Origin of the sequence: Methylobacter sp. BlB1 (assembly GCF_015476545.1) — a bacterium.
Lineage (GTDB): Bacteria > Pseudomonadota > Gammaproteobacteria > Methylococcales > Methylomonadaceae > Methylobacter.
Window position 1 is genome coordinate 1 of record NZ_JADMKV010000009.1, and the last position, 57,671, is coordinate 57,671.

Genomic DNA, 57,671 nt, shown 5'->3' on the forward strand with positions numbered 1-57,671 from the left:
GCATCAGCCTCAATTCATTCCGGGTCAGCGGCGGCATTTTGCTGATGCTGATGGCGCTTTCCATGCTGCAAGCTAAAATCAGCGAAACCGTGCACACCAAAAAGGAAGCCAAAGAAGGCGAAGCCAAACAATCCATTGCCGTGGTGCCTTTGTCGATGCCGCTTCTGGCCGGGCCGGGCGCCATCAGCACGGTCATCCTGTATTCGCACCGGGGCACCGATATCAATCATTATTTGTTCATGAGCCTGGATATCATTGCCGTCATGATAATTTTATGGATCGTGCTGAGAACGACTCCCTGGCTGGTCCGGCATATCAGCCAAACCGGCATCAACATATTCATCCGGCTAATGGGGCTGATTCTTTCAGCGCTGGCTGTTGAATTTATCGCCAGCGGCCTGAAAGGCTTATTCCCGGTATTGGCCGGCTGAAACCTGCAATACTGCTCACCTGATTATTTTTTATCATGTCTGAATCATTAAGTTATTCGTCTGAAAAATCCGGCCTGCCGTCCGGATCGCTTGTGCATGTCGGCGAAGTGCACATGGTTGAAAACCGCATCACGGTTGTGGATTACAATAAATCCATGCTCGAAAAGCGCATCGTCAAATCGATCGACGACATTCTGCCGTATAAAGATACCGATACGGTAACCTGGGTTAATATCGAAGGTCTGACAGACGTTTCGGCCATCGAGGCTATCGGCAGACATTTCGGTATTCACGCACTGGTGCTTGAAGATATCCTCAATACCCATCAACGGCCCAAATTCGAGGATTATGAGGACTATCTGTACATCGTCCTGAAAGCCCTGTCCCTCAGTGACGACGTATTTGACGTGGCCTATGAACAGGTCAGCTTATTGGTCCTCGACAAATTCGTTTTTTCTTTCAAGGAAAAACCCGACGATATATTCGATCCGATTCTGGCCCAGCTCAACAATGAGAAAGGCCGCTTGCGCAATTTCGGCACGGATTACCTGGCTTACGTGATCATGGATACTGTCGTTGATGAGTATTTCACGCTGCAGGATAAGCTCGATGAGCTGATTGAAACCGTCGAGGATGAATTGCTGTCATCGCCCTCGGCAAAAACGCTGGCGACCATACAGATCATCAAGCGCGAATTGATTTTCTTGCGCAGAAGCGTCTCGCCACTGCGGGAATTGCTGGCCGGCATACAGCGCAGCGAGTCGGGTTTGCTGCAGGAGCGCACCAAGCGCTATTTCGGCGATGTCTATGACCATGCCATACGCGTCATCGAAGCCATGGAGTCCTGCCGCGATCTGATCGCCGGCATGATGGACATTTACTTATCCAGCGTCAGCAACAAAATGAACGAAACCATGAAAGTCCTGACCGTGTTCGCCACGATATTCATTCCATTGACTTTCATCGCCGGCGTCTACGGCATGAACTTCGAGTATATGCCGGAACTGAAATGGAAGTGGGCTTATCCGGCCTTATGGGGCGTCTTTATCGCCATCTCGGTCTTTCTGCTCGGCTACTTCAAGAAGAAAAACTGGCTTTAGGCAAACCGGTTCCGCTGATGCCGGAACCGGTATCTCTAATAAATTAGTGATGGCAACCGGCGCCGTGCACATGCCCGTGCGCGAGCTCGTCCTGTGTTGCGGGCCTGACCGCTACGACTTCAACGTCGAAATTCAACGCTTCGCCGGCCAGCGGGTGGTTGCCGTCGATGGTAATGTCATCGCCATCGACATCGACCACTGTGACAATGCCCGGACCTGAGCTGACATCGGCATGAAACTGCATGCCGACTTCAACCGTGTCTATGCCTTCGAACATCGCCCGAGGGAGAACCTGAACCATATCGTCTTCATGTTCGCCATAAGCATCCGCCGGCTCGATGTGGACGTTGAATTTGTCCCCTGCCGATTTACCCGTCAAGGCTTTTTCCAGGCCGGAAATGATGTTTCCCATGCCATGCAGGTAAACCAACGGCTCATCCCCAACTGAACTGTCCAACTCCTCGCCGGCATCATTGGTCAAAGTGTAGTGAATAGAAACAGCCATATTGTCTGCTACTTGCATGTTGAAACCTTTTTCGTGAATTAAAAGGTGGCTATCATATCGATTTATCGAGCATTTGTCTGGAAAAATAAGCGACAAAGCCAAAATCCTATGATTGAAATCAGCCATGAGGAATTCTTACATATCACGCTGGCGGCTGCCTCAATCACAGGTAAAATGCGTAAATCCTGCACTATTCCCCTTCGCCGGATAAATCTTGAGCTTGCGGACAGATTGAGGGTTACCTAAACTATGTCGCTCCCCTTTCATTTCCAGCGTTTATAATGAAATCAACTGCCAAAATCATCGTCGGCTTGGCCGCGACAGGATTCCTCTTCGCCTGCTCCGGCCACAAGCCCACCGCTCCTACCGCCAGCGCCATGGTCGTCAAACCGCAGACTCAAGCTGCGAGGAAAACTCATGACATCCCGCCCAGCAAGTTGCTTGGCCAACGGACCGTGCAGGATGTTCTGCAAACTTATGGCGCTTATGCAACGAGCAAACTCAAACCCTATTTCGACAAGGCGAAGGTGGCCTATCCGCCCCGGGAAGTGACGTTCATCGCCTTGAAACAGGAAATGAAGCTGGAGCTCTGGGCCAGAGACAGCGGCGAGTTCCGCCTCATCCGCAATTATCGCATCCGCGCCGCCAGCGGTGTGCCCGGCCCCAAGCTGCGTCAAGGTGACATGCAGGTGCCGGAGGGCGTTTACCGGATCGCGGGACTGAATCCGAACAGCCATTTCCACTTGTCGATGAAATTAAATTACCCCAACGAATTCGACCTCTTCCATGCATGGCAGGAAGGACGCTCTGATCCGGGGTCGGATATTTTTATCCATGGCAAAGCCAATTCCCTCGGCTGCCTGGCCATGGAAGACGAAACGATAGAGGAACTTTTCGTCCTGACCGCACACACGGGCGCTGAAAATGTGAAAGTTGTGATTGCCCCGCATGACCCCAGAATTTTCCCTCTGAAGGCTGACATCGAAGGCCTCCCGGCATGGACTCCGGAGCTTTACTCGCGGATCTCCCGCGAAATTAAAGCCCTGTCGCCTGGATCGAAGCCGGTGGCTGCCGCCGGACTGTGATCATCCAGTCTGGCGTGTTGGAATCGAAAAAAACCGGCCACGAATACGCTCGCCAATTTCCAATTGGCGGCTGGTTATTTTGATTTGAGATAATCAATCAAGACTTACGCAAGCCTGTGGGCGCTCTAGGCGAAGCCGCCCTCACAAGTTTTAAAATCGCTTGTTTCGGCGGTTGAACAGGCGAACTGCGTAAATCCTGATAAAGCTATTTCCGGCCAACAGCCTCAATCAAAAGGTTTATATTGAATTGCATTGATAATCCACTCCTTTCTCCCTTCAGGGGTAATAACCACTATCTCATCATCAACTGATTTTCCAATAAGCGCTCTGGCCATAGGCGAATTTATGCTAATCGCCTTTTTGTGTGGATCAAATTCATCTGAGCCAACTATTCGATAATGAACGATTTCCCCCGCCTCATTTTCAAGCTCCACCCAAGCTCCAAAAAATACTTTACCTTCTTGCTGGAGTGAATAATCAACAACTTTTAAAACGTCCAACCGCTTGGTAAGAAAACGGATTCGACGATCTATTTCTCTTAACCGTCGCTTCCCTTCCTTGTATTCGGCATTTTCTGATCGATCGCCATGTGCTGCAGCTTCTGTGACGGATTGCGTTACCGCTCTGCGCTCTATCCGCCAAAGATAATCCAGCTCGTTTTCCAACTGAGTTCTTCCTTCACGAGTTATCAGATTATTTCTAGAAGTCATTGTTTTTTATGATTGATTTACTTCAATAATTTATATGAATATTAAATTTTAGGCCGTGATTATCGAAACCCGGTGGCGCAAGCGCCTGCCGTCGCTGTACGCAATAGCTTGTCAGCCTTGAGCGCATTTTTATGTGATGCTGCAAGTGTCAAACTGTTTCGATCTCAGCTTCAATCTGAAATTCTTGCACACTACAGGCCGCCTCGAAGCTGCGGACCTCGAACAGCGCCTCACTCAGGCTCATTTCATTGGCTTCCAGGAGCTTGCCGACCAGATGCTCGGTCAGCGGCTTGAGCTTAGCCAGCACGGCCTTGGTTTCGCCATACATGCGCTCGCTCTGCGCTTCCATGATGCTGCGCGTTTCCTCGTCCACTTCGCGGCTCTCGCGGGAGAGCGCGCCGAAGTTCAGGCGGGTCTTGCGGTACATGCCCATCTCGCCCACGGCGTGGTGCAGCAACTGCGTCACGCGGGTGATGTCGTTGTGCGCGCCGTTGGTCGTGCCATCTTCGCCAAAGAACAGTTCCTCATTGGCCATACCCCCCAGCAGCACGCGCACATCGTGTTCGATGTCGCCCTTGGTCTTAAGCAGGTTGGTCCCCTGCTTGTGGAAGACAAAGCCCAATGCGTTGGTGCGTGGATTGGCCTTGAGCGAAATCTTGATGGTCTTCATGTCGGCCAGGATCTGCTCCCAGTTGTCGTTGGTCAGCTGGCGTTCGCGTGCAAGATCCATCAGGAAGTGGCCCCATTCGTGCACGGCGATGATGCGGCGGTCGCGCTCGCGTTCCTTCGTTGTGTTGGTGTTGACGTTGCCCACCAGCACGCGCTCGGCAGCCTGCATCAGGGTATCGGCACCAATCATCCCACCCGTCTTCACGGCCGTGATACCTGCCTGGTTGACGATGGTCTCCAGGTCGGCCGGGCTGCGGCCTTCGGTAACTTCCGCCAGATGGCGCAGGTCCAGGTCGGGCAGTACCTTGTCGGCCCGCTGGCCCAGGTAGTGGCCGAAGATAGCCAGCCGCTCTGACTGATTGGGCATGCGAAAGTCCACCTTCATCTGAAAGCGGCGCAGCATGGCCTCGTCCATTTCCATGGTTTCGCTGTTGAAGTTGCTGGCCACGATCCAGATGATCTCCGCTTCGTTCTTGCTGCGCACGCCGTCCAGCATAGACAGAAACGTGTTCGCGGTGTCGTCGTCAAACTTGCGGCGGCCGCCGCGTTTCATGAACAAATCCTGCGCCTCGTCCAGAAAGACGATGCAACGCTTGCGCCGCTTGGCCATGGCCACAATGCGGCTGAGTGTATTCGAGCCGCCGGACACGAAGCCCGTTTCCAGGTTGGCTGCAGAATGAAACAGGATGGGCAGCTGCAGTTCCTTGGCCAGATAGCTGGCCAGCTTGGTCTTGCCGGTACCGGCCGGACCGCTGAACATCACATTGAAGGGTTTGAATATGCCGTACTCGGCATATTCCGCGCGGCGTTCATAATGATCTTTGATCTGCGCCACCTCGGCCTTGATGTCATCCATGCCCACCAGGTCGTCGATGGAACCGTCCACCTGTGCCGGCTCGACGAACTTGAGCGACTTGTGTTGGCTCTTGAGCTGGAAGTACAGGAAGCCCAGCACACCGAGTGTCAGCAGGACCGACACTACACCGCTGACGCCGGCCTTCAAGTCGTCGTTCTCGGACTGCGGACGGGCGCTGGCAAAGCGCTGGTCCAGAAGCTCGAACAATTCAAGGCTGCCGGGATTGAGCTCTGCGCGCGGTATGAAGGCAAGCTTGCCGCCCCACGGCGCAGTGACGGCCTTGTCGGCGAAGATCTTGGCCTCCATGTCGCTGGGGTAATACGCATGCAGTTTGCCCTGCGATTCAACCAGGATGATGCGCTCCGATATGTTCCACAGCAGCGGCTCGTAGACCACGGTGATGCGCTCGACCGGGTTCGCTTCCAGAAAACTCAACACTGAACCAGTACCGAACACTACGGGCAGCTTGTCGTTGAGCGTCCACGCCGCCTCATCCGTCGTCATGCTCTTGACCTGCTCGGCCACGACAGCCTGTTTCTGGATGAGTGTGAACGAATAGATACCGGTGACGGGAATCAGGAGGGCAACGGCCAGCACCGTCAGCTTGACGGCCACCGATTGGATTACAAACCAGTCCTGCAGCCGGCCGGCAGCCTTCTTGATGGCGAGCCTGAGACGCGTTGCGGCCGGAGCTGCATCGCTGGATTTCGACAAATCTGACATGAAAGTACCTCAAAGCGGGCGCTAGTCATGTTCCGGGGCCGGAGCATGAGTGCGCTGAACAAAAGCCTGTTAGACCCTGATTCAAGCCTGAGGTTCCGTTGCCTTTGTGCAAATACACAGAAACCGGGCCAGAAAGGGTCGAAGAAGAGTTGATGTGCAGTGAATTGCCTCAGACACACATTTCGATACCTGATTTAAGAGCGCTGCTTAAGAAAACGATTGATGATGTAGTCATTAATCTGAATATTTCACCACGAACGACTGCATGGATGCAGAAGGTAGAATTGCGTCTGGAACAGCAATCGAGTACACGAAGGTTTTTCAATTCAGATGCTTGCCAATATTTTCAGATGAATTCATGAAGTGATCAGTGAAGAGAATGACAACGGCTTGCTTTTCTTCGTGTTCTCTGTGGTTTTATGAAATATCCAGACTAGAGCTCCCACCGTTTATCTCTCTTGTTCTTTAAATGCCTCGCGAACACATAACCCGCCAGAGCCCCCCATAGCAGCATATAAGCGCCGTGCAGCTCGGCTTCGAACTTAAAGCTGTTGATATTTCTAAAATAATCCCAGATATCATCGGCGAATGCCACGGCTAAAATGACATATAACACGTTCATGAATCTGATTTTATGCTTTAAAAAAAACCAGATTCCGATAGCGATAAAGCCGGTAAAGAATCGGATGGCACTGTGGATCAGAATCTCCTGGTGCCATATATCCACTTTAAAGGCCGCATTTACGAAATAAAGCAGGATAAATCCCACCACCATGACAATGCCGACTGATTTCATCTTTAGTTTGCTAAGTTTTAATTATTATTGATTAATTTTAGCCCCGGCGGCAGTGCCTCGCCAAAAATTTGTTTCTCCTCTTTTTCATCGAGCTCGCGTATCTGCTCGACCATGTCTACCCAGGATGAAGGTGCCTTGCTCAGCCTCAATTTGTCAATGATTTGCCTGCGCACGGCCTCGTCGATGTCGCGCGCGCGGTCGCCGCTCATGCGCGCGATCAGCGTTGCGGCAAAACCGGCCTGAGGATTTTTCTTCCAGTCTTCCGACATCATCTGTTTCAGCCATAGGCAGACCGTATCGGCGGGGATCACATTATGGCTGCTGCCATGAAACGGCATGCGCGCCCCGATACGTCCGACGGCCCACCAGGTCTGGCTGGACTCACCGGCTTTCTGCAAGCGCTTCAGCAGCCATTCGCCCAGTTGTATCTTCTTGTCGACCGGCAGGCGCTCCAGCACTGCCGCCAGACGCACGATGTCGTCATAGCTGCGCGTCTTCAGCTGTTTGACGACAGCGGGCTGCCTGGCGGCAGTCGGATCGATATATTTGGCGATATCGTTGAAGATCTGCTCCTGCGCCTCGCTGCTGAGGCCGCCGGCAATACGGCGCCACAGCGTCCACCATTCGCTCCAGTTCTGGGCTTCGTTGACAAACTGGATGCCCTGCGGATAGGTTTTCCAGAGCTGTTCCACGCGCCAGTCGTCGAGCGGATAACCGAATCCCGGACGCAGACAGAAGCCGGTCAGGCTGAGCCAAACCCTTTCATGGTTATCGGAACGGCGGCGATACTTCAGGCCATCCAGCAGCGCCGCGAACATGGCCCGAAGCAGCGGCGTTTCCCATTCATTGCGCGAGCTGCCCAGCAGCTTTTCCAGATCGGCGCGCAGGTTCTTGACCGCTTTGGGATCGACCTGCTTGGACTTTGAACCGAAGACCGTCTGTATCTTCTCGACTGCGGCATTAAACTGGGCCGGCAGGACCACATCGGCTTGCAGACCCGCCATGCCTTTCTTTCTGATCTGGAATTCCACATCCCAGCGCTGCGTGCTGTCGGCCACGGACACGCACTGAATTTTCAGCGTGCCGATTTCGGTCTGGGTCGCGGCCAGCTGCACGATGACTTCGCGGTTGCCCTGTTCCTCGTCAGCCCCGAAGGCCACGGCCAGAGGCGGCAGAGAATGGAACTGGTCGGTAATGTCGGTCAGATCGCCGGGCTTGAACGGCGCATCGCCGGATAGCGAGGCCAAATGGAAGCGCACAGGCTGTCCCAGACGCAAGGCAAATTGCCGGTCTTTCAGGATCGCCTCGTCGCCCTCCTCGCTGCCGCGCGGCAGGATGCAGACGCCCTGCTGCACGGCTTTGTCGGTATCGACCAGCAGAAAATAACTGCGCGCTGCGCCGCCGCCGATTTTCAGCTTCTTTTCGCGGCGCGCGATGGCGTAACTGACCGCGCCCAAAGCCACAGACAATTCAGGGTGCTTGTTTTCCAGCAGCACCGGCGGCTTGGAGGCCCATGAATTGATCAGCTCGATCGTGCGCTGCGTGAGCGGCCGGCTGCGGAACACGCCGCCGTTGAGCAGCAACGCATCGGGCACCACACCCTCGCCTTTCAACGCTTCACGGCAGGCTTCGCGGTGCAGTTTCAAAAATGCGGCGATATGCTTGCTGACCGCCGGCTCGGCCGCATAAGGCAGCCCGAACTCCACCACGCCGCTGCGCTTTCTGTCCGGCAATTCATCCAGCCCCGACAGCGGAAAGAATCCGTCCAGGGCGATGGCCCTGACCTCATCGCGGCTCAGTGAAGCGGAACGCGAGCTGCCGATCAGTTTGGAGCCGCCGCCCAGCAGGGTGACATTGACCCGCTCCGGCGCATCCTCGGCCAGCAGCCGCTCTTTGGCGATACGGCATTGCTCGATCAGCTGCGACAGATCGGCCGCCGATAAGCGCCTGTCGTCGCTGACCAGCCGGCTCTCGGCCAAGTGCGCCAGGGCCAGGTCGATATTATCGCCGCCCAGCATCAAATGCTCGCCGACGCCGATACGGGTCAATTTTGGCTCCTGTTCGCCGTGTTCGACCTTGATCAGCGTCAGGTCGGTCGTGCCGCCGCCGACATCGCAGACCAGCAGCAGATGGACATCGGCCAGCGCCTGCCCGATTGTGCCGGCGTGGCGTCTCAGCCAGTCGTAGCACACTGCCTGCGGCTCTTCGAGCAGGCGGACATTGGGGAAGCCTGCGATTCTGGCCGCTTCCAGCGTCAGCGAGCGCGCCGCCTCATCGAATGAGGCCGGCACGGTAATGACGATGTCCTGCTTTTCCAGGGGCGCATCGGGAAACCGGTGGCCCCAGACCGTACGGATGTGCGCCAGATAACTGGCGCTGGCATCGATCGGTGATACTTTGTCAATGTCGTCGCTGCTGCCCCAGGGCAGGATTTCGGCGCTGTGATCGACCGACGGATGCGACAGCCAGCTTTTGGCGCTGGTCACGAACCGGCCTTTGGTCTTGGCGCCCAACAGACGCGCGGCCTCGCCGATCACGGCCGTCTCGCCAGCAGGCGAAAAAGCGACATCGGCCCCAGACAGCTCGCCGGCGGCCGGATGGTAACGCACGGACGGCAGCAAAGGCCGCGCCGCAACCTGGCCGGGAGCGACCAGCTGCTCGACCTGAAAAATTTCGATTTCGGAATTGGGTTTATCGGCTCTGGCAAAGGCAACAACGGTATGCGTTGTGCCCAGGTCGATGCCGACTAAATACTTGGCGGATTGATTTTGCACGGTGTTATATGATTTCAAGAGTCCAATTGATCCAGGCTATTTAAATTAGCCTCTTCCATGAGTCATTGGGATGATATTTGCCGGATTCAGCCGATATCATCAGGGCGACCGACCGGCCGCCCTGTTATCAGGGGAACCTGCTATTCTTCCCCGGCCCTGACATCAAACTCGATCTTCCAGCGGCCATTGTCTTTTTGCGATACGGCCTGCAATTCCAGCGTACCGACTTCGGTCACGGCCGCACACAGATGCACCGGCACGATTTCACCGGGCCGGCGGCCTTCTTCCGGCAGCGTAACCTCGATTTCATCCAGCTCTTCAAGCTCGTCAGGCGCCCAATAATCGAGGCGCGTGCCTACCTGATCATCGCGGCGCGTGTTGGACGCGAAGAAGCGGAAACGCACCGGCTCGCCGATAACGAGGCCGAATTCATCATGAGGCAGTTCCTCCTGAGTGCCCTCTTCCATGCCGAACGGCGCGATGCACAAGGCTTCGATTTCCGGTGCCATGCCCGGTACGGCCGGCATGGCGCTTTCGACGCCGACATAATAAGAGGCCGCCGTGCCGCCTTTGATGCGCACGCCTTTGCCTTTGCGCACGTAACCGTAATAAGCGGCGCCGCGCGCAACGGCCAGATCCAGATCAACGCCTGGCAATAGTCTGGCTTCAGGCGCCTGCTCGGCCTTCAGCCAGGAATTCAGGACTTCCATCAACCGGTCGGCAAGCACCTGCGCTTTCAGCACGCCGCCATTGAACAGCACGGCCGTCGGGTGCAGGAATGACGCGTGCTCGGGCAGATTGACGTCTTTCAAATCCACTGCCGCGCCCTGCTGTTTAGCCAGGAACGCCGCCAGATGCCGCGTAATGCCCGCATCCTGCGCATAAGGCAGGCCCGCGGTCCTTAAACCGGTACGCGTGCGGGTAATGGGCCGGTCGCTGGCCGCAACCTTGGGCATGAAGCCTTCGACCAACACGCGGTTGACTTCTTCGCGCGTTAGCTCGGTGCGCAGCGTGCCGCCGATCAGCGACGAACCGCGGCTGGCGACGACGAGCGGAATCGTATCGATCTCGGCATTATTGAAGATTTTTTCCTTCGCATCGCGGCAGCTGTGCGTCAACGCCTGTATCTGCCAGGGCTCGAGGCGCTTGCCGTCCTTTTCCAGCTTGGCTTTGACCGTGTAGGCCAGCGCCAGGTCCATGTTGTCGCCGCCGAGCAGGATATGGTCGCCGACCGCAACACGGGTCAGTTCCAGATTGCCGTCCTGTTCGGTGACAGCGATCAATGACAAGTCGGTCGTACCGCCGCCGATATCGATGACCAGGATGATATCGCCGCAAGTGGCGTAATTACGCCAGTCGCCGTGGCTTTTCTCGATCCAGCTGTACAAAGCCGCTTGCGGCTCTTCCAGCAGAATCGCCTGATTCAGGCCCACAGACCGGGCCGCTTCAACGGTCAGCTCGCGCGCCGCCGGATCAAACGAGGCCGGCACGGTAATGACCAGATCCTGCTCATCCAGCGGCGCATGGGGATGCAGACTTTCCCAGGCATCGCGCATGTGTTGCAGATAAGCCGTCGTGGCCTCGAAAGGCGAGACACGCTCGATTTCATCCGGTGCCTCGGCCGGCAGGATGGGTGATTTGCAGTCGACGCCGGCATGGCACAACCAGCTCTTGGCGCTGGCGACCAGGCGGATCGGCGTTTTGCTGCCCAGGTTACGGGCGATTTCACCGACCAGGTAATCCGGCTTGGGCGCCCATGGCAGTGAGGTCGACCCCTCAGCTAGTTCGGCTTCGTGCGCCTGATACAGAAACGACGGCAACTGCTCTTTTTCCTCAACCTCACCGGGCGAGGTCAATTGCGGTATGGCCATGACCTGCTGGTAAAATTCATCATCAATTTTGGTGAGATCGGCATAAGACAGGACGCAATGCGTCGTGCCCAAGTCGATACCGACGGAAAACCTTGGCCCGTCGTGAGCGGTCATTTCAGCAATCTCATCACTTTCTTGCGGCTCATCCCTTGCTTGCAGGTTCTCACCCGCTGGTGAAGTATCGCTAGCCTGCTGATCTACAGCTTCAACCTTTTCAGTTTCCGGCATTGCGCTCGCTGCAGGCGCTGAATCCGTAGCGGCAGGAGCGGCATTTTCCGGCTCTGGCGCAGGCGCAGAAGTGTCGGGTTTCTCATCCTTTTTCTTCAACGCATCCGGCTTTATATGACTGAACAGCCCTTTCATAGCTCGACCTCCGCAGGTGCAACGATATGGGCATTATGGCCCTGAGTCAGTTTCGGCAGGCGGACGTCAGTCACTTTCCAGCCTTTATGGACCAGCGTGCCGGTAAACGGCGCCGTACCGACAATATTGCCGGTCAAGCGCACGCTGGCGGCATCGAAGCCTTGCGGCAGGGTCAGCTTCGAACCTTCCTGCTCACTGCGTACGGACGCCAGGCTGAAGTGCTCGTTGATAGCCCGGTTGCAACCTTCGTGTACGACGCGCGCGGCAATGCCCACATCGGCATCGCCATAGGCGGAAATATCTTCCTTGATGAAATCGATAAAACGCGCCTCTTTTTGCAGCAGTCCCAGTAATTGCAGGGCGGCATCGGGCGTTGCTTCTTTCAATATCACCGGTTCCGGCGCCGGGGCATGAACGATTTTTTCGACTTCGACGATTTTCTCGATGACTCTGGGTTCAGGCGCAGGTGCAGGTGCGGCTGGCACGACAACCGGCGCTACCGCTTTTTTGCGGCCGCGGGCCAGACTGATCACCATGGCCAGCAGCAAAATGATCAGGATCAGTGACAACAGCGCCACGGCGCCGGCCAAGTATACATGCCACAAGTCGAACGTGGTCGGCACCAGCGTCAAATCAATTGCGTAGTTAGTATTCATTCAATTAGGAGCTCTTTCGATTATTATTGTTGACCCGCTTTACGGGCTGCTTCGGCAAACATCAGTTCCTGAAGCACGGTACGAGTGGTTTGGATGCGCATCTGTTTCAGATGGCGGTCGGCGATTACGCCGGGCACGTTTTCTTCCGTGTATACTTCACGCATTTTCGCTAAAGCCGGCTCACACTGTTTGATAAGGTCTTCCGTGGCCCTGCGGCTTTCCATTTGTTGATAAGCCGGTTTTCTCATTTCGTCCACGACGCATTTTTTATAGTCGTATTTGGCTTCCTGAATTTTTTTCATTGTGGCTTCAGTCAGTACGGTGTTGTGCCATTCGTTTTTCGCATCGTCAGCGAAAGCGGTTACTGCTGAGAGCAAGATAGTCAGGAAAAAAAGCTTTTTCATGATAGTCCTCAATATTAAACGTTTAATTTTACGCGAACTGGTTAAAAAATAAGTAATCAACATCTAAATCGGGGCAGATGTCATTTTTTCAATGCTGTCCATGATAAATAACATAGTATGACGGAATGGCTATTTATCCAAAAATACCGGCCGGCCGTCATTCCTCTGTATAATATTCGGTTACCATTAAACACCAGCAATCTTTATGTACAAATATGATGGCCGCCTGATCCACCAAAGCCACGACGATGACGGCATTATAGAGGTGGTCGAACTCAACGGCATCAGATCCCTGCATTTCGGCTCCCATCCCAGACAAAGCAGCATGCGTCTGGCCGCCCCGCACATACTGCAATTGACTTACGTGCGCGCCATGACCGGCTGGCTTTTATTCAAGCAAACGTTAGCCGACGATGCTCTGATTATCGGTTTAGGCGGGGGTTCACTCACCAAGCATTTATTGCACTATTTTCCCGAATGCAAATTGAAAGCGGTGGAATACAGGAAAAGCGTGGTCAGAATCGCGCGCAGCCATTTTGGCCTGCCGCTGGACCCGCGCCTGAAAATTATTATCGATGACGGCGGACGCTACGTTTGCAAGCGGACCGAAACCGAACGGGAACATTACAGCCTGCTTTTTGTCGATGCTTTCGATCATGAAGGCATGGCCGAATCCATCTGTAATGAAGCTTTTTTCGAGGCCTGCAAGCGGCTGCTGAAAAAAGACGGCATGCTGGTCATTAATCTTTGGGGCACCGAAAATTCCCAGTTTAGGGAAATTTCCCAATGGCTGGGCCGCATTTTCCAGTGGAAACTTTTATTTCTGCCGGTACGCTGCAAAGGCAATATTATCGCCCTCGCCTTTAATGATCATTCCGCCTTTTATTCCATGAGAGATTTAAGAGCAAGAGCTTTGGCCCTTGAAGAGCAGTATCAAATCGAATTTCCGGTCTTCCTGAGAGATCTGAATACGCACAACCCCCACACGCTGACTAATCTGATAAAACCATGACGTCTTTCGCTTTGCCTTCCGTACCCAACCTTTTCAGCTATCGCAAATACTGGGCGCAACGTTTCGGCGTAGCACCGGAATTACCGATGAGCCGGGAGGAAATGGATAACCTGGGCTGGGACTCGTGCGATGTCATCCTCGTGACCGGCGATGCCTATATCGATCATCCCAGCTTCGGCATGGCATTGATCGGCCGGCTGCTGGAAGCACAGGGATTTCGGGTCGGCATCATCTCGCAACCGGACTGGACCAGCGCCCGCGACTTCCAGAAGCTCGGCCGACCGAACCTGTTCTTCGGCGTGACCGGCGGCAACATGGATTCGATGGTCAACCGCTACACGTCGGACAAGAAAATCCGCTCGAATGACGCCTATACGCCGGATGGCGCCGCCGGCAAGCGCCCCGATCGCGCCGTCAACGTTTATTCGCACCGCTGCCGCGAAGCCTACAAGGACGTCCCGATCATCATCGGCGGCATCGAGGCCAGCCTGCGGCGCATCGCGCATTATGACTACTGGTCCGACAAGGTCCGTAAATCGGTCCTGCTCGACTCCAAAGCCGACCTGCTCGTGTACGGCAACGCCGAACGGCAAATCGTCGAGATCGCGCACCGGCTGGCGAACGGCGAGTCCATCTCCGACCTGAAAGGCATCCGCGGCACCGCGCATTTCGTCAAGCAGATTCCCGAAGGCTGGATCGTCAAGGATTCCACGCATCTCGACATACCCGGCCCTCTGGCGCCGCAGCAGAATCCTTATCAGGAACAGCCCGCCTGCGAAGTCAAAAACACGGCCGAGCCAAGCGATGAAAAAGTCGTCCAGTTCGACAAGCACCTGATCAGAAGCCAACGCGCGCAGACCGTGATCCGCCTGCCCGATTATGAAGACCTCAAGGACGACCCGATCCTCTATGCCCATGCTTCGCGCGTCATGCACGGCGAGACCAATCCCGGCAATGCCCGGCCTCTGGTGCAGAAGCACGGCTCGCGGCTGCTTTGGGTCAATCCGCCGCCGATTCCTTTAACCACGAAGGAAATGGACGGCGTCTTCGACCTGCCCTATTCACGTCTGCCGCACAAGGTTTATGGCAACGCCAACGTGCCCGCATTCGAGATGATCCAGCATTCGGTCAACATCATGCGCGGCTGTTTCGGCGGCTGCTCCTTCTGTTCCATCACCGAGCATGAAGGCCGCATCATTCAAAGCCGCTCGGAAGATTCGATCATTCGCGAAATCGAAGCGATACGCGACATTTCGCCCAACTTCACTGGTCATATCTCCGACCTGGGCGGGCCAACTGCCAACATGTACCGACTGGCCTGCAAGGATAAAAAGATCGAAGCGGCCTGCCGCAAACCGTCCTGCGTTTATCCGGGCATCTGCCCCAACCTGAACACTGACCATACTCCGCTGATCAAGCTGTACCGGCGTGCGCGCGCCCTGCCCGGCATCAAGAAAATCTTCATCGCCTCCGGCCTGCGCTACGATCTGGCCGTGGAATCGCCCGAGTACGTCAGGGAACTGGTCAAACACCATGTCGGCGGCTACCTGAAAATCGCCCCGGAACATACCGAGAAAGGCCCGCTGTCGAAAATGATGAAGCCGGGCATGGGTACGTACGACCGCTTTAAAGCCATGTTCGACAAATTTTCCAAGGAAGCCGGCAAGGAGCAGTACCTGATTCCTTACTTTATCGCCGCGCATCCCGGCACGACCGATCAGGACATGCTGAACCTGGCCTTATGGCTGAAGCGCAACGGCTTCAGGGCCGATCAGGTGCAGGCCTTCCTGCCCTCGCCGATGTCTATCGCCACGGCCATGTACCACTCGGGCAAGGACACCTTGCATAAAGTCAGCCGGACAATCGCCGACATCCCGATCCCCAAAAGCGTCAAACAGCGCCGCCTGCACAAAGCTTTCCTGCGCTATCACGACCCGAAAAACTGGCCGCTGCTGCGCGAAGCTTTGAGAGACATGGGCCGCAGCGATCTGATCGGCAACGGCAAACATCATCTGGTGCCTTCATTCCAGCCCAAAGGCACCGTTGAGCCTGCCGAAAAAAAGACCCTGCCATTTAAAACCAAACACACCGGCCTGGACAACAAACGCAGCGGGATTCGCCCGTCCGGCAACAAAAACAAAACAGGAAATAAACAAAAATTAAAAAAACGCTTGGCAAAATAATAAAACGCTGTATAATAACACTCATTCGCTGGTGTAGCTCAGTCGGTAGAGCAGCTGATTTGTAATCAGCCGGTCGCGGGTTCGATTCCCATCGCCAGCTCCATATTCCAAAGGCCTTTAGTGCAAACTAAAGGCCTTTTTTATTGCCTGTTGTTCAGGATCGCCCTTTTTCGTAGCCGTTATTAAATTGCTTAATTGAGCAGTAATTCTTGCTGCACTCACTTTAGGCTCATTGTGTTCTACTATTCCTCACAGCCCAGACCGCTACCAAAAACTTGCCTATCGCATTTAAAGCATTATCCCAAATGATAATGGTTCGTACCTCACCGCATCTTACTGCGCTATTAATCTTCATATTTATATCGACCAAAGCGCCAAATTCAGTTAATAATTTCGCAAATAGCGAAATTATTTTGACAGTAGCGAAATTTTTCTTTATAGTTATTTTGCGGTCAGTGATTAAATCTCGTAGCTGTTAGAGCTTCGGCTCTGTGGAGGCTTGGTTTCGCCTTGTCTCTGACCATTGTCCTGTGAAGCGTTGAGCGTGACGTGTTGTGCTCATCTATGATGTACATGGGATAGCCGGTTCCGACGAGAGGTCGGAACCGGGTGATTCAGTAAGGGGGAAAAATACTGCTCAACACTGCTATTTTGTTTGATTAATTACGTACGAGAGGCGCAATTTTTGCGCCGTAATTAGTTAGATTCATAAATTATTTAGGTTCATATATGAGACAAAATAGAGTAAAAGCCGCAGAGCAGTGTTCGATTTGTGATGGAAAATTTAAAAAGAAACCCAAATTTGATTTTTGGTTTTTGTTTGGCGTTGTTAGATTTTTTGTAAACTTATTCTCGCTAATCGATAAATATTGGCCAAAGATCGAAGATTTCTTTAATGGTGGCCCGGAATAAATCTACTCCTCTGTAGTTACCTCTGCCTTATCTTGAGGACTAAAATGTTAAATCAAGCTCTTAGACTTATACGCACCTATCATGATCTTTCTCAGACAGAGCTTTGCTCTGAGCTTGGTCTTTCCAATTCCTATCTTTCCGAGATTGAGTCAGGTAAAAAGCAACCCTCACTAGAAATTCTAAAAAAGTATAGTGAACAATTCGATATTCCATTGTCCTCAATACTATTTTTCTCTGAAAATCTAGAAGCGCCAAAACCTTCTGATAAATTCAGAAAAAATATTGCGGAAAAAATAATAACAATTCTCGAATGGAATGAGAGTCGAATTAATGCTAAAGAAACCAACAAAAAGAAAGCGAAAATGCCTTAAACGATACTCAATAGATCAATGTTCTCTTTATAAAGTAAGGTCCGCAAAGAGGCTATCTGAAATTTTAGGAGTAGAAAAACAACGATTAGATTCAATTTTGAAAAGTTCAGCCAAATATCGAGAATTTACTATCGAAGAAACAACCAACCCATTTTCTTCAAAGTTCATAAAATCTCGGCAAGTTCAAGCTCCATCCGATGAATTAAGAAGGATACATGAGCGTATCTTGTATTTACTTGAACCTATTGAATTACCAAACTATGCCCATGCCGCAGTAAAAGGGCGCTCTTATCGATCAAATGCCGCTACTCATGTTAATTCAGCAAGAATGGCTACATTTGACTTAAAAAATTTTTACGGATCAACGCAACGTTATCTGGTCTATTCCTTCTTCTTGGATAATCTAAAATGTTCTCCCGATATTGCAGGAAAATTGACAGAGTTAACTACTTTTAGAAATGCCTTACCAACAGGCAGCCCATTAAGCCCGCTTCTGTCCTTGCATGCAGCCAAGCCAATGCTTGATGAATTATCGAAGCTAGCACAGCTTCATGATCTTATTTTTACATGCTACATCGATGATCTAACTTTTTCTGGAAAGAAAATACCACGATCTTTAGAAAGGCGTGTTTCTCGAATAGTTGGTAAATATAATCATCAATTATCAATTCATAAAACAAAGATATTTGATGAAGATAAGCCCAAACATGTAACAGGGGTCGTAATTAATAAGGGAAAACTAGCTGTGCCTCACTCAAGATTCCTTACAGCAAGAAAGCTTGAGCTAGCAATAGCTGGTAAGTTTCCAATGCACGGAAATAGCATGTTGAAACTTTGCGAGAAACTGGCAGGACTACTAGGAGAAACTGCTTGTATTGATCCGACTTACAAAAAATGGGCGGAAAAGGCCCAAGAAGACCTAAGAAAGGCTCGAACTAAGGATAGCAGTATTGTGGGGCCAGATTCGACTGATTTTGGCAGCTGTCAGCAAATTGACTAAATTAAGCGCTCACTGCCAGAACCGTTCCTTTTCTCATTGGATGCGATAGAGGCAACAGAACGGATACTATATTCACTTCGAGCCCAGTTATTTCTGCTTCCTGGATGTCTTCAATCCTTCGGAGCAAGCACAATCACCGTCACATTATCCTTGCCCCCGGCTTCCAGAGCCGCTGCAATGAGGCGATCCACCCTGGCTTGAGCGCCAGCAGTTTCGGCTAGAATGCCAGCAATATCGCCGTCAACAACTTCACCGCTCAGCCCGTCAGAGCAAAGCAGCAGGGCATCGCCCTCGCCTAATTCGCCCGACACCAGATCGACCTTGATATTGTCCGCGCCAGACCCTCCTACGCCTAGCGCCTGGGAAATAACATGGCGATAAGGGTGCTCCGGAATCTCGCTTTCGGTAATCAGGCCGGCGTTCAGGAGCTGCTGTACATAGGAATGGTCAGTAGTGAGCCGGTGCAATGCGCCATTCCACCAATACGCGCGGCTGTCGCCCACCCAGGCGATTTCATAGTGCAGCCCATCCAATTTTGCAGCGACCACGGTCGAACCCATGCCTGCAGCTCCCTCGCCGCGCCGGGCAGCGGCTTGTATCGCGCGATGGGCTGCTTCGATAGCCTCAACCAGCGGCAGGCCCTGCTCGATACTGTGCGTTATTTCCTGAACTGCTATCCTGCTTGCCACTTCGCCCGCTTCATGCCCGCCCATGCCATCCGCCACTATCCATAAGCCAAGCTGCGGCGATGCAAGACAGCTGTCTTCGTTTACTTCTCGCAGCAATCCGGTATGCGTGCCTTGGGCGAAATCGATGTCATTCATGTGATTCTCCTGTCTGCCAATACCCGGATGCTCACTTTCCGAAATCACTTAGCCGGGCTAAGCATTTTAATTGCTTGGTTTGGATACAATATCTTCCGTGACATAAAAATTATTCAGTACCCCAACCGCCCGCATATGTTTATCGCCAATCGTCGTGTCATAAGTGCTGAAAAAAACATAATCCTTCCGCACCGTCTGTTTGGTCATCAGGTTGGCGGCGAAACCGCCGAACAAAGAATTAATCGCGCCAATGACAGGGTCCTTTTCTTTTCTCGCGTCTTCGGTGATACGCTGGCTGTTGAATTGATCGTAGTTGTCAAGGGTTGGATTGGTATACGCCAAAAGACCTAATAAAGCGATCAGGACAAGGGGAATCAAAAATTGTTTCATGGAGCCTCGATGGTTATGTGTTTTTCTGAAAAAGCTAAAAATCATTGATGAAGTTTATTAGAGCTTGGCCATTTTCTACGTTGTTAATTATAAAATGAATTCAGATGGTACCAGTTTTTCTCATTTGGCCTCGCGCCCAGCTTCCAGCGAGCCCTTAATTGTCCAAAAGTCTTTGGGCCCTTTTGATATTCAAAACAGTCATATTCTAACGGAGGTATAAGAAACTTTATCCAAACCGAAACGATCTTATGGTTTATAGCATAACCCACGGTTAGCACTAAGAGCATTACCGTGTCCTTAGGGTTATTTCCATAAATTTAAGATGACTCAAAAGCGAATCTGGCAAAGACCTATTCATCGCTGAGCTTGTGTCTTATAGCAAAGATCGCGGGATGTCATCTTCTGCAGGGAGACCGCAAATATGCAAGAAGTATTCGTATCGACCGGGTTCGAATTCGGTTTTCTATTTTGCATGAGAACAGAACACGCCATAGATCCGGAGGTATTTAAACCATTTTTTAATGATCTTCCGGTTGATCCCAATATTAAGGGGCATTACCGTTATCGACGATTGTCGCGGTTCAGGGTTACCGAAGAAGGGGTAACGAAGCTTCCCCATGGTTACCTATTCCAAAGCAAGGAATATAATCCATTGGTGGGCGACATTAAAAGGGAGTTTGAAGAGCTCAGCGATGAACTTGCCAATTTAGAGATGTTCAAAGCCTTTTTACTGGTATTTCGGGATTTTTGCGCGCTCCGCCCTGGCGCTGAAATAGGCGTTCATCAGATACGGACGACTTGTTCACCGCATAGTTATGGCGATCCAGCGCCGGAAGGTATACATCGGGATGGCACCAGTTTTGTCTGTATTTATTCAGTCGATCGGAACAATGTCGAGGGGGCGAAAACCCACTTGTACACGAGTAGAAATGAAGAACCGGTATTCAACAAAACGCTGTATCCGGGAGAACTGGTACTGGTCAACGATCGGAAGTTCCTCCATTATACGACGCCAGTGCATCCGGCTGGCGAAGGCAATGGCACCCGTGACGTATTCGTATTGACCAGTCCAAGCTTGATAGTGGATTTTTGATAAGTGCAGCAGTAACTCACCACATGCGTCCCAAAGAGGAGCAATCAAAAAATAACGCCGCTTCGGGTTCTCTATTCTGAAGCGGCAATTTCCTCTAATGCCTGCAATAATTGTTCAATCTCTTCCCGAGTGTTGTAGGCCAACAGTCCGATGCGCAGAAAGCCGCCTTCAGTCTCGACCTTCAATTTTTCGGCGATGCCCAACGCATAAAAGTTTCCATGCCAGGTATAAATACCGCAATCGCCTAATTCCTTGGCGATAGTATATGTAGATTTCCCGGCTAGCCGAATCGCGACCGTAGGCGTACGCCAATCGAAACGCGCAGGATCGGTAATACCGTATAGAGTCAACCCAGGTATCTTTAGCAGTCCAGTAATCAACTGCTCACATAATTCCCGCTCATACCGTCGGCTCGCTTCCAAAGCCGCAACCAACGCTTCGCGGCGATTTGCGGCGGATGGCGAGACGTATCGACCCAATTCGGCCAGGTAATCAATGGTCGCCACCAGCCCCGCCAAGCCCTCGTGATTGAGCGTCCCCGTTTCCCAACGCGACGGCACTTCTTCAGGAGCGGGCTGTGCCTTATACGGACGAAGCTGAGCAAGGTGTTTTCGTTTGCCGTACAGAATGCCGACATGTGGTCCGTAGAATTTGTAGGCGGAACAGGCGAGAAAATCGCAGTCGAGTGCACGCACGTCGATGGGGCCATGGGGACTATAATGGACTGCATCCACAAAGACCCACGCGCCAACCGCACGGGCCAGACGTACCACAGCCGCCACATCATTGATTGTACCTACGGCATTGCTCGCATACGCTATTGCCACAATACGCGTTTTTTCATTAATCTGACGCTTTAGATCTTCCATATCGAGCGTACAGTCTTCGGTATGGAAATCCACGACGCGGACAATCGTACCGGTCTCTTCTTCCAGCGCCCGCCAGGGAGAGACATTGGCGTAATGGTCGAGCCGGGTAACCACAATCTCATCGCCCCGGCGCAGCTCGCGGCCGATGGCTCGACTGAATGCGAAGGTGAGCGTGGTCATATTAGCTCCGAAAACCACCTCGTCAGAGTCACACCCGAGGAGATCGGCGACCGCTGCCCGTGCCGAAGCAATCCATTCGTCCGTTCGGCGACTGGTCGCAAAGGCCCCGTGGGCGTTAGCATTGGCCGTTATAAGACAGTGGGACATGGCATCAATTACGGAGCCAGGTACCTGAGAACCGCCGGGGCCATCGAAAAAAATGGGAATACGTCCATCGATCTCTTGAGAGAGCGCCGGAAACCGGGAACGCACCCAGATCGGATCAAAGGGCAGCATATGGAACTCCTGTATCTATAAGTTGAATCTCAACCCTTTGACAAGATGACAGACATTTTTGTTTATAGCTTTACAATAAAAAGCTCAGCCCTGGCTGAGCCACCTACCAACCGCCTATTAGAAATATAAGTCAGGACTTACGCAGTTTGCCTGTTCAACCGCCGAAACAAGTGGTTTTAAAACCTGTGAGGGCGACTTCAGTCGCCCTTTCAGATAAAAGGCGACTGAAGTCGCCCCCACAGGCTTGCGTAAGTCCTATAAGTTTAATTTTAGTCAGCCCGATTTGATACAGTTAAAATTCTCCAAAACACCTGAAGTACGACTAAAATCGGCGCAAGCCAAGCTTATTGGAAAATCAATTGTTGTTGGAGAGACGCTATTCTCTTTCTGCTGATGGCTGACTGGTTACGTTCTAATTGATATTAATAGTCAGAGAAATAGAAAATGGTCCTGACGAGAGCTTTCACATTGATGCTGTGATATGTCTCAGCCCACTCTTTGCACAACGCTTCCCATTAAAGTTAAGTTTCATAGAACCTTGACGGAAGACAATCTAACTTATCAACTGAACTTTACGCTCATTAGTTTCAGAACAGCTTCGATTGAAATACCGGAACGATAAATTTTCACGGCTGATTTCAACGGTTCCCTGATAAGTTTTTGCATATTGATCAGCAACAGTTCGAGATTGCCATCCGCTCCAGCCCGTGGGCGATCTCTGACGCTTCCTCGTAAAGTTTCTGTTTCATCATCCAGGAACCGATTAACGGCGGAAACCATTGGTTCGGCGTCAGATCGGCATCGAAGATCAGCCGGGTGCCGCCGCCGTTGGCAAGCAGGCGCCAGCGGCTGTTTCCCTTCCGGAAATCGCCCCGGTTCGGCACGATGGTCACGGCAATATCTCCTCTGGGCAGAAGCCGGACATCCTGAACCCAGTCAAAATGCAGGCAGACGACTGCAATGCAGAGGCTCGAACTTACTCCCATCCGTGTTCCTCCGCCATCAAGATGCTCCATAGGTTCTACCCGCTTGATATCCGGGTTGAGTCGAAGGAAATTTTCATAATCCATGAGAAGAGCGCGGACTTTCGAAACGGGCGCCTGAACTACGCTTTCCGAATGCATCATATACCGTCCGTGCTGCTGTTTGACTGAGCTGTCCAACACCTCCGCGCCCTGGGTTGCCAGAGGAAGACTGAATGCTATCAGCAACAGCCAGGCCGATATCCGGGCAGGACAAATTTTGCGCATTACTGAAAAAGCCGAAAACCTCATTTTCCGCCTACTCCAGAAAGCACAGATCGCGTCGAAATGCCGCTTGTCGAGGAAGGCAATGGTATGACTTTCCCATTGCTACATGATGTGAAGTTTGGGAAGCGGCATGACGTAATCACCGAGCCCCGGCGGTTGCAGGACGGCCGAGCATCGAATGCATCAGCGTTCGAAATCAATCGTGAGGAATGGATCACAAGAAAACCAAAGCCCATCATAAAAACATGCTTGAAAAAAATGCCCTTCAGAAAGCATAGCAAACCTCCCTATGCAAGCGGCCGCGGTTTCCAGCTACGGTCACTAGAAAAAATACAGAAACTGACCGGTCGTATTACAACACGACGCTATCTTCGATTCCCAGCATCGGGCAAGGTTCAAAGGCCAAATCCGGCGGATCAATCGAAGACTCAATTCCCACATTAAAATCTGAAGGGCGGCGATGGGGTCATTTCAAATATTTTCAAGAATCAAAGTTTGCCGCGAACTTGATCCCTGCCGCGGCAATGCGTTTGAAGGCGATGACGATTAACCGACTGAACGTTTCGGCAGTTATCAGGTCACTGATCTACGCTCGACAATACAATGCCTTGACCTAAGCCGGCAGCAAAGAGGACATCGCTATGGATCTGAATGAACATCCTACCGTCAAGCAGTTGCGCGCCCGAAAAACCGGTGAAGATGACATCGAGAAAGTCAGGCCCAGACTGCAGGCTGATTGGCTGCGGCAGCTGGCTCTGGATTGCGGTGCTGACGATGCCGGCCTGATAGACCTCGACCTGCCGGCGCTGGACCCGCAGCGCAGCGAGATTCTGAAGCACTATCCCTGGACCAAGACATTGCTCAGCTTCGTGGTCCGCATGTCGCGCGAACCGGTGCGCAGTCCCGCGCGTTCCGTTGCGAATATCGAGTTCCATAACACCGGCGATCTGGTGGATGAAGTGAGCCGCCGCATCGTCCTGCGTCTGGAGGAATCCGGCATCCGGGCGGTTAATCCCGCGATGGGCTTCCCGATGGAAATGTACCAGTTTCCCCACGGCGGTGCCTGGGTGGTGTCGCACAAGCCGGTTGCTGTCGCGGCAGGACTGGGCCATATGGGCATCCATCGCAACGTCATCCATCCCCGATTCGGCAACTTCATTCTGCTTGGAACCGTACTGATCGATGCCGAGGCCACGGCGCACGATGAGCCGCTCGATTACAACCCCTGCCTGGAATGCAGGCTCTGCGTGGCGGCTTGCCCGGTAGGCGCCATTGCGCCCGACGGCGGATTCAACTTCTCGGCCTGCTTCACGCACAACTACCGGGAATTCATGGGCGGGTTCACCGATTGGGTCGAGCAAGTGGCGGACAGCAAGGATGCCATGGACTACCGCAAGCGCATCAGCGGCCCGGAAACCGCCGCCATGTGGCAAAGCCTCTCGCATCGCGCCAATTACAAATCCGCCTATTGCATGGCGGTCTGTCCGGCCGGAGAAGAGGTAATCGGCCCTTATCTTGCCGATCGCAAGGCCCACCTGCAGGATGTCGTCAAGCCGCTGCAGGACAAACCGGAACCCGTTTATGTCATCAAAGGCTCCGACGCCGATACGTTCGCCCGCAAGAAATGGCCAAACAAAACCGTCAAGCACGTCGGCAATGCGCTTCGTCCGCGCACTATCCCAGGCCTGCTGGCCACCATGCCCCTGGTTTTCCAGCCCAATCAATCGCGGGGCCTGAATGCCACTTATCATTTCAGTTTCACCGGCGAAGAAAATCATGAAGCGACAGTCGTCATTCGGGATCGAACGCTCCACATACAGGAAGGCCTGGCTGGTTCTGCGGATCTGCACGTGACGGCGGATACTCGCACCTGGCTCGGCTTCCTGGCCAAGGAACGCAACCTGGCCTGGGCGTTTGCCCGTGGAAAAATCCGCATAAAAGGCTCGCCCAGGCTGCTGATCGCTTTCGGCAAATGCTTTCCGGGCGCCGGCGTTCGGCACCAGCCAACGGAAATCGTGCCGCAAACTTCCACGCTGCAGCGCGAACCTGTCTTTTACCGTCAGAACGATGCCGCCACCGGCAAAATCAAATGGCACGGCGCGTTGACTGTCGCCGAGATCATTGATGTCGCGCACCAGGTCAAGACCTTCCGGCTGGTCAATCCGGCCGGAGGCGAAATTCCGTTCCAGTATCTGCCCGGACAGTTTCTGACGCTGGACATCCAGCCCCGCGGCATTCCCACCCGGCGCTCGTACACCATCGCCTCGACGCCGACCTGGCGGGACCGCATCGAGATCACCGTCAAGCGCGAGGAGCACGGACTCGTTTCCGGCTGGCTACACGATGAGCTCAAGCCGGGCGATTCCCTTCAACTGCTGGCTCCGAACGGCACCTTTGTTTTCACGGGCGACAGCGCGCCGTCCATCGTCCTGATCGGCGGAGGCGTCGGCATGACGCCATTGCTGAGCGTGGCCCGCTACCTGACCGACAGCCAATGGCCGGGAGACATACACATGCTGCTGAGCTTTCGCGGGCTCGGCGACTATCTGTTCCGAGAGGAAGTCGACTCGCTCCAGGCCCGTAACCCGAACCTGAAGGTCACGGCCACGCTGAGCAATCCGGGCGATGTCCCTTGGTCCGGACCGACCGGCCGCATCGACAAGGCGTTTCTGGAACGCACTGTTCCCAATCCCGCCGCTCAGAGAATCCATCTCTGCGGCCCGCCGCCGATGATGGAGGCTGTGAAAGCCGCGCTGAAAGCGCTTGGCGTACCGAAGGCCCAGATCAAAACGGAAGCCTTCGGAACCATCAAGCGCGATCCGACCGCCGCCGGCGCCTGTACCGGAACGGTGGCCGGGCGCGTACAATTCCAGCGCTCCGGCATCAGCGCTACGGTCCTGGAAGGCGCCACGATACTCGATACGGCGGACGAGGCGGATGTCTATATCGACAGCGCGTGCCGCTCCGGCACCTGCGGCTTGTGCCGCGTGAAGCTGCTGTCCGGCAAGGTGCGCATGGCGGTCGAGGATTCGCTGACGGAAAGTGAAAAAACGGACGGCTACATTCTGGCCTGCCAGGCCGAAGCCGAATCCAATGTGGAAATCGATGCCTGATGGGGGATGATTGATCATGAACAATGTGCTTTCCATGCTCATCGCCGCCGGCCTGGGCTTGCCGGTGCTTTCCCTGGCTGTCGAGGCTTTGCGCCGCAGCCCCCTTTCCTCCGGCGCAACTGCGATGGGCACCTGATATCCCGATCCAATATGTTGAAGTAAATGGCATCCGGCTTCGCTACATCAAGACAGGCCGAGGCCCCGTCCTGGTTCTTCTGCATACGCTGAGAACCCAGCTTGACCTCTTCGAGAAGATCGTGCCGGAGCTGGCCGGGGATTTTACCGTCTACGCGCCCGACCTGCCGGGACATGGCTGTTCGGATATTCCTGATGCGAAATACGACGCCGCGTTTTTTGCCGATACGGTGGAAGGTTTCCTCGAAGCGCTTCATTTAAACGACGCCACGCTCGCCGGCGTATCCATCGGCGGAGCCATTCCATTGATCGTCGCTGCCCGCCACAATCCGCGCGTTGCCCGCGTCGTAGCGATCAATCCTTATGACTATGCGCAGGGCCGGGGCATGGCGCGCAGCTCATTATTGGCCCGGCTCGTGGTAATGGCGGCCGCCATACCCGTTGTCGGCGAGACGATAATGCGCCTTCGGAATTTTTTTGTCATGAAGAACATACTCGAAGGCGGCGTGTTCGACCCGCACAGCATACCGCCGCCGCTTCTGAAGGAGATGTATTTGACGGGCAACCGGAAAAACCATTACCGGGCGTTCATCAGCCTGCTTCGAAATGCAGGCAGCTGGCAGACAGCGACCAGAGACTATGCCCATATTAAGATTCCTGTTCTCTTCCTCTGGGGTAGCCAGGACTGGGCAAGACCCGATGAGCGAGAACAGGATCGCCGGCTTGTGCCGGAGGCCGAGATGGTGACAGTCGAGCGCGGCGGACATTTTCTGCCGCTGGACAGGCCCGATGAAGTCGTCAAGCATCTGCGCGAATTTTATCGACGCCATAGCCCCCGCTTGGCGAGCTAACAGACGTCCTATTTGCCTTTCCCTTTCAGCGGCGCTTTGCCGGGCCTGCTTTGCTGTATTTTCCGTGCTGTCTCGTCGCTCTCCGCTTTAGCCTCGTCAATCATGGCATGGCAGGCGCTGTCTTTGCCTAATCCCAAATCGATCCATGGAATAATGGCAGCAGCCGGCGTCAGCAGCGCGCCTAAAGCGACCGAAGCCGCGCCCTTGGCAGCCAGAACGGTTGTATCCGGCTTCACTGACGGCGATTTGAGCGGCCCTTTGACATTCAATGGCGCATTTGCGCTTAAACTAACATCTTTGGGATGGGCATTGATCTGCAAGTCGGCGGTCTCTTTGCCCAGATCGACCTGGCCTGCGATAGTGATATTCGCATCGGCAGTATCGATCACAAACGGCGAAGTCTTCATGATGCCTTGATTGACATTGAAGCTGCCGATGATGCAGCGTACGCGGGTGCTTTTATCATTGGTCAGCAACAGGCCCAGCGACTTCGCCACATCAAGACCAAGCAATTCTACCAATAGCCTGCTGACGCGACCTTGCTCCATCAGCAGCAGAACATCGCCGTTTCCGTGGCCGAGCATATCGGCTATCGAGTTGCCGGTCGTATCCAGGTTGATCTGGCCGAAGAACATGCCGTCGCTTTCTTCTTTAAATTGCGTATCGGCCAACAGGCGTTTGAGCGGCACCTTTCGGATATTGACGTCGGCCTTCGTGGCGATAAGGTCCTTGCTCGCATCGAGCTGGATGGTGGAGGCAATCTGGCCGATATCGATGCGAAAATTCAAAGGGTCCACCGTTAACATGCCGTGGTCCATTTTCAGATGCGTCTTAAATTCGTCAACCGGCAGATTGGGCGTGATGATGTTGTCGCTATAGAAATTCACATCCGCATCGGCGGAACGCATGGCTTTCGGATTGTAGGGTTTATCGGGGAAAATGCGTGGATTCTTCTTGCCTTCTTCCGGCGTCGGGTCAGCGCCTATGAAACCGACAAGATCCTTGAAGTCGAGCCGCTTGGACTTGATGTCGGCCTTCAGAAAAGGGCGATCTTCAGGCGAGCTGTATTCAACATTGCCGGCCATATCGCTGCTGCCCATGTTTCCTTTCAGATCGTGTATGACCCAGCGCTCGCCGGAGCGCGTCACATGGCCGCTGAACTTATAAGGCGGCGTCTCGGCCAGAGGCACGCCGATAAAAGGCGCCAGCTTGGCAAGGCTGTCGCCCCGCAGGTCAAGTGTCAGCTTGGGCTCCTGCAATTGTACCGGATCGGCGAACGTACCTTCGACCGCCACCCAGGTATCGCCGGCAGCCATTTTCAGATCGACGGGATAGGGTTTGGTCTTTTCCCATAACTCCAGCAGGGAGCCGCCTTGTACTTTCAACGTGAAGCGCTCGCCCTGGAAACGCCCCTTGCCCTGCAAGTTGACGCCCTGCTCTTTCGCCGCCCCGGCGGCCGAAGCGGTCAAATTCAGTTCTGTGTCCGTAGTTGGATCGCGATAGACAAGCTTGCTGTCCTTGAGCGTCAGCTGGTCAATTTTAGGAATCTCAGTGCGGTCGGTTTTGTCCTTCTTGTCGGTTTTAAACTCCCAGTTGCCTTTGCCTTTGGCGCTCTTTTCCAACTGGGCATTTAGCTTGGATAGATGAATTTCCGGCAGCACGACATCGCCTTTCAACAAGTCCCACAGCCTGACGCTGAATTGGAGGCGGTCCAGCGTCAGCATTTCCGGCTTGCTGCCCCAATTTGTATTGGCCAATTCCATTTCGTTGACCGTAATGCGTGGTGTCCAGGTTGTAATGCGGGATGTCCAGTCCATATCGACATCAAGATCGCCCTTGATCTCGAAGCGTCGATCCAGCTTACTGCTGATCTGGGATGAGATCGGGCCGCGCAGCTTGTTCCAGTCGAAGAAAGCCAGGAACAGCGCGACAGCCGCGATCAGCACGAGCAAAATGATTCCGACCCATTTCAAGATATGCTGCATAGAAATACCCTCTCTGATCCAAGGCTTAACCTGAAGCTTGAGATACCCGATTTTTATGCACGGATTAGACTTTAAAGACTCGATGAAATCATCAGAGTTCATGGATTACGGAACTACATGGCTTTAATAAGGCACGAATCATATGTAACGAATGAAATCCGAACTTGCTTTATCTCATCAATGCAATGTATAAATAGTATCGAATCAATACTTTTTTGATGGAGACTGACTATGAAATTCATTAGCAAAAAATCGTTACTTGTATCAGCCATTGGCCTGACACTGACCAGCGGCATGGTTCTGGCCCAGGCGGCCGGCTATCTGACGCTCAAGGAAGTGGAAGTGGAATGGGAAGGCAAAGCCGACAAGAAAACGCTGGAAGTGGAAATCAAAACCAATCAGGACATACCCACGGACGGTAAATCCGGCGCCTTCGGCTATGCGGTATTGACCGACGGCGGCAACAACGTGCTGGTGCTGGTCACTCACTTGCCTATCGATGACAGTTCCCATGAAGCCATGCCATCCGGATTTCATGCCCATGTTCTGGATCTGAAAGAACCGACCGGTGCCTGTTCCGGCGCCAATTTTGAAGTGGACCTGGAAAATTCCGGCAAGAACACGGCTTTCGACGCCGATTACAAATGGAAAACCGAAGACAATAAAATCTCTGTCGAAAAAGTGCCCGCCAGCGATCTGGGCGATGCAGGCGTGGAATCGGTCGTCTCATTCACGCTGAAACCGATACTGGACACCAATAAAAAACCGACCAATCTTTGCGTGACAGTGGTGGATAAGGTCTAGACTCGCCCTTATACGGCGCAATGCTGATAAGGTATCGCGCCGTATAGTTGAGTAGGCTGGGTTGATAAACCCAGCATTTAGCGTCTGTCCATCTTCGTAGGGTACGCATCGCGTACCTTTTGGAGTTGGAGTGAGCTCGGCAAGCTTTGAAAAGGTACGCGATGCGTACCCTACCGTGGATTTCGCCTTGATTTTGGCCGGGCAGCTAAACCCAGCATTTCGGTTACCCACGCCGGGTTTACGCTAAAGCTCCAACCCAGCCTAAATATGCTTGTCTGTAGGATCGAATTCACTCGTGCCCCTTGTGGGTATTCGACCCGAAATTGCCGCCAAGATATGGAACAGCAATAGGCAGTGCGAATGAATTCGCACCTACACGCGCACTTGAAATGTTCCGTGGATCTGTTAGCGATCAAGATCCGCTTCTTCATCCCCGGTCAACAGCCTTGAGCGAGTGATAAACCGCACGCCTTCGGGCGCTTCCAGCGAGAAACCGCTGCCCCTGCCGGGCACCACGTCGATGATCAGATGGGTATGCCGCCAGTATTCGAATTGATCGGCGCCCATGTAGAAAGGACAGCCTTCAATCTCGCCCAGCTTCACGTCAGAATCACCGACCCGGAATTCGTCTTGCGGATAACACATGGGCGCGCTGCCGTCGCAGCAGCCGCCCGACTGGTGGAACAACAGTTCGCAGCCGTGCAACCGCTTGAGCTTGGCGATCAGCTCGGCAGCGGCCGGGGTGCAGGAAACGCGGGTCACGCTCATCGGCCAACCTCAGAAAAATCCCAGCGCTTTCGGGCTATAGCTCACCAGCAGGTTCTTGGTATGCTGATAATGCTCGAGCATCATTTTGTGGTTCTCCCGCCCGATGCCCGACTGCTTGTAACCGCCGAAAGTCGCATGGGCCGGATAAAGGTGATAACAATTGGTCCAGACCCGTCCCGCCTGAATGCCGCGCCCCATATGATAGGCGACGTTGATGTCCCGGCTCCAGACGCCCGCGCCTAGACCATATAAGGTTTCGTTGGCGATTGCCAGCGCTTCGGCCTGGTCCTTGAACGAGGTCACCGAAACGACAGGGCCGAAGATTTCTTCCTGGAAAATCCGCATCCGGTTGTTGCCGGCGAAGATGGTCGGCTCGACATAATAGCCGCCGGCCAGCTCGCCTTCCAGTTCGCAGCGTTTGCCGCCGGCGAGCAGTTTGGCGCCCTCCTGCTGGCCGATGTCGATGTAGGCGAGGATTTTTTCCAGCTGGTCATTGGAAGCCTGGGCGCCGACCATGGTATCGGTATCCAGAGGATGGCCGCGCCGAATATGCTGCAGGCGCGCGACGGCCCGCGCCATGAAGTCGTCATAGATCGATGCCTGTATCAGCGCTCGGGACGGACAGGTGCAAACCTCGCCCTGATTGAGCGCAAACATCGCGAAACCTTCCAGCGCCTTATCGGCGAAATCGTCATCGTGGACCAGCACGTCCTCGAAAAAGATGTTGGGCGATTTGCCGCCCAGTTCCAGCGTCACAGGAATGAGGTTTTCCGAGGCATACTGCATGATCAGGCGGCCCGTCGTGGTCTCGCCGGTGAAGGCAATCTTGGCGATGCGCTTATTTTTGGCCAGAGGCTTGCCGGCTTCCACGCCGAAACCGTTCACGATATTCAACACGCCGGGCGGCAGTAGATCGCCGATCAGCTCCATCAGCACCATGATGCTGGCGGGGGTCTGCTCAGCCGGCTTAAGCACGACGCAATTGCCCGCAGCCAGCGCCGGCGCAAGTTTCCAAGCGGCCATCAGGATGGGGAAGTTCCATGGGATGATCTGCCCGACCACGCCCAGAGGCTCGTGGAAATGGTAGGCAATGGTGTCATGGTCTATTTCGCTCAACGCGCCTTCCTGGGCGCGGATGCAGGAGGCGAAATAGCGAAAATGGTCGACAGCCAGCGGGATATCGGCGGCCAGGGTTTCGCGGACCGGCTTGCCGTTGTCCCAGGTCTCCGCCACCGCCAGCATTTCCAGGTTGGCTTCCATGCGGTCGGCGATTTTCAGCAGGATGTTTGAGCGGTCTGCGGGAGCCGTGCGGCCCCAGGCGTCTTTCGCGGCATGGGCGGCATCCAGGGCCTTTTCGATATCCTCAGCCGATGAGCGGGCGACCTCGCAGAAGGTCTTTCCGTTGATCGGGCTTGGATTCTCGAAATAAAGTCCGTTGGCAGGCGCTATCCAGGCGCCGCCGATGTAGTTGTCGTAGCGGGATTTGAAATGGACTTTGCTGTCGGCCTGGTTGGGATCAATGTAACGCATACGGGTCTCCGAATGTAGATAGATGTGCGCCCCATCTACAATGCCGTCAATAAACCGCAGCCGTCATCACCATGAATAAGTCGAATCTGGTAATCCGGATGTCATTGTGAAGGGAGTCAAAAACTGCTGCCTTACAATATCATCGAAGATTCGGTTATACAACTTTGCCTAATTTCTATCCCGGATATTTCATGAAACCACAGAGAACGCTAAGAAAAGCAAGGTGCTGTCATTTTCTTCCCGTCACTTTATGAATTCATCCGGAAATAGTTGCCAGCATTTGAATTGAAAAGCCTTCGTGTACTTCGTATCCTTCGTGGTGAAATATTCAGGCTATGCTTACATTCTTGATAGTATACAGATCTGTCTACATCTATCGCTAACTGCTACGGGAGACCCGATATGGAAAACAAACCGCCGCTTCCCCCTTTTACGCCTGAAACCGCCGCCCAAAAGGTACGCATGGCTGAGGATGCGTGGAACACCCGCGATCCGGATCGTGTAGTGCTTGTCTACACGGAAGACTCCCATTGGCGCAATCGCGCCGAATTTCCGGTTGGGCATGAGGAAATTCACCAGTTCCTGTCGCGCAAATGGGCCAGGGAACTGGATTACCGGTTGATCAAAGAATTATGGGCTTGCACCGGCAACCGCATCGCCGTGCGTTTTGCCTACGAATGGCATGATGACTCCGGGCAGTGGTTCCGCAGCTACGGCAATGAAAACTGGGAATTCAACGAGCACGGCTTCATGATGCGCCGCTACGCCAGCATTAACGATCTGCCCATCAAGGAGTCCGAGCGCAAGTTCTTCTGGCCGCTGGGCAGACGTCCCGATGATCATCCGGGGCTGAGCGATCTGGGCCTGTAAAAACAGGCTGGCGGGGATATCATCACTGCGCCATCTCTAACGGATTTTTTACCGCTCGGGCCGAAGATGGCGCAATCATCTGAAACTGCCGCCCTCTGTCAGCGGCTTCTCAGCTTCTGTTCAATGCGGCCGCGGCATCCTGTTCGTTTCCGGCCAGATGCGCATCGCGGGGCGGCAATACATCAGCGACAGCCTCCAGGCGCTTCCAGGCCGGCACGGGCGTTTCACACTGGGCCTTGGGCACAAAAGCCGATTCCTCGATCAATTCCATTTTGTGGATATAACGCGGACAGTTCGGGAACATTTCCCGCACTTTGACCCGCAGCACCAGTTCGGCTTCCGGCCAGTGCTTGAGCAAGGGATCATCTTCCTGGATGAAAGCGTTGCCGTTCAGGCGAAGGCGGGCCTGTCTCTGAAAATCGACGAACAACAGACCGACATGCGGGTTAACCAATACGTTGCCGGCCGAAATATACATGCCGCTGTCGCAAAGTTTCTCAGGCTGGGCAGAAGGCCCAAGCCAGTCAATTTGATGAGCGGCAGCGCGCTCTGACCCTATCTAAAACGGGCCATCATTTGAAATTAACTGGAAACTTGGGCCGCTTTACCAAGCTATCACTTTAACTCGGGCGCTCTATCCCCTCTCCAGATTTTGCGCCCGTCCCTCTGAGCCTATTTCGACACTGGGTTTTTAAGTTGCAGGTTATTTTTTACGGATTTAACGCCTTCGACTCGCTGGGCAACCTCAGTCGCTGTAGTGATATCCTCTTCAGAGTCTACGGAGCCACTTAATTGCACTACACCGTCGCGTGTTTCCACGTCGATGCTGAAGACGCTGAGTTTGGGGGTATTGACTATGGCGGCTTTTACCTTGGTCGTAATCATGGCGTCATCCACATATTCACCGGTGGCTTGGCCGCCTCCGGCTGCCAGCTCCATCCTTTCGCCCGCTATCGCAGTCCCGTAACCGGCCATTGATGTGAGTATCAGAGCGTAAAGAAATGCTGAGCGATAGTTGATTGATTTCATAACGAATTCTCCAGATGAATAATTAAATGATAACGGCCGGCTCGTCTCGTTATTTAGGCTTGCTTGCCAGTCATAGCGGATAGCTCTAGCCACCTTTTTACTTCGGAATCAATAAAGGCAAGACGCCCATCCTAATCAATGAATATCACCTGCCGATTCCCTCCCCCTGCCGTCCCCCTTTAAACATCAGCGCATCGCCATGTTTGCCATTTGCTTGCAACTGTCGGAGCATTCACGGCAGGCAGATGCACAGGCTTTCATGTTCCCGATACTGGCGCAGGCCTCGCAGATTTCAACACAGACTTCACAGGTGCAAAGGTAGAAATGGAATTGCTTAGCATGAAGTTGGCTGACGCTGAGCAGTAGGCATGGTCGGGATTCTCCAACATTAGAAAGACAAACGTGGCCTGATGGGCACGCGGCTTGTTATAGAAAACCAGGCTTCGCCATGTACTTTAGGTCAAAACCTAACCAATAATTTAACCCGGCCAGTGATTGCGCATCGGTGCGATACCATACATAAAATATTTTTTGTGATAGACAAGGCGAATTTCTCGATAGACTTTCAGCCCGCCTTTTACGTACCATCACCTAGTGCAAGCTGTTGTAGCGGCGTCCATCAAGAATCATGCACATCATGAGTTGGTCGTTGCGGCGAAGACGGCATCAAGCCGTGGCCCGTGCCTGCCATTACCGACGACGGGAGAAAAATAATCGACAACTGTAGTACTAGGATCAATAACGTATTAGGTCATCGATCATGAGCAGGAAATTGAACCTCTCCCGAGACCTTCGAACCCGTTTTCAGTTTTCTAATAATGTCAGGTTGCACTGACATTTAGCATGAGTCTTAGAGAAATTGCGCCATTTTTAACAATGGCGAATCTGCTATTGGTGATAGGAATATAGAGCCGCATGAAGTCCTCCGCCTCAAAGTGACTCAATCAATGTGTGGAAGCGCACTGACTTCAACAAACCTTATAGTTAATCTTTAATTAAATCATGGCATTTTGCAGAATGCCTACCCATTCAAATCTCAGTAGGAGGGCTAATAAAGCCCCAACAACTGAAGAAGTGCTTTTAAATCACCTTAAAAAACTAAACCAGTCTCAGTAGAGGAATCGATCATGAAAGCTATAGAAAAAGTATCGAATACAGCTGGATTTTCTACAAAAAAGTTCTGGCTGCCGTTGGTCTTCGGAGCCAGCCTGATCTACATGGGCAATCCTCTGCAGGCAGGAGAACAGCAAGGGGCGAGCGGTGAGCCTACGCAGTCCAAAGGCAGCGAAGGAGAGCCTGGCAAATGGGGAAGAGCGTTTCGTATTGAAGGCCAAGGTAGCGGCAAGAAGGACCTGCCGAAAGTGAACATGGGTAACAGGCCTGGAGGTAGTCCGGAAGGCAACAAACCGGGCAGTAGCCAGGAAAGCACCGGTACAACTTCAGGCAGCGAGGGAAGCACCGACAAGCCGGATGTCAACATGGGCAATAGGCCCGGCGGTGATCCGACACGCAGAGAAGAATAGCCCGGATGCCCAATAACTGAGCACAAGCCCTGCTATTGGCAGTGAGCATGTCAATAAAGATACCAGTTTCTGAAGGACAGCAATTCTGATCGATCTATTCGATCACGCCCAATACCTATCAGGACGGTATTCTCTATGGTTCGTAAACTGCCGTGATCCGGTTAAACATCAGCTGCGCTTTCATAAACAGGACTTACGCAAGCCTGTGGGGCGGCTTTAGTCGCCTATTTTCGCCCCAGGAGGCGACTAAAGTCGCCCCCACAGATTTTAATCATGAAATCCTTCTGGTTAGCCAAGGGTGAACTCCTCAAGCCAAACACTAGACATTGATGTCTTTCGGCCTCTTCGACAGAGGCTTTTTTTTGCGCCCAAGCATACTTAATCGTGTGCATCAGCTCGATGCCTTGCAGAATGATGCTGGCCGAACGAAAGGATTTGAATCCGGGCATCGGTCGAATAATGCGTTTGATGGCCCGATGGTCTTGTTCGATGCGATTGTTCAGGTATTTGCTCTGACGTATCTCGACCGCGTGACCGGTCTCCTCCTGGAGTGCCTCGAGCCGCGGCGCATTGGCGCCGCTCTGGTCGACCGTGACCTTGTCCGGTAGACCGTGCTGATGGATGGCTTTCTTGAAAAACAATGACGGCTTTTTCAAATCGGTGGCCTTTGAAGTCGATCATGCAGATAGTTTAAGCGGTGTTGATCGAGCGCATAGCCTACCGGAATCAATGCTCCCTCTGCTAACGCGCCAAAACCGGCTCTTTTCCCGGCATCAATCCCATCACTATGAGCTAAGCGTACGTTAATCTAGCTGAGGTATTCTTAATGATGCCGACTGTATCCTTTTAATCAGCATTTCAGCCTTGTGCCTCATGACTGGCAAGACGATCGCGCCAATTTGGCCGACAAGCTGAAGCTACAGCAGTACGGCTTTGTCATTTTTAAAATCCCCGCAAAGAAGTTTGTTGTTTCCTTATGCAAAATCCTCATTCGAAAGTTAAACTGCTGCCCAGCAAGCCGCTGGCCTTTCTCTGGCACTATATCCGCATGCGGCCCTGGCATTTCGGCGGCCTGATGGTCATCATTTTCGGCGCTGCAAGCAGCGCGATCGCCGTACAGTACGGCATGAAGCTGCTGGTCGATGCCATGTCCGGCGACGGCCGAACCCATACCACTGTCTGGTTCGCCTTGGGGCTATTGATCAGCCTGATCGTCATCGAGAATACCCTTTTGCGCCTTAGCGGCTGGCTCGGCTCCCGTACGATACTGGCCAGCTGCGTAGACATGCGCATTGACTTGTTCAAATACCTGACCGGCCACTCGATGCGCTACTTCCAGCAGCTGCCGACCGGTTCGCTGGGCAACCGAATCACCGCGGTCTCCGGTGCGGTCGAATCGATCTATGGCGGGCTGATCTGGAGGATTATGCCGCCTGTCGTCGATTTCTTCGGCGCGATGGTGGTGCTATTGAGCGTGGATCAACGCATGGCGTTGACGTTGGTCGGCTTCGCGATCGCGGTTTCCGCGTTGATCACGGGTCTCGGCATCCGTGGCCGAACCAAGCACCAGCACTTTGCCACTCAGGTCTCAAAGGTCGGTGGTGAAGTGGTGGATGCCGTATCCAACGTCTGGACCATCAAAGCCTTTTCGGCGCGCAACCGTGAAAGCGAACGCCTGGCTCAGCTGTTTGGCGAAGAAGCGCGCGCCCATCGGCGCAGCTGGATGCATGTGGAGCTGACCCGGGTGATCCATGATATCTGCCTGTCGCTGATGGCCGGCGGGATGCTGGTGTGGGCCATCAATCTGTGGCTGGCTGGCGCCGTTACGACCGGCGATGTGGTCATGGTCAGCACGCTGACGTTTCGCATCCTGCATGGCTCGCGGGATCTGGCTTTGGCACTGGTGGACAGCACGCAGAAGATCGGCGCGATCGCCGATACCCTGCGTATCATTAGCCCGCCTCATGATCTGGACGATCCCGAGCCTCAGCTGGTCCTGACCCAAGGCAGCATCGACTTTGAGAATATCCGCTTCGTCTATCAGGGCCGTCGCGAGGTGTTTAAAGACTTCAACCTGCATATCCCGGCCGGACAAAAGATTGGCATCGTCGGCTCATCCGGTGCCGGCAAGTCCACCCTGATCAGCCTGGTCCAGCGTCTTGACGATGTGCAGGGCGGGCGTGTTCTGATCGATGGACAGGATATCCGCAGCGTCAGCCAGGACAGTCTGCGCGAGCAAATCGCCGTGGTGCCGCAGGAGACTGCGCTGTTTAACCGCAGCATCCTCGAGAACATCCGCTATGGCCGTCCCGATGCGAGCGATGAAGAAGTCTATGAAGCGGCGCGGCACGCCTTCTGTGATGAGTTCATCCGCGAGCTGCCGCACGGCTACCAGACCGTGGTCGGCGAGCGCGGTGTGATGCTCTCCGGAGGCCAGCGCCAGCGCTTGGGGATCGCACGGGCGTTCCTGAAGGATGCGCCGATCCTGATTCTCGACGAGGCCACTTCGGCGCTTGATACCCATTCCGAGGCGGAGATCCAGGCCGCCCTGAGCGAGCTGATGCACGGCCGCACGGTACTGGCCGTGGCGCACCGTCTGTCGACGCTGTCCGGTTTCGACCGCATCATCGTGCTGCATCAAGGGCACATCGTCGAAAGCGGGTCTCCTCATGAGCTGCGCCAGAGCGGCGGCGTGTTCAACACGCTTTGGCGCCTGCAGACGGAAGGCTTCGATGCCGAGCCAAGCGCGCGCCCGAAACGGAAAAAGCAGGCATCCGACAATGTCTGCTCGCCGGATTACGACACCGAGTAGCATGGTGAGAGAGTCCGCGTTTACAGTCTGATAATGATGGGTGGCGGAATCGCCGCCGCCTCGCCATTAGTTGGCAACGGGAATGTCCTGCGTGCGGCTTAAGCCTGTTTCACCCTGGCCGTTTCAGCCCATGACAGTCCGCTGCCAATCACTGGCAAACCGCTGTAGCATTGATCGGTATGGATTTGCATTTCATGAATATGCGCTCGGATTAAATGCACCCAAAATTCTCGGCTTCAGAGCCTTTGTAATCGATAAAGCCAGACCTGCACCTCTTACTTGGTAGCCACTGCGTAAATGACGTTCGTGGCTATAGTCTTCACCTGATGTTCATCCAGATGTGCCAGATTTTTTTCGTGCACATAAGTTAAAGCTTCCACATCGAGTTGCGCCAGCGTGCCTCGATAGCCGCTGCCCATGGCAATCAGCCACCAGTCCTCGGGCGTATTCAACGGATGCGCGCCGGTTTCTGCCACAATGTTATCAGTACATACGCCGGCCTCGGCGAGCATTTCGCGCAGTCCGGACGGCTCTGAAATACGCTCCCAGGGATTGAAGCTTCGCTGCAGGTCCGGGCGCACATCGGCAATGGCGTCCCAAAAGGCGCTGTTGGCCGGCTCGAACAGGTCGGGCCCCCAGGTCGTGATGGCCAGACGGCCGCCGGGCTTCACCATGCGCCATAACTCTTTGACCGCCGCCGCCATATCCGGCACGAAGAAGATGCCGAACACGCACACGACCGCATCGAAACTGGCATCCGGATAGCCCAGATCCAGCATATCGGCAACCCTGAACTCGATGTTTTCCAGGCCTCTGGCCTGCGCCTTAGCCTCAGCCAGAGCAATCAAACGCTCAGCAAGATCAGACGCCACCACCTGGCCGCCGGGTCCAACCAGCTCGGCCGCAGGCAGGGCGGAGCCGCCGCTGCCGGAACAGACATCCAGCACCCGCTCTCCCGGCCGCAAGCCGATGCGTTCAATCGTCTGCCGGCCAAAGCCGTGCCAGAAGGAACTGACCGGGTGGTCGAAATAGTCGGCTGCCGCATTGTAGGTCATGGCCGCTTTGGCTTTGGCGACTTCAAGTTCATTCATGGCTGTCTCGCTGTTAAATAGTCGATGGTGTAATTATTGAGGTAGCGCTTAGGGATAAGTTTACCCTATCCCGGGCCTGCGGTTTCCCCGCCGTCTGCCTGTACGTTCATTACCGGACAGGCATAAAGTACTTTTTCCTGAAGTAAAGGGCCACGTTGACCAGCCCGATCAGCACCGGCACCTCCACCAGCGGCCCTATCACCGCCGCGAAGGCTTCGCCCGACTGCAGCCCGAACACCGCCACCGCCACGGCGATCGCCAGTTCGAAGTTATTGCTGGCCGCTGTGAACGATAACGTAGCGCTGATGCGATAACCGGCGCCGGCCTTGGCGGACATATAAAACGTGACCAGAAACATGATGATGAAATAGATCACCAGCGGAACGGCGATGCGCAGCACATCCAGCGGCAACTGCACGATGTATTCGCCTTTCAGGGAAAACATGACCAGAATCGTGAACAGCAAGGCGATCAGGGTAATCGGGCTGATTTTCGGGATAAACTTTTCCTCATACCACGCCCGGCCTTTTTGCCGGACCAGCAGAAACCGGGTCAACATGCCGCCGAAGAAAGGAATGCCCAAATAAATGAGCACGCTTTCGGCCACCTCCAGCATGGTGATTTTCACTTCCAGCCCGGACGCGATGCCCAGCCAGTCAGGCAGCAGGGTCACGAAAAGATAGGCATAGACGGAAAAGAACAGCATCTGGAAAATGGAGTTGAAGGCCACCAGCCCGGCGCAATATTCGGTATCGCCATCCGCCAGATCGTTCCAGACCAGCACCATGGCAATGCAGCGGGCCAAGCCGATAATGATCAGTCCCACCATATAGCTGGGATAGTCCCGCAGGAAAATGATCGCCAGCACGAACATCAGAAAGGGGCCGATCACCCAGTTCTGGATCAGCGAAAGCGACAGCACCTTCAGGTCTTTGAAGACCAAGGGCAGTTCCTCATAACGGACCTTGGCCAGCGGCGGATACATCATCAGGATGAGGCCGATGGCGATCGGCATGGAGGTTGTTCCGACCTGAAAGCGGGTCAACCAGGTCGTGACCTCAGGGACGAAATTGCCTACGGCCACGCCGGCCACCATGGCCATGAAAATCCACAGCGTCAGAAACCGGGCCATGAATCCCAAGCGCTTGGGAGCCGCATGAGGTGGGCTGCCAGGGCGATTACCGGATCGCCTTGAGCTAGGGATCTCTTGCATGTTCATGAAAGTACTCCTTCGTTTATATGAGCAGAGCGTTAGCCGTTTGACAGGCTGCCGGGTTCTAGTTGCCGCCGGCCAATGCCAGCAGGCGGCTGACGCCCACAGGCTCTTGTTGAAGCAATGGAACCACGGCATAACGCCGGACGTAGTGTTTGGTCACGGCATCGATTTCCCGCCACTCGTTGGCCGCCCGCTGGCGCAGCAGGGGCGAGGTGACCGTCGCCGCGGCCAGGCTGTTATTGATCACCCAGGCCCACGGCTCGATGCCGGCCCGGCGCAGGTCCTCTTGCAGATTGGCCGCTTCCAGTATCGGCGTGGTTTCCGCCAGCGTGACGATCAGTACCTTGGTCAGTTTCTGGTCCTGCAAGCGCATCAACGGCGTGGTGTAGTGCATTCCCGAGGCTCCCATCTGCCGGTTGATCTCACGGTGATAGGCGCCGGTCGCATCCAGCAGCAGCAGGGTATGACCGGTCGGGGCCGTATCCATGACCACGAATTGCTTGCCCGCCTCGCGGATGATGCGCGAAAAAGCCTGGAACACGGCGATCTCCTCGGTGCACGGGGAGCGCAGGTCTTCCTCGAGCATGGCAAGGCCTTGCGCATCGAGCTTGGCGCCCTTGGTCTGCAGGATATGCCGGCGATAGCGTTCGGTTTCCTCGTGCGGATCGATCCGGCTGACCGTCAGGTTATCCAACGTATCGTTCAGCGTTTCGCTCAAATGGGCGGCCGGGTCCGAGGTGGTCAGGTGCACCGGCAAGCCGCGGCGAGCCAGTTCCACAGCGACCGCAGCAGCCAGCGTGGTTTTGCCGACGCCGCCTTTGCCCATCAGCATCACGAGGCCATGGCCGTCTTGCGCCATGGCCTCGACCAGTTCGGCAAGGCGAGGCTTTTCCAGTTCGGCGGAGATACCCACCTGGGCTTCTTCTAGCTCGGGTGCATCCTCCAGCAGCTGACGCAGGAGTTCTATGCCGACCAGGTTGAATGGTTTGAGCATGACTTCATCGCGCGGCAGGGCTCTCAAGGCGTCCGGCATCGCAGCCAGCGCGGCACTCTCTCTTTCATGAATGGCGGCCGCTAACGAATCTTTATCGGCTTCGGCAGGCGACAGGATGCCGTTGATCACCAAGTATTGCTGCGATAGGCCAATCGCCGCCAGTTCTTCATGCGTGCGGGCCACTTCGCGCAGGGTCGCCTGTTGGGCACGGGCCACCAGTATCAACCGGGTACGAGCCGCATCGGCCAGTGCTTCCACGGCCGCCTTGTATTGCGCCCGCTGCTTTTCAAGGCCGGCCAGAGGCCCTAGGCAGGAGGCATCGCCTTTGCCGGCCTCCAGAAAGCCGCTCCAGGCGCCGGGCAGTTGCAGCAGGCGAATAGTATGGCCAGTGGGCGCCGTATCGAAAATGATGTGATCATAGCCGGCTGTCAGGTCCGACTCGATCAGCAAGGCAGTGAATTCATCAAAGGCCGCAATCTCGGTCGTGCAGGCGCCGGACAGTTGCTCCTCGATGCCTTTCACCACCCCATCCGGCAAAATGCCGCGTACCGGGCCGACAATGCGGTTCCTGTAGGTTTGGGCGGCGGCTTGCGGGTCGATCTCCAGGGCGGCCAGATTGGGCACTGCGGCAATCGCGGTGATCTGATTGCCGATATTGACGCCGAACACCTGGCCGACATTGGAAGCCGGGTCAGTGCTGACCAGCAGCACACGCCGGCCGCCATCCGCCAGCTGTATCGCCGTGGCACAGGCAATCGAAGTCTTGCCGACACCGCCCGTGCCGGTGAAAAACAGGAAGCGCGGCGGTTGGTCGAGAAATTTCAGCGCAGCCATGACGATACCTTCAAGTTATTTTTTAACAGCAGCTACTGCCGCCGCAGCAGCCGCCCGCCGGCTTGATTTCAATGACCGGTTTGCTGATTCCGGCCCAGCGCGCCAACTCGGCACGGTTAGGGTAACGGCCGGCCAACGCCACTTCGCCATCGACCAGAATCAACGGCAAAGCCTCGGCGCCGGAGCGCTCCAGGAAGCTTTTCACGACCGCATTTTCGGCAAAAGCCATCGGTTGCTGGGCGAGATTGAAGCGCTCGATTTGGGCGCCCTGTTGTTTGGCCCAATCGACATCGGCGGCAAAGCTGACCAATTGCTGGTCGACATCAACGCCACAGACGCCGGTGCTGCAGCACAGCGCCGGGTCAAACACTTGGATAGTTTTCATGCGGAATCTCCACTTAATAATCAATAACAGTTATGGCCAAGCCTTTTACTAAATCGCGGCCTGATTAACCCGCCGGGACAGTGCTTCGGCGCTCTCCTTGCGCTCGCTGTAACGGTCCACCAGATAAGGCGCCACATCCCGGGTCAGCAGCGTGAACTTGAACAGTTCCTCCATCACGTCCACTACCCGGTCATAATAAGCCGACGGCTTCATGCGGTCGTTGTCGTCAAATTCCAGATAGGCTTTGGCGACCGACGACTGATTGGGGATGGTCAGCATGCGCATCCAGCGGCCCAGGACGCGCATCTGGTTGACGGCATTGAAGGACTGCGAGCCGCCGCACACTTGCATCAGGGCTAAGGTCTTGCCCTGGGTGGGACGAATAGCGCCTATAGACAGCGGAATCCAGTCGATCTGCGTCTTCATGATGCCGGTCATGGCGCCATGGCGTTCCGGCGAGCACCAGACCATGCCTTCGGCCCATTGGGTCAGTTCCCGCAGTTCAACCACCTTCGGATGCGTTTCGGGCGCATCATCAGGCAGCGGCAGGCCGCTGGGGTTGAAGATCTTCACCTCGCCGCCCATGGCCCGAAGCAGTCGGGCGGCTTCCTCGACCAGCAGACGGCTGAAAGAGCGTTCGCGCAGAGAGCCGTACAACAGCAGGAAACGCGGGGCGTGCGCGGAAGGAGCCGCAGGCCGGAGCTGGCTCAGATCCGGAGTATGGAACAGTTCACGCTCGATATTCGGTAAATCATTCAATAAGTCAGACACGTTGGCCCTCTTAAAGCTCAAGGTAACAGGTTGCCGATACGATCCAGCTCTGCCTTCAGGCGTGCCGGGTCGTTTTCCAGCTCTGCCAATGGCAAAGCCAGCAAGGTTTCAATGCGATGGCGCAGGATGCGATAGGCGGTCATAAAAGCTGCATCGACTTCCTCGTCGCTGCCGGTCGCATGGGCCGGGTCTTCGACACCCCAATGCGTGCGCAGTACCGGTCCCAGATAAGCCGGGCAGGTTTCGCCTGCCGCGCCCGCGCATACGGTGATGACAATATCCGGCGTCTGCGGCAGATTGTCCCACGACTTGCTGTGCAGGCCTTCGGTCGAAATACCTTCGCGGTTCAACAGCGCCAGTGAGCGCGAATGCACCTGCCCGGTGGGCAGGCTGCCGGCGCTCATGGCCCGCCAGCCTGCCGGGGCCAAATGGTTGAAGGCGGCTTCGCCGAGAATGGAACGGCAGGAATTGCCGGTGCAAAGAAACAACACATTCATGGAGTGGATTCCGTCTGGGTTAATGAAACCGATGAGCTTGAATCGCAGCAGCCGGATGCCGGCGCTTGATCGAAGCACTGTTCGGGATGCCCGGCGCAGCACTCCTCGGTCAGATAGGCGATCAGCTCCCGCATCAGCGCTAGGTTGGCCCGGTAACGCTGGAAGCGGCCTTCCTGGGTCACATGCAGCAATTGAGCATGGGTCATGGCTTTTAAATGAAAGGACAGGTTCGTGGGCGGCAGATTCAGTGCCGTGGCGATTTCACCCGCCACCAAACCATTGGGGCCGTGTTTTACCAGTAACCGGTACACATCCAGGCGCACGCCGGATGAAAGGGATTCGAAAATTGAAGTGGCAGTAGTTTTATCCATAGATGAATACTACAACAATTATTGAAATATTGAAATACTTTACATGATCACTGTTCCGTATCGGCATAATCAAACTGAACTGCCCTAATGCAACACTTTAAATGCCTCATTAGGGCTGTTTTGGACTCTTTGGAGGCTATTGTCCCAGAGCTAAACTCTATCGAGGCCAATCAGGGCTCATGGCTAATTTATGATTACAGCCGCAGTAATATTAAAAAAGCTCATAGGTCGATTCGCGCATAAAACCAGACAATAAACCAGGAGCCTAGTGAGCCAGGGTAGCTTGATCCGTTTGATCTTCTTGTTGACTCGCATCCAGAAAATTCACAACCGGCCGCGAAAAATTTGAGAAATTTTGGTTGCCATCACCCATATGGGTGATGACTGACCTTTTCTAAGAAATTCATAATGAATTTCCTTGGTTGATCAAGGAACAAAACATAGGGGCTGTATTCTTCCTTATTTTATCAACAATCTTTTGCATCAATATGGAAGTGAATTTTATGAAACTTTTATCGACTATATTAGTTTTGGCTGCCTTATCATTGGATTTAACAAGCGCAGCTTTTGCATCCACCCAAACCTTGGACTTCTTCAACCCTGGTCCTGGCACAACCTACTGGACTCCAGACGAAGCCAGCAAAGAAAGCAGCCCGTATTACAGATGGCAAGGGGAAGACTGGAGCTGGCAGTTCAGACCGGTTGCCGACGCCATCAGCAGCGCCTCGGTATCTGTCAGCGCCTTTGATGCCGATACAGATGCTGGAGAAATAGACAATATTTACGGTTGGAGTAACGACAGCTCGTCGTGGGAATTGCTGGGCAACTTGGCCGGCGCAGGCGACATATGGTCTTTCACCACATTCGATCTGGCTTCCTCCTGGTTTGATGAAATCAATGCCGGTTTACAATTAAAGATAGCGATAGACGCTTTGGGCGACAACTGGGCCGTTTCACTCGCTAAATCATCCCTGATTATCAACGGCGGCACCCTGCCTCCTCTCAATCCGAGCGCAGTACCTGCACCGGCCGCAGTATGGTTGTTTGGTTCTGCATTGGCAGGGTTAGGATTCTTTAGCAAACGTCGTAAAACTTTGGTGCTTAATAGTTGGCTGTCATAAATAGAATAAAGGCCGGGTATACCGGCCTTTTTTGTGAACTCTGTCGCGTTGATTGCCATCAAGCGCAGCTTGCCTGTTCCTGCCTGGCTTTAGGCGGCCATGAGAGTAAGCTAGCGAATCATCGACGCCTTTCCACGGATTTGCCTCTCGCCATAAGATCTGTTACGCCAGGAAGGACCTGTTTTGGCGCAATTCAAGGCTTCATCGAGCGTATCAAAGACGCCCCAGCATCTGAGGCTTCCGCCCATCAGGCAATGCACTGACATCACATGGTCTGTACGAAGAATGAAAGATTCTGTCGGAGTAGATCCTCGCAGCAAAAGCGGATTAATTAAATGCCCGTCAATAAAATCTTCCGCCAGATACTCAGTGCCATCATCAAGTTTAAACTTAGCCATAATCATAGTTCCCCCTAATCAATTTTTACATTGTCATCAGAGGGTAGCATTCGCTGGCTTAAGCTTGCTTTAAATCGTCGTCCTACCTGTTCAGTGCTCTACGGCATAAAGGTTAATCACTGATGTTACGCACGAATCGCTCTCTGTGCTGTTTTAGTTTTACCGCGATGCCATGTAGGGTCGAATGAATTCGACTCTACACGTCAGTTAATTACCGCAATCGTCCGCTTGAATTGTTCTTTCGCGCGATGCACTGCTTTTCACTTTACGACACACTCGTTTTCGTTGATCTTCTTCCAGGCCTGGCGGGTCTGCATGCCGCCGGAAAGCACTTTTACCTGCAGGCCGTTCTGCTGCAAAAGACGATACGCATAATAAGCCCGCTGCCCGACACCGCAAATCAGCCAGATTTCCCGCGTCCTGGGCAGTTCGTTCACCCGGTCGCGCAAGGACTCGAGGGGAATGTTTTGGGAATTCGGAATGTGATCTTTGCTGTACTCCGCCTCGCTACGGACATCCACCAGCAGGGCCACAGTGGATGCCAGCTCATCCCAGTTCGCCAGTTGCAGATCGCCGCGCAGATGATTGGCGGCCACCATGCCGGCCATGTTAACCGGATCTTTGGCGGCGCCGAACTGGGGCGCGTAGCAAAGTTCCAGGTCTTCCAGATCGAATACCGACGCCTCCTGCATCATGGCCGTGGCAATAACATCGATGACTCTCGCCACGTCGAGCTCGCCCACGGCTTGCGCGCCGAGAATCCTGCCGTCCGCTTTGGAGAACAGCAATTTGATGTGGATCGGCCTGGCGCCCGGAAAATAACTGGCATGGTGGCCCGGATGCAGGTAGACCTTTTGGAAATCCACGCCGGCGCGTTTGAGCTGCTTTTCGTTGACGCCGGTGCAGGCAACGGTAAGGCCGAAAGCTTCACAGACAGCCGTTCCGAGCACACCCTCAAAAGCCAGGGGCGGCCGCGTTTCAGCATCGCTGCACGAAAAATGGTGGAGAATGGCGGTGGCCGCCACTCGTCCCTGCCGGTTGGCCGGTCCTGCCAGCGGAACGAGCTGCCACTGCCGGGTGATCCTGTTTTTCACTTCGACCACGTCGCCCACCGCCCAGATGGCGGCATCGCTGGTGCGCTGGTAGGGATCGACGCGAATGCCGCCGAGCTCGCCCAGTTCCAGCCGGGCATCGCGGGCCAACGCGGACTCGGGCCGCACGCCGATCCCCAGAATGACCAGGTCGGCAGTTAGCGTCGCGCCTTTTGAAGTACGCACGCTCAAGCCGCGCTCAGGGAGCGGTTCGAAGGCTTCGACAGCTTCGCCCAATCTCAGATGCACGCCATTGGCTTTCAGGCGTTCGGCGGCATAGCCGGCCATTTCAGGGTCCAGCGGCGGCATGACCTGGTTGGCCAATTCCAGCAGGGTGACGTCAAGTCCAAGCCTGACCAGATTCTCAGCCATTTCCAGGCCGATAAAACCGCCGCCCACGATCAGCGCGCGCGAGGCATCGGCGACCGCGGCCTTGATCTTCCGGCTGTCAGGGATGTTGCGCAGCACGTAAATCCCCGGCAGGTCGATGCCCGGCAGAGGCGGACGCACCGGCTGGGCACCGGTTGCCAGCACCAGGGCGTCATAAGGTTCTTTTCGCATGGCGCCGGTTTTGAGATCGCGCACTTCGATCAATCGGGCTTGCCGGTCGATGCGCGTGACCTCCGTTTCGGTATGGATTTCGATGTTAAAGCGGTGCTTGAACATTTCCGGGCTGGCCACCAGCAGTTTGGCTTCCGATTCGATAACATCGCCCACGAAATAAGGCAGGCCGCAATTGGCAAAGGATACATGCGGGCCTCGTTCGAACACGACGATCTCACAGGTCTCGCAGAGCCTGCGCATACGCGCCGCGCAAGTGGCTCCGCCGGCCACGCCGCCGACGATAAGGATACGTTTGTTTGCTGCATTCATGAGCTTAAATCTCCCGGCTCGGTTGTAGGTTAAAGTCGCTTTCTGAAATTGATCTGCCATTCCGACAGCATCATAGATGACCATGCGCTATAGTGTTATGGATTTGAAACGTTTCCTCGGCAATCAGTGAAGTACAGATTGTTTGGTATCCTCTCAAGCTGGTATGGCCTTTGAGTCTTTGTTCTCCACGCAACGATGACGCCCTGAATCAACCGCTTCATTGGAACAGCAAACCCGACATCGGTTATTGGATCGCCTCAAGTTTCCTTCGGGACGGTATCGAGTCGGCAGCGCCATGCCGCGTGATGCATAGTGCTGCCGCGCGGGTAGCCCATTGCAGGGCGGCCGCTGGATTGTTGGTTTCGATGAGCTCAGCCAAAAAGAAGCCAATAAACGTATCGCCGGCTCCTGTTGTATCTACGGCATGGACTTTTTTCGCCGACTGATAGAATCGGGCTTGCGGACTGAAATAGGCGGCACCCTTGTCGCCTAAAGTGAGTACAACCGCCGTTTGGGGAAACCGCCGGTTGAGAGTCTCGCCGATGCTATCCGGCTCGCTTTCTCCGGTGAGGGCCTGCGCCTCAATCTCGTTCACTATGAGAATGTCCACCAGTTCAAGCGGATAATTGAGCACTTGGGCATTCATGGGAGCGGGGTTAAATGCGATCGTCAGCCCTTTGGCTTTTGCGGACTGGATTATCTGCGGCACGGCATTTACCTCGTTTTGCACGAGAAGATAATCATCCGGCCCGAAATCAGCAACGATGCCCTGCACTTCTGCTTCGCTTATGAGCTGATTGGCGCCGCCGACGATTATGATAGAGTTTTCACCCTCCGCATTCACCTGAATGATGGCGTGCCCGCTGGGACCGTCGATTGTCTGTACAAATCCCGTGTCCACGCCCTTGTCTTCCATCAACGTTTTCAGCGAGGCGTCTGCGGCGCCTACTTTACCGGCGTGATACACGCACGCCCCAGCCTGGGCAAGCGCAATGGACTGGTTCAAGCCCTTGCCTCCGGCAAATCGACGGTATTTCCGGCAACCGATGGTTTCACCGGGACGCACGAAATGCTCGACAGTATAAACATGATCAACATTGATCGACCCAAAGTTCAGCACTCTTTTCATCGTTGCAAACATAAAAAGTAATAATCACTCTCTTGTGCTTTTACAGCATTCATAAAAACTTGACAACAAGGGGTTTAATATCTTTTGAAGACAAATAGAATGAACAAATTTATAGCTATAACCTGTTATTTTTCTTGCAATACTGAATAAATACGGAAATGGAGCTGTTGCAGGATGCTGGGAAGATGCGATTTGAAGCGGCGTATGATAGACGCAAGAGCACCAACCACAACTTGCAAATTCTTAGTTTTTAAAAAGATCGACCGCTCAAGCAAAAGTCAGTTCTTAAGCTGAAAGCACTCGAGGCGAACCGTGCAAAGAGAAACTGATAAATAAGCCAAACCCTGTTTCACCTTAATGACTGATGTTGCGCACAAATCGTTTCAGACACTCGGGGACGAATGCCAACGGCAAGCGCTTCAGGAGCATTCGGATCGGCCGTGTCGGTGCGAATTCATTCGCACTGAACTGTCGCTTTATAACGTTTCGGGTCGAATTAATTCGACCCTATAGCTGCGCAACATCAGTTATATTTTCAGTTTTTCGACCACAATGCCTCCAGAATGCCTTACTTTGCGCTCAGTGTAATGACACCGTCCCATGGCTGTGGCGGATCTTCCTGGTAAATTAAAGCCAGATTCAAATAAAAGTTTGTCGGGCCATCTTGTCCATGACTGTCCAGCAATGCTTGAAAGCTGACTACGGCATCTTGCCACAAGCCTTGCCGGAATGCGCTTAATCCTGAAGCGAATTGCTCATATTTGGCGTAATCAGCCACATCGGTCTCCGTCGCCTTCCCCACAATCTCCACAAGCTCTATGGGTTCATGTCGTCCAACCAGACGAAAACCGCCTACCGGCCTGTAGATTACATTGCCTAGGCCGGCAACACTGGCCGCGGAAGCTAAAATATGAGTTCCCAGAAATTTATTTACGCCCTGAATGCGTGAAGCAATATTCACCGTATCGCCAATTGCGCGGAAATGACTGCCTTCCCCGGCATCCAGCCTGCCAAGCGTCATGTCGCCTTCGTGCAAACCGATACGCGTGGGAAGCTGGCAGGTACTGGATGTCGCATTGAATTGTTCAACCGCCAGCTTCATTTCCAGCGCCGCCAGACAGGCTGCCAGCCGCAGGTCGGCGGCAGGCAAATCAATCCATACCGCTATCATTGAATCGCCGGCCACATCCTGAATGATCCCGTCATGCGAACTCACCGTACGGCCCAGCACCTGGTAATACGTATTCAATAATTTCCACATTTCATGAGCGGTATGATTCGCCGCAACAGTCGTATAGCCTTCAATATCCGTGGCAAGGCATACCCCGCCGACATCCCGTCGAGAGGTTGATTCCGCCGCGCCTTGTTCCGGACGCCATTGCCCCGGCGATTCCGCGACGAACGGCAGCCATTTTGGAAACACGCGGCTGACAAAAGCCAGAATCCGCTTTCTTTCATTCAACAGATCGCGGCGCGCCCATAGCGATGAAATAAACCAGGCCAAAGGCAATTGGATCAATAACGGCACAGCCACCGGCAGCCACACGCCGCTTCGGCTGAAGCACCAAACAGCCAGACCCGCATAAGCGCCGGCCGCTAGTAAACTTGCCGCTATGCCGAAAAGCCCGGCGAGCCTGATCAGCAGCAAACCGACAACCAGCCCGAACGTCATCAGCAGTAATCCCGGTGGCATCGGTGATGCAATACTGCGGTCTTCGAGTAAATTGGCGAATTGCGTAGCCATAATCTCTACACCGGCCATTTTGCCGCTTTGCGTGTCGCTGAAAGGGGTTTGAAAGTAGTCGATGTGGCCCGGTGAAAACTTGCGGTTAGCCTTCCCTACAAATACCACTTTGCCTGACAAGTCGGTGACTTTGCCTTCATAGACATCGCTGTACGACTCCATGCGCAAGGTCTGAGCCGGGCCGTAGAAATCAAGGTATCGCCTGTCTTCCAGGCAAATCACCTCATCAATGAGATGCGCCAGAGCGGATTTTCCCGGCAGGCTCATCGGGGATTCGTTTGCGGCGGACAGGCATTGTCTGCGCCGTTCCGTCAGCCAGACAGAAAAAGGATACTCAGGATGGATCATGCCCTGCAACGCGCCTGTACGCTGAAGGTAATACATCCATGTCAGTACCGGTAAGGTCGGGGTTTCCGCAAGCCCATCAAGAAATGTCCAGCCTTCCCGAATGATAGGCTCCTCCGCGTCATTAGCCAGATAAAACGGCGCATGATCCAATGCAGACTTGGCCAGCAGCGGCGTAGAGCCGATTACACGCATGGCGACCAGTCGTTCGGAAAGCGGCTGCCGCTGCGCCCCATCCTTCTGTACGAAGGGCTTCTTGTTACTTTCCGAACACTCCTCACGCCCGTAAAAGTCCTCGTCCCCGCGCCGCAATTCCTGCACGCATTCCGTCACCAGCACATTGCCTGCCGCCTGCATGGCCGCGGCAAAGTCCGGATCATGATCAGGATGGGGGACGATAAACTGAAGGTCAAAAACGATCAACGCCGCCCCTTGGCACTGCAATTCCTGTATTAACCGGGAATGAAAGCCGCGCCAGCGAGTTAAATCCTGGCCTACGCCTAAAACGGCTTCGGAAGTTTCATCCATCGCCACGACGACAACTTCATCAGGCGGCGTGCGCTGGCCCCGGATTCGGAATAAAGAATCCAGACCCAGTGATGCTTCCAGGCCGGTCAGATAATCAATGCCGCTCCCTGACAATAATGTTATTAAGGCAATAGTGATTGCCCGCAGGAAATGGCGCATTGTGCCTGGACCTTTTTGTTTGATTCACGATGATTGAGGGTTTAAATCAATTGGCTGGCCAATAAAGCATCTAACCGGCTTTTTCCAGGTTAAACGCAAATATGACTTCAGCCAGAACCGATAGTTAGAAATGCCGGATTTTCAACTGCATGGAGGCAAGCCCGGTATGGCAGTAAGCCCGACTCTTGGCGCCGATTTACAGCAGGAGCCATCGGGTATGTTGACGTTATATATTTTATAAATTCCCATAATGGCATTATCTAATTTCACCGGAGCGTTTGGATTCGCTACGTCGCATGAACTATTTACTGCGCCTTTCCAGGTCTTTGCCGTATTAACGTTTGCGCAAAAACAGGCAAATCCAAGCTGGTTTGCTTCAGATGTGCCGAGAATTTGATAGATATAATCCGATCCTATTGCAAATTTGCGATATTTCACGTCATAACCTGAGATACTGCCTACACTAACCCACCCGTCATATAGCAATGCCATTGGCTCATCCTTCGGCTCAATCAAAGGTAATTTATCTTTCGGAATAACTGGATGAAGCGGGACGTCAGGACGCACTCTATGTCTGTCAGCAATCTCGCGGCCAGGAACATCCTTGTCAGTGAAAGCCGCATTTACTCTATGTCTGCCTGCGGTCTCCTGGCCAGAAACATCCTTGTCAATAACAGCCGCGCCTGTAAGAAAACTGACACCTATAAGACCTAAAAGCATTTTTTTATTTCTCTGAAAAAGATTAGTGTTTCCAGTATTTTTAAACATCTTCCTCCCCCCTTGTTATTGACTAAAAATTAAGAACTATACGGCCGAAAACCGCCCTTTGCGGGATAAACTCGCTGGCATTAAAAAATATATTGCTGCTGTCTACCCGGCTCATATCATCAAAACGGTATTTTTTATTTAACAGATTTTTCCCTTCGAGGCTCACAATACCCAGCCGCTTCGGTAATCGGTAGCCGATCGCTGCATCAAGAAGAAAAAAACTGCTCGACTCTTTATTATCGCCCCCTTCTTCATATACACATGTTGGGTCCTGGCTTTCACATGAGCCTGTTTCCTGGCTTATATAAGTTCCCGTGAGCTTACTAAAAAACCCGGAAGGATCGAAATATCTGAACTCTAAGGGCACGCTATGAGTAAAAAGCTTATCAAGAGGGATCGACTCGTGAGGGTATTTATTGTATGTATATCTATACCGTGTGGAGATAGAAAATCGGTCCAGTGCAGCCCAGTTTAAATAGACTGCAGCTGAATCCTGCTTTGTGAATAAAGCGCCTGGCAATGGATCAAAAACATCTCTCTGGGAAAGCTCAAGGCCCGCAAATACTGTTGGCTGTATAACAAAATCCAGTGCACCACCATAAAATGAAAAAGAATACCCTGCAAAATCGTCAAAAAACTGATTAAATCCTGCTATCTGAGTGGGTTCAATGGATTGCACCGCGGCTAAAGGCCTTTTTTTTCCACTGAAATAGGCCAGTCTGAGCTTGGCTTTATCGTTCATGTCCCACATTAAGCCGACCTTCGGATATATCCGCAGCTTATCTTTCTGGTCTTTTGCATGGGAATAATCATTTGATAATCCAAGCGTTCCAGTTACCCGATAGGGTAATTTCAAGTTAAGATAGGCATACTGATTGCTTCCATTACGACCGTCTCTAAATCCATCATTCCTCGATACATCTATCCCGAATTTAATCTGTTCTTTTTCTGTTATCGAATAAAAACTGAACCCGGTTATGACATTATAGAACTCACTGTGACGCAGATACTGCCCTTCAATAAGGTCGCTGTTACTGTCAGTGTCCGCCGTTAGCAGTCCCGCCAACTCAGGCGAAGCCCCAAACGGATCTTTATGAGTTGAGGAATCTGCATGCACGTACGAGACCAACAGATGGTCATCAGTAAAAAACCTGATGTTAAGCCCCGCCCGATAAATATTTTCTCTCAATCTAGCCCGTTCCAGATATGAGTTTCCTTTCGTAATAAGATCCTGCCGAAAATCTCCCTGTTCGGTATCCCTGTACACATATTCAAACTGGGCATTCAAGCGATCATTAACCGCTGCCTGGAAAAAAGCATCATAAATATCATGTCGCTGATCGGTATTATGCCGTTCTTCTTCCATTGAAATAGAGTCAGAGGCTCTGGTAAACCCATCCGTCCGATAATGGTACTGCCCCAGGCTATAAGAAAACTTATCGAGAAGCCCGCTCAAAGTAACTTCATCGCTATAAGTCCCCATGTTGCCCACCACGCCGGAAGCAATCAGCTGAGGGCGATTGCGTTCGAAATTGCGGGTAAAGTCCTGGAACGATGAGTTGGCCATGTCCGAAGCGCTCAGCAGGCCTCTTTGCGATACCGATAAATGCGGCTGCACCGGGTTGATATTGATCGGCTGCAGCAGTTTGGCCTGCAGCAGTTCGCTAAGCTGCGCGGTTTCCCGGCTGGATTGATTGACATAGGTATCCGACAGGAAACGATGGGCGGAATAATTGGTGGGATCGGTTTGCAGCGAAGTAATGGCTTCAACCACGCCCCGCTGTTCAAAACCCAGGTCATCGTAAACACGCGCCAGGCTGGCCCCGCGTGCGGCCCGGTCGGAATCCAGCAACTCCCTGGAGCGATACACCGCGCGATTGTCATTCAAGGCCATCGCCTGCTGCAGATCCTGCAAGGCTTCAACCGGCCGGTTCTCGGTCTGTTTTTTCATCGCGTCGTAAAAATACGGCGTGGGATCGTTGGGATCGCGCTCCTTCGCCAAGCTGAATTGATCTTCGGCCAGCGCATTGCGTTTTTCTTCGAAGTAGCCCTTGCCCAGATAACTGCGCAGCAATGAATTGTTGGGATCGAGCATGGCGGCGATTTCCAGATCCTGGCGCCCTTCTTTCAAATCGCTCTTGCGAATTTTCGCCAGGCCCAGGCCCAATCGCGCCAAAGGCGAGGTGGAATCCAGCTGGACGGCTTTAGTAAAAGTTTGTAATGCTTTATCCGTATCCATGCGCCGCAAATAGGCAAATCCGGCTACGGTTTGTGTTCTTTCCAGGCCGGCATCCAGATCTAACGCTTTTTCTGCGCTTTTCTCGCTTTCGGCAAGCAAGCCCAAGGCGAGCTCCAGCTCTGATTTCCGCGCCCAAACCATCGCATCGTGCGGCGCGAGTTTCATCGCCTGTCCGGCGGCTTTCAAGGCTTTCTCCAGTTCAAAGCGGCCTTGCTCGGCATAGGATAAAGCTGCGTAAGCCGTTGCCGAGTTGGGGTCGGAGACAACGGCCCGGCTTGCCAGGCTATGAGCTTCATCTTTGCGATTTTGCGTCAGCGCCAGTACGGATTGCAGTGCCAATGCTTCGGCATCGTTAGGATTATCGGCCAGCAAGGCCTGGATATCCTGCAAGGCCAGTTCAACCCGTCCGACGGCGAGTCTTATGGCGCCGCGTATTTTGTAAAAATAAGGCGTCCGCTGCTCAGGCGATAAGGCATCCAGCCGGGACAAAGCCGCATCAACCCGCCTTTGACGAAAATCCCCTATCGCTGTGCGAATGCCGGCGTCAACTGCCATTTTGTCATCGGGATAAGGCAGCAAAGGCGGGTAATAGAGCGCCCACGCCACGGCATCCTGAGGCTTGATGTCAATCTTAGCTTGCGGCGCCTGTCCCCGGTAGACCTGAGCGCCCTGCCCCGGGTTGATGCGAATGCTGCCCTGCTCATTGAAAAATCTTACCTTGCCTTCGTAAACCCATAGCGAGGCCTTGGTGTCATCGGCGCTCAGGGCGAATTCGGTGCCTTCGGGTCCGGCGTTGGCGATCGGCGTATTGACTTGCAAACGCCTTGGCGTGCGGCTGATAAAATTGACGAAGCCTTTCAGCAGGTCCAGCAAGGTAGGCTTGTCGGGATTAATGCCGTTCAGGCTAAGCACAGTGCCTTCGTCAAGGCGCAAGACGATGCTGTCTGGCAGCATTAATGAGGCTCGACTGAAAGGCGCTACCCGCACCCGGCTGCCTTCGCAGATTGCTTCATTGAGCTGTGCTCGTTGCCAGTGTCCCTTGTTGTCAGGATCGAAAAATACATTGCCTTGCAAGGAGACCAGTTTTGCGGAGGGCTTGCCAATACAGTTATTATCGGAAACAGTTTCTTCCGACCAACTTACAGGCGCAAATAAAAACAGTGATAGAGCAAGTAGGTAATGCATTTTTTATTTTTTCCAGAGAGGAAATTTCTATGCTTTTCTAAATAATATTTGAGTAATAATATCTAAGTATTTATACTTAAATAATCATACTAATATTTATTTGCGTGAAATCAAGAAATTTAATTTTGCAAGCTGAATAAAAGCCGGACGGTCACCCGGCTGCTCACTATATAGATATCGGCATGCAAGATATCGCATTAAGTTTTTCAAAACGCTGGCCCTGCATCTGGCATTTATATGATGATTTTTAGAGGATATGAAATATAGGCGGCTTGGCTTTGGAAAGGGTCAACTAAATAAATTAAGCGCCTTTCTCTGTAAAACTCTCGCCAAAATCAAACAAAGATTATCACCTGATTTTGAACCCCAAATAATCAGCTTTACCGCCTCTTTTTGTTCTGAATTTCCTGTAATGCAGTTACTTATGCTTCAGGCGGCAGAAAAAAAACGTTAGGGCAATTATTCCAAGCCGCCGGTGTCACTTATGCCCTGCCGCATCCAAGAAACCGGAGCGTTAGCTTATTTATAATTTATTCAACAGCGCGCCGTTGCTATAATGCCTCTCCAATTGGTTTCACTGTATAAATAACAAAAATTCACTATGCAACAAGAAATCCTCCCGGCGCTAAAAAAAATCGATTTTCTTGCCAATCTGTCCGATGAAAGACTCGAGTCATTGGCAGCAAAGGCAAAATCGATCAAATTTCCCAAAAAGGCAGTCATTATCACGGAAAAGGATGAAACCGGCTCGCTTTATATTATTCTTTCCGGCAAAGTGCGCGTTTTTAGCAGTGATGAAAAAGGCAAGGAAGTTACCTTGCTTATACAGGAGGCTGGTACTTATTTTGGTGAATTGGCATTGCTCAGCGATCAAACCCGATCGGCTTCCGTGGCAACCCTGGAAAAAACCGCATGCTGCGTTATTTCCAAAGAGGATTTTATCCATTGGCTTACCCTGCATCCGGATGTGGCGATTAATATGTTAGGTACCTTATCGGAGAAAATCAGATACCTGACCGAAAAAGTCAAACAATTGGCCTTGTCGAATGTTTATGAAAGAACCGTTAAACTGCTCTATGAAATGGCTCAAAAAGAAGGCGATGTTTATGTTATCCATAACAAGCCCAGCCAGCAGGAATTAGCCAATATGGTGGGTTCATCCAGAGAAATGATCAATAAAATCATGCATGACTTAACTAAAGGCTCCTA

General features: G+C 53.4%; 48 protein-coding genes and 1 tRNA gene (1 of these 49 running past the window's edge). 18 read left to right on the top strand and 31 right to left on the bottom strand.

Annotated elements, in window-relative coordinates; all coding sequences use genetic code 11:
- Together IT781_RS05295 and corA are read left to right on the top strand one after the other, a co-directional pair.
- On the top strand, nucleotides 1-431 hold a 431-nt coding region (locus IT781_RS05295), incomplete at its 5' end, for a MarC family protein (RefSeq protein ID WP_194969103.1).
- A gap of 35 nt (nucleotides 432-466) precedes the next feature.
- Nucleotides 467-1,531 carry a magnesium/cobalt transporter CorA gene (gene corA, locus IT781_RS05300; protein ID WP_194969104.1) on the top strand — a complete coding sequence of 355 codons (1,065 nt, stop codon included), beginning with the start codon at nucleotides 467-469 and terminating at the stop codon, nucleotides 1,529-1,531.
- Nucleotides 1,532-1,574: 43 nt separating this feature from the next.
- Here corA and IT781_RS05305 read toward each other — a convergent pair whose 3' ends face one another.
- Nucleotides 1,575-2,054, bottom strand: a complete 480-nt coding sequence (locus IT781_RS05305) for a peptidylprolyl isomerase (protein ID WP_194969105.1) — start codon at nucleotides 2,052-2,054, stop codon at nucleotides 1,575-1,577.
- Between the two features lie 263 nt (nucleotides 2,055-2,317).
- Here IT781_RS05305 and IT781_RS05310 point away from each other — a divergent pair, with 263 nt between their 5' ends.
- The gene (locus IT781_RS05310; protein WP_194969106.1) at nucleotides 2,318-3,121 is read left to right on the top strand and encodes a murein L,D-transpeptidase family protein; all 804 of its coding nucleotides are present in this window, start codon (nucleotides 2,318-2,320) and stop codon (nucleotides 3,119-3,121) included.
- A gap of 224 nt (nucleotides 3,122-3,345) precedes the next feature.
- On the opposite strand, the gene greB is transcribed toward IT781_RS05310, so the two are convergent.
- From greB to IT781_RS05345, 7 genes are all read right to left on the bottom strand, one after another.
- Nucleotides 3,346-3,831, bottom strand: a complete 486-nt coding sequence (gene greB, locus IT781_RS05315; protein WP_194969107.1) for a transcription elongation factor GreB — start codon at nucleotides 3,829-3,831, stop codon at nucleotides 3,346-3,348.
- 148 nt (nucleotides 3,832-3,979) lie between these two features.
- Entirely contained in the window at nucleotides 3,980-6,079 is a 2,100-nt protein-coding gene (locus IT781_RS05320) for an AAA family ATPase (RefSeq protein WP_194969108.1), read from the bottom strand.
- 433 nt (nucleotides 6,080-6,512) lie between these two features.
- Nucleotides 6,513-6,875 carry a hypothetical protein gene (locus IT781_RS05325; protein ID WP_228778943.1) on the bottom strand — a complete coding sequence of 121 codons (363 nt, stop codon included), beginning with the start codon at nucleotides 6,873-6,875 and terminating at the stop codon, nucleotides 6,513-6,515.
- A 17-nt stretch (nucleotides 6,876-6,892) separates the two neighbouring features.
- A complete protein-coding gene (locus IT781_RS05330; protein WP_194969175.1) occupies nucleotides 6,893-9,649 on the bottom strand; it encodes an Hsp70 family protein in 2,757 nt (918 codons plus the stop codon).
- Nucleotides 9,650-9,789: 140 nt separating this feature from the next.
- Complete coding sequence (locus IT781_RS05335) at nucleotides 9,790-11,634, bottom strand: Hsp70 family protein (RefSeq protein ID WP_194969176.1); 1,845 nt, start codon at nucleotides 11,632-11,634, stop codon at nucleotides 9,790-9,792.
- Between the two features lie 245 nt (nucleotides 11,635-11,879).
- Nucleotides 11,880-12,539, bottom strand: a complete 660-nt coding sequence (locus IT781_RS05340) for a DUF2760 domain-containing protein (protein ID WP_194969109.1) — start codon at nucleotides 12,537-12,539, stop codon at nucleotides 11,880-11,882.
- A 23-nt stretch (nucleotides 12,540-12,562) separates the two neighbouring features.
- Complete coding sequence (locus IT781_RS05345) at nucleotides 12,563-12,943, bottom strand: hypothetical protein (RefSeq protein WP_194969110.1); 381 nt, start codon at nucleotides 12,941-12,943, stop codon at nucleotides 12,563-12,565.
- A 205-nt stretch (nucleotides 12,944-13,148) separates the two neighbouring features.
- On the opposite strand from IT781_RS05345, the gene IT781_RS05350 reads away from it, so the two are divergent.
- From IT781_RS05350 to IT781_RS05375, 6 genes are all read left to right on the top strand, one after another.
- The gene (locus IT781_RS05350; protein ID WP_194969111.1) at nucleotides 13,149-13,955 is read left to right on the top strand and encodes a spermine synthase; all 807 of its coding nucleotides are present in this window, start codon (nucleotides 13,149-13,151) and stop codon (nucleotides 13,953-13,955) included.
- Nucleotides 13,952-16,138, top strand: coding sequence for a YgiQ family radical SAM protein (locus IT781_RS05355; RefSeq protein WP_194969112.1), 2,187 nt, complete (start codon nucleotides 13,952-13,954; stop codon nucleotides 16,136-16,138). Before IT781_RS05350 ends, IT781_RS05355 begins: the two co-directional genes overlap by 4 nt.
- 27 nt (nucleotides 16,139-16,165) lie before the next feature.
- A tRNA-Thr gene (locus IT781_RS05360) sits at nucleotides 16,166-16,241 on the top strand.
- Nucleotides 16,242-16,867: 626 nt separating this feature from the next.
- Complete coding sequence (locus tag IT781_RS05365; RefSeq protein WP_194969113.1) at nucleotides 16,868-17,050, top strand: hypothetical protein; 183 nt, start codon at nucleotides 16,868-16,870, stop codon at nucleotides 17,048-17,050.
- Between the two features lie 44 nt (nucleotides 17,051-17,094).
- Nucleotides 17,095-17,421, top strand: a complete 327-nt coding sequence (locus IT781_RS05370) for a helix-turn-helix domain-containing protein (protein ID WP_194969114.1) — start codon at nucleotides 17,095-17,097, stop codon at nucleotides 17,419-17,421.
- The gene (locus tag IT781_RS05375) at nucleotides 17,381-18,421 is read left to right on the top strand and encodes a reverse transcriptase family protein (protein ID WP_194969115.1); all 1,041 of its coding nucleotides are present in this window, start codon (nucleotides 17,381-17,383) and stop codon (nucleotides 18,419-18,421) included. The genes IT781_RS05370 and IT781_RS05375 overlap by 41 nt, the downstream gene beginning before the upstream one ends.
- A 110-nt stretch (nucleotides 18,422-18,531) precedes the next feature.
- Here the strand turns inward: IT781_RS05375 and IT781_RS05380 are convergent, their stop codons facing one another.
- Together IT781_RS05380 and IT781_RS05385 are read right to left on the bottom strand one after the other, a co-directional pair.
- Nucleotides 18,532-19,245, bottom strand: a complete 714-nt coding sequence (locus tag IT781_RS05380) for a PP2C family serine/threonine-protein phosphatase (RefSeq protein WP_194969116.1) — start codon at nucleotides 19,243-19,245, stop codon at nucleotides 18,532-18,534.
- Between the two features lie 66 nt (nucleotides 19,246-19,311).
- On the bottom strand, nucleotides 19,312-19,635 hold the full coding sequence (locus IT781_RS05385; protein WP_194969117.1) for a DUF4359 domain-containing protein: 324 nt from the start codon (nucleotides 19,633-19,635) through the stop codon (nucleotides 19,312-19,314).
- A 421-nt stretch (nucleotides 19,636-20,056) separates the two neighbouring features.
- Here IT781_RS05385 and IT781_RS05390 point away from each other — a divergent pair, with 421 nt between their 5' ends.
- A complete protein-coding gene (locus tag IT781_RS05390; protein ID WP_194969118.1) occupies nucleotides 20,057-20,728 on the top strand; it encodes a 2OG-Fe dioxygenase family protein in 672 nt (223 codons plus the stop codon).
- Nucleotides 20,729-20,799: 71 nt separating this feature from the next.
- On the opposite strand, the gene IT781_RS05395 is transcribed toward IT781_RS05390, so the two are convergent.
- Together IT781_RS05395 and IT781_RS05400 are read right to left on the bottom strand one after the other, a co-directional pair.
- Entirely contained in the window at nucleotides 20,800-22,053 is a 1,254-nt protein-coding gene (locus tag IT781_RS05395; protein ID WP_194969119.1) for a cysteine desulfurase-like protein, read from the bottom strand.
- A gap of 671 nt (nucleotides 22,054-22,724) precedes the next feature.
- A complete protein-coding gene (locus IT781_RS05400; RefSeq protein WP_194969120.1) occupies nucleotides 22,725-23,303 on the bottom strand; it encodes an SRPBCC family protein in 579 nt (192 codons plus the stop codon).
- A gap of 641 nt (nucleotides 23,304-23,944) precedes the next feature.
- Here IT781_RS05400 and IT781_RS05405 point away from each other — a divergent pair.
- The gene (locus IT781_RS05405; RefSeq protein ID WP_194969121.1) at nucleotides 23,945-26,416 is read left to right on the top strand and encodes a 2Fe-2S iron-sulfur cluster-binding protein; all 2,472 of its coding nucleotides are present in this window, start codon (nucleotides 23,945-23,947) and stop codon (nucleotides 26,414-26,416) included.
- A gap of 23 nt (nucleotides 26,417-26,439) precedes the next feature.
- Nucleotides 26,440-27,402 (top strand): alpha/beta fold hydrolase, encoded by a 963-nt coding sequence (locus IT781_RS05410; RefSeq protein WP_194969122.1) that lies wholly within the window; start codon nucleotides 26,440-26,442, stop codon nucleotides 27,400-27,402.
- 8 nt (nucleotides 27,403-27,410) lie between these two features.
- Here IT781_RS05410 and IT781_RS05415 read toward each other — a convergent pair whose 3' ends face one another.
- Nucleotides 27,411-29,387 carry an AsmA family protein gene (locus IT781_RS05415; protein WP_194969123.1) on the bottom strand — a complete coding sequence of 659 codons (1,977 nt, stop codon included), beginning with the start codon at nucleotides 29,385-29,387 and terminating at the stop codon, nucleotides 27,411-27,413.
- 231 nt (nucleotides 29,388-29,618) lie between these two features.
- Between IT781_RS05415 and IT781_RS05420 the strand changes: the two genes are divergently transcribed.
- Nucleotides 29,619-30,191 carry a hypothetical protein gene (locus IT781_RS05420; RefSeq protein ID WP_194969124.1) on the top strand — a complete coding sequence of 191 codons (573 nt, stop codon included), beginning with the start codon at nucleotides 29,619-29,621 and terminating at the stop codon, nucleotides 30,189-30,191.
- Nucleotides 30,192-30,596: 405 nt separating this feature from the next.
- Here the strand turns inward: IT781_RS05420 and IT781_RS05425 are convergent, their stop codons facing one another.
- Nucleotides 30,597-30,959 (bottom strand): DUF779 domain-containing protein, encoded by a 363-nt coding sequence (locus IT781_RS05425; RefSeq protein ID WP_194969125.1) that lies wholly within the window; start codon nucleotides 30,957-30,959, stop codon nucleotides 30,597-30,599.
- Nucleotides 30,960-30,968: 9 nt separating this feature from the next.
- On the bottom strand, nucleotides 30,969-32,489 hold the full coding sequence (gene adh / locus IT781_RS05430; RefSeq protein ID WP_194969126.1) for an aldehyde dehydrogenase: 1,521 nt from the start codon (nucleotides 32,487-32,489) through the stop codon (nucleotides 30,969-30,971).
- Nucleotides 32,490-32,891: 402 nt separating this feature from the next.
- Here adh and IT781_RS05435 point away from each other — a divergent pair, with 402 nt between their 5' ends.
- On the top strand, nucleotides 32,892-33,359 hold the full coding sequence (locus IT781_RS05435; RefSeq protein ID WP_194969127.1) for a nuclear transport factor 2 family protein: 468 nt from the start codon (nucleotides 32,892-32,894) through the stop codon (nucleotides 33,357-33,359).
- A 109-nt stretch (nucleotides 33,360-33,468) separates the two neighbouring features.
- On the opposite strand, the gene IT781_RS05440 is transcribed toward IT781_RS05435, so the two are convergent.
- Nucleotides 33,469-33,837 (bottom strand): pyridoxamine 5'-phosphate oxidase family protein, encoded by a 369-nt coding sequence (locus IT781_RS05440; RefSeq protein WP_228778945.1) that lies wholly within the window; start codon nucleotides 33,835-33,837, stop codon nucleotides 33,469-33,471.
- A gap of 194 nt (nucleotides 33,838-34,031) precedes the next feature.
- Nucleotides 34,032-34,388, bottom strand: a complete 357-nt coding sequence (locus tag IT781_RS05445; RefSeq protein ID WP_194969128.1) for a BON domain-containing protein — start codon at nucleotides 34,386-34,388, stop codon at nucleotides 34,032-34,034.
- A gap of 1,127 nt (nucleotides 34,389-35,515) precedes the next feature.
- Here IT781_RS05445 and IT781_RS05450 point away from each other — a divergent pair.
- Entirely contained in the window at nucleotides 35,516-35,911 is a 396-nt protein-coding gene (locus IT781_RS05450) for a hypothetical protein (RefSeq protein WP_194969129.1), read from the top strand.
- Between the two features lie 224 nt (nucleotides 35,912-36,135).
- Here the strand turns inward: IT781_RS05450 and IT781_RS22810 are convergent, their stop codons facing one another.
- Nucleotides 36,136-36,567, bottom strand: a complete 432-nt coding sequence (locus tag IT781_RS22810) for a DDE-type integrase/transposase/recombinase (RefSeq protein ID WP_370526938.1) — start codon at nucleotides 36,565-36,567, stop codon at nucleotides 36,136-36,138.
- Nucleotides 36,568-36,887: 320 nt separating this feature from the next.
- On the opposite strand from IT781_RS22810, the gene IT781_RS05460 reads away from it, so the two are divergent.
- On the top strand, nucleotides 36,888-38,723 hold the full coding sequence (locus tag IT781_RS05460; RefSeq protein WP_194969130.1) for an ABC transporter ATP-binding protein: 1,836 nt from the start codon (nucleotides 36,888-36,890) through the stop codon (nucleotides 38,721-38,723).
- 275 nt (nucleotides 38,724-38,998) lie between these two features.
- On the opposite strand, the gene IT781_RS05465 is transcribed toward IT781_RS05460, so the two are convergent.
- The 7 genes from IT781_RS05465 to IT781_RS05495 form a co-directional block, all read right to left on the bottom strand.
- Nucleotides 38,999-39,814, bottom strand: coding sequence for a class I SAM-dependent methyltransferase (locus IT781_RS05465; RefSeq protein ID WP_194969131.1), 816 nt, complete (start codon nucleotides 39,812-39,814; stop codon nucleotides 38,999-39,001).
- 109 nt (nucleotides 39,815-39,923) lie between these two features.
- Nucleotides 39,924-40,946 (bottom strand): ACR3 family arsenite efflux transporter, encoded by a 1,023-nt coding sequence (gene arsB, locus IT781_RS05470; RefSeq protein ID WP_228778952.1) that lies wholly within the window; start codon nucleotides 40,944-40,946, stop codon nucleotides 39,924-39,926.
- A gap of 145 nt (nucleotides 40,947-41,091) precedes the next feature.
- Nucleotides 41,092-42,849 (bottom strand): arsenical pump-driving ATPase, encoded by a 1,758-nt coding sequence (arsA, locus tag IT781_RS05475; RefSeq protein WP_194969178.1) that lies wholly within the window; start codon nucleotides 42,847-42,849, stop codon nucleotides 41,092-41,094.
- 31 nt (nucleotides 42,850-42,880) lie between these two features.
- A complete protein-coding gene (gene arsD, locus IT781_RS05480; protein ID WP_194969132.1) occupies nucleotides 42,881-43,243 on the bottom strand; it encodes an arsenite efflux transporter metallochaperone ArsD in 363 nt (120 codons plus the stop codon).
- 48 nt (nucleotides 43,244-43,291) lie between these two features.
- Nucleotides 43,292-44,014: an arsenical resistance protein ArsH gene (gene arsH, locus IT781_RS05485; protein ID WP_194969133.1), complete on the bottom strand. Its 723-nt coding sequence runs from the start codon at nucleotides 44,012-44,014 to the stop codon at nucleotides 43,292-43,294.
- A 17-nt stretch (nucleotides 44,015-44,031) separates the two neighbouring features.
- Nucleotides 44,032-44,511 (bottom strand): arsenate reductase ArsC, encoded by a 480-nt coding sequence (locus IT781_RS05490; RefSeq protein ID WP_194969134.1) that lies wholly within the window; start codon nucleotides 44,509-44,511, stop codon nucleotides 44,032-44,034.
- Nucleotides 44,508-44,882 (bottom strand): helix-turn-helix transcriptional regulator, encoded by a 375-nt coding sequence (locus IT781_RS05495; RefSeq protein WP_194969135.1) that lies wholly within the window; start codon nucleotides 44,880-44,882, stop codon nucleotides 44,508-44,510. The genes IT781_RS05490 and IT781_RS05495 overlap by 4 nt, the downstream gene beginning before the upstream one ends.
- 422 nt (nucleotides 44,883-45,304) lie before the next feature.
- Here IT781_RS05495 and IT781_RS05500 point away from each other — a divergent pair, with 422 nt between their 5' ends.
- Nucleotides 45,305-46,003 carry a VPLPA-CTERM sorting domain-containing protein gene (locus IT781_RS05500; RefSeq protein ID WP_194969136.1) on the top strand — a complete coding sequence of 233 codons (699 nt, stop codon included), beginning with the start codon at nucleotides 45,305-45,307 and terminating at the stop codon, nucleotides 46,001-46,003.
- A gap of 110 nt (nucleotides 46,004-46,113) precedes the next feature.
- Here the strand turns inward: IT781_RS05500 and IT781_RS05505 are convergent, their stop codons facing one another.
- The 6 genes from IT781_RS05505 to IT781_RS05530 form a co-directional block, all read right to left on the bottom strand.
- Complete coding sequence (locus IT781_RS05505) at nucleotides 46,114-46,401, bottom strand: hypothetical protein (protein ID WP_228778946.1); 288 nt, start codon at nucleotides 46,399-46,401, stop codon at nucleotides 46,114-46,116.
- Between the two features lie 260 nt (nucleotides 46,402-46,661).
- Nucleotides 46,662-48,365, bottom strand: a complete 1,704-nt coding sequence (locus IT781_RS05510) for an FAD-dependent oxidoreductase (protein WP_194969138.1) — start codon at nucleotides 48,363-48,365, stop codon at nucleotides 46,662-46,664.
- Between the two features lie 244 nt (nucleotides 48,366-48,609).
- Entirely contained in the window at nucleotides 48,610-49,494 is an 885-nt protein-coding gene (locus IT781_RS05515; protein ID WP_194969139.1) for a ribokinase, read from the bottom strand.
- A 568-nt stretch (nucleotides 49,495-50,062) separates the two neighbouring features.
- Nucleotides 50,063-52,270: a CHASE2 domain-containing protein gene (locus tag IT781_RS05520; RefSeq protein ID WP_194969140.1), complete on the bottom strand. Its 2,208-nt coding sequence runs from the start codon at nucleotides 52,268-52,270 to the stop codon at nucleotides 50,063-50,065.
- Between the two features lie 141 nt (nucleotides 52,271-52,411).
- The gene (locus IT781_RS05525) at nucleotides 52,412-53,038 is read right to left on the bottom strand and encodes a hypothetical protein (RefSeq protein WP_194969141.1); all 627 of its coding nucleotides are present in this window, start codon (nucleotides 53,036-53,038) and stop codon (nucleotides 52,412-52,414) included.
- 22 nt (nucleotides 53,039-53,060) lie between these two features.
- Nucleotides 53,061-56,462: a FecR domain-containing protein gene (locus IT781_RS05530; protein WP_194969142.1), complete on the bottom strand. Its 3,402-nt coding sequence runs from the start codon at nucleotides 56,460-56,462 to the stop codon at nucleotides 53,061-53,063.
- Between the two features lie 601 nt (nucleotides 56,463-57,063).
- On the opposite strand from IT781_RS05530, the gene IT781_RS05535 reads away from it, so the two are divergent.
- A protein-coding gene (locus tag IT781_RS05535) for a Crp/Fnr family transcriptional regulator (protein ID WP_194969143.1) crosses the window boundary here: on the top strand, nucleotides 57,064-57,671 show its 5' portion. The gene runs 58 nt beyond the window's last position; the window shows 608 of its 666 coding nt (coding positions 1-608); the start codon lies at nucleotides 57,064-57,066; its stop codon lies beyond the right edge, outside the window.

Excerpts from the sequence above, each read along its gene's own strand:
- corA (WP_194969104.1), top strand. The coding sequence starts at position 467 with ATGTCTGAATCATTAAGTTATTCGTCTGAAAAATCCGGCCTGCCGTCC.
- IT781_RS05305 (WP_194969105.1), bottom strand. The coding sequence starts at position 2,054 with ATGCAAGTAGCAGACAATATGGCTGTTTCTATTCACTACACTTTGACC.
- IT781_RS05310 (WP_194969106.1), top strand. The coding sequence starts at position 2,318 with ATGAAATCAACTGCCAAAATCATCGTCGGCTTGGCCGCGACAGGATTC.
- greB (WP_194969107.1), bottom strand. The coding sequence starts at position 3,831 with ATGACTTCTAGAAATAATCTGATAACTCGTGAAGGAAGAACTCAGTTG.
- IT781_RS05320 (WP_194969108.1), bottom strand. The coding sequence starts at position 6,079 with ATGTCAGATTTGTCGAAATCCAGCGATGCAGCTCCGGCCGCAACGCGT.
- IT781_RS05325 (WP_228778943.1), bottom strand. The coding sequence starts at position 6,875 with ATGAAATCAGTCGGCATTGTCATGGTGGTGGGATTTATCCTGCTTTAT.
- IT781_RS05335 (WP_194969176.1), bottom strand. The coding sequence starts at position 11,634 with ATGACCGCTCACGACGGGCCAAGGTTTTCCGTCGGTATCGACTTGGGC.
- IT781_RS05340 (WP_194969109.1), bottom strand. The coding sequence starts at position 12,539 with ATGAATACTAACTACGCAATTGATTTGACGCTGGTGCCGACCACGTTC.
- IT781_RS05345 (WP_194969110.1), bottom strand. The coding sequence starts at position 12,943 with ATGAAAAAGCTTTTTTTCCTGACTATCTTGCTCTCAGCAGTAACCGCT.
- IT781_RS05350 (WP_194969111.1), top strand. The coding sequence starts at position 13,149 with ATGTACAAATATGATGGCCGCCTGATCCACCAAAGCCACGACGATGAC.
- IT781_RS05355 (WP_194969112.1), top strand. The coding sequence starts at position 13,952 with ATGACGTCTTTCGCTTTGCCTTCCGTACCCAACCTTTTCAGCTATCGC.
- IT781_RS05365 (WP_194969113.1), top strand. The coding sequence starts at position 16,868 with ATGAGACAAAATAGAGTAAAAGCCGCAGAGCAGTGTTCGATTTGTGAT.
- IT781_RS05370 (WP_194969114.1), top strand. The coding sequence starts at position 17,095 with ATGTTAAATCAAGCTCTTAGACTTATACGCACCTATCATGATCTTTCT.
- IT781_RS05375 (WP_194969115.1), top strand. The coding sequence starts at position 17,381 with ATGCTAAAGAAACCAACAAAAAGAAAGCGAAAATGCCTTAAACGATAC.
- IT781_RS05380 (WP_194969116.1), bottom strand. The coding sequence starts at position 19,245 with ATGAATGACATCGATTTCGCCCAAGGCACGCATACCGGATTGCTGCGA.
- IT781_RS05385 (WP_194969117.1), bottom strand. The coding sequence starts at position 19,635 with ATGAAACAATTTTTGATTCCCCTTGTCCTGATCGCTTTATTAGGTCTT.
- IT781_RS05390 (WP_194969118.1), top strand. The coding sequence starts at position 20,057 with ATGCAAGAAGTATTCGTATCGACCGGGTTCGAATTCGGTTTTCTATTT.
- IT781_RS05395 (WP_194969119.1), bottom strand. The coding sequence starts at position 22,053 with ATGCTGCCCTTTGATCCGATCTGGGTGCGTTCCCGGTTTCCGGCGCTC.
- IT781_RS05400 (WP_194969120.1), bottom strand. The coding sequence starts at position 23,303 with ATGCGCAAAATTTGTCCTGCCCGGATATCGGCCTGGCTGTTGCTGATA.
- IT781_RS05405 (WP_194969121.1), top strand. The coding sequence starts at position 23,945 with ATGGATCTGAATGAACATCCTACCGTCAAGCAGTTGCGCGCCCGAAAA.
- IT781_RS05410 (WP_194969122.1), top strand. The coding sequence starts at position 26,440 with ATGTGCTTTCCATGCTCATCGCCGCCGGCCTGGGCTTGCCGGTGCTTT.
- IT781_RS05415 (WP_194969123.1), bottom strand. The coding sequence starts at position 29,387 with ATGCAGCATATCTTGAAATGGGTCGGAATCATTTTGCTCGTGCTGATC.
- IT781_RS05420 (WP_194969124.1), top strand. The coding sequence starts at position 29,619 with ATGAAATTCATTAGCAAAAAATCGTTACTTGTATCAGCCATTGGCCTG.
- IT781_RS05425 (WP_194969125.1), bottom strand. The coding sequence starts at position 30,959 with ATGAGCGTGACCCGCGTTTCCTGCACCCCGGCCGCTGCCGAGCTGATC.
- adh (WP_194969126.1), bottom strand. The coding sequence starts at position 32,489 with ATGCGTTACATTGATCCCAACCAGGCCGACAGCAAAGTCCATTTCAAA.
- IT781_RS05435 (WP_194969127.1), top strand. The coding sequence starts at position 32,892 with ATGGAAAACAAACCGCCGCTTCCCCCTTTTACGCCTGAAACCGCCGCC.
- IT781_RS05440 (WP_228778945.1), bottom strand. The coding sequence starts at position 33,837 with ATGTATATTTCGGCCGGCAACGTATTGGTTAACCCGCATGTCGGTCTG.
- IT781_RS05445 (WP_194969128.1), bottom strand. The coding sequence starts at position 34,388 with ATGAAATCAATCAACTATCGCTCAGCATTTCTTTACGCTCTGATACTC.
- IT781_RS05450 (WP_194969129.1), top strand. The coding sequence starts at position 35,516 with ATGAAAGCTATAGAAAAAGTATCGAATACAGCTGGATTTTCTACAAAA.
- IT781_RS05460 (WP_194969130.1), top strand. The coding sequence starts at position 36,888 with ATGCAAAATCCTCATTCGAAAGTTAAACTGCTGCCCAGCAAGCCGCTG.
- IT781_RS05465 (WP_194969131.1), bottom strand. The coding sequence starts at position 39,814 with ATGAATGAACTTGAAGTCGCCAAAGCCAAAGCGGCCATGACCTACAAT.
- arsB (WP_228778952.1), bottom strand. The coding sequence starts at position 40,946 with ATGGCCCGGTTTCTGACGCTGTGGATTTTCATGGCCATGGTGGCCGGC.
- arsD (WP_194969132.1), bottom strand. The coding sequence starts at position 43,243 with ATGAAAACTATCCAAGTGTTTGACCCGGCGCTGTGCTGCAGCACCGGC.
- IT781_RS05490 (WP_194969134.1), bottom strand. The coding sequence starts at position 44,511 with ATGAATGTGTTGTTTCTTTGCACCGGCAATTCCTGCCGTTCCATTCTC.
- IT781_RS05495 (WP_194969135.1), bottom strand. The coding sequence starts at position 44,882 with ATGGATAAAACTACTGCCACTTCAATTTTCGAATCCCTTTCATCCGGC.
- IT781_RS05505 (WP_228778946.1), bottom strand. The coding sequence starts at position 46,401 with ATGGCTAAGTTTAAACTTGATGATGGCACTGAGTATCTGGCGGAAGAT.
- IT781_RS05510 (WP_194969138.1), bottom strand. The coding sequence starts at position 48,365 with ATGAATGCAGCAAACAAACGTATCCTTATCGTCGGCGGCGTGGCCGGC.
- IT781_RS05515 (WP_194969139.1), bottom strand. The coding sequence starts at position 49,494 with ATGAAAAGAGTGCTGAACTTTGGGTCGATCAATGTTGATCATGTTTAT.
- IT781_RS05520 (WP_194969140.1), bottom strand. The coding sequence starts at position 52,270 with ATGCGCCATTTCCTGCGGGCAATCACTATTGCCTTAATAACATTATTG.
- IT781_RS05525 (WP_194969141.1), bottom strand. The coding sequence starts at position 53,038 with ATGTTTAAAAATACTGGAAACACTAATCTTTTTCAGAGAAATAAAAAA.
- IT781_RS05530 (WP_194969142.1), bottom strand. The coding sequence starts at position 56,462 with ATGCATTACCTACTTGCTCTATCACTGTTTTTATTTGCGCCTGTAAGT.